Annotated in this window: 49 protein-coding genes (1 of these 49 running past the window's edge); 32 read left to right on the top strand and 17 right to left on the bottom strand. The window is 38.0% G+C overall.

The annotated features are described in order from the left end of the window. Window positions 1–743: 743 nt before the first annotated feature. The 7 genes from EHR07_RS03695 to EHR07_RS03725 all read right to left on the bottom strand — a co-directional run bounded on the left by EHR07_RS03695 (window position 744) and on the right by EHR07_RS03725 (window position 5,387). Entirely contained in the window at window positions 744–1,208 is a 465-nt protein-coding gene (locus tag EHR07_RS03695) for an ankyrin repeat domain-containing protein (protein WP_135743846.1), read from the bottom strand. Window positions 1,209–1,370: 162 nt separating this feature from the next. Continuing rightward, entirely contained in the window at window positions 1,371–1,757 is a 387-nt protein-coding gene (locus EHR07_RS03700; RefSeq protein WP_238733397.1) for a TfoX/Sxy family protein, read from the bottom strand. Between the two features lie 88 nt (window positions 1,758–1,845). Beyond that, window positions 1,846–2,310 (bottom strand): AgmX/PglI C-terminal domain-containing protein, encoded by a 465-nt coding sequence (locus EHR07_RS03705; protein WP_135743847.1) that lies wholly within the window; start codon window positions 2,308–2,310, stop codon window positions 1,846–1,848. A gap of 31 nt (window positions 2,311–2,341) precedes the next feature. Further along, window positions 2,342–2,755, bottom strand: a complete 414-nt coding sequence (locus tag EHR07_RS03710; protein ID WP_135743848.1) for an FG-GAP repeat protein — start codon at window positions 2,753–2,755, stop codon at window positions 2,342–2,344. A 159-nt stretch (window positions 2,756–2,914) separates the two neighbouring features. Next, window positions 2,915–3,772 carry a hypothetical protein gene (locus EHR07_RS03715; protein WP_135743849.1) on the bottom strand — a complete coding sequence of 286 codons (858 nt, stop codon included), beginning with the start codon at window positions 3,770–3,772 and terminating at the stop codon, window positions 2,915–2,917. 376 nt (window positions 3,773–4,148) lie between these two features. Beyond that, window positions 4,149–4,466, bottom strand: coding sequence for an antibiotic biosynthesis monooxygenase family protein (locus EHR07_RS03720; protein ID WP_135743850.1), 318 nt, complete (start codon window positions 4,464–4,466; stop codon window positions 4,149–4,151). A gap of 102 nt (window positions 4,467–4,568) precedes the next feature. Continuing rightward, window positions 4,569–5,387 (bottom strand): helix-turn-helix domain-containing protein, encoded by an 819-nt coding sequence (locus EHR07_RS03725; RefSeq protein WP_238777616.1) that lies wholly within the window; start codon window positions 5,385–5,387, stop codon window positions 4,569–4,571. A 169-nt stretch (window positions 5,388–5,556) separates the two neighbouring features. On the opposite strand from EHR07_RS03725, the gene EHR07_RS03730 reads away from it, so the two are divergent. From EHR07_RS03730 to EHR07_RS03740, 3 genes are all read left to right on the top strand, one after another. Next, window positions 5,557–6,822 carry an NHL repeat-containing protein gene (locus EHR07_RS03730; protein WP_167483346.1) on the top strand — a complete coding sequence of 422 codons (1,266 nt, stop codon included), beginning with the start codon at window positions 5,557–5,559 and terminating at the stop codon, window positions 6,820–6,822. A gap of 67 nt (window positions 6,823–6,889) precedes the next feature. Beyond that, on the top strand, window positions 6,890–7,780 hold the full coding sequence (locus EHR07_RS03735) for an LBF_1199 family protein (RefSeq protein ID WP_135743851.1): 891 nt from the start codon (window positions 6,890–6,892) through the stop codon (window positions 7,778–7,780). Between the two features lie 145 nt (window positions 7,781–7,925). After that, window positions 7,926–8,909 carry an LBF_1199 family protein gene (locus EHR07_RS03740; protein ID WP_135743852.1) on the top strand — a complete coding sequence of 328 codons (984 nt, stop codon included), beginning with the start codon at window positions 7,926–7,928 and terminating at the stop codon, window positions 8,907–8,909. Here EHR07_RS03740 and EHR07_RS03745 read toward each other — a convergent pair. Genes EHR07_RS03745 through EHR07_RS03765 form a run of 5 tightly spaced genes read right to left on the bottom strand, consistent with a single transcriptional unit; the run spans window position 8,876 to window position 16,519 of the window. Then, the gene (locus EHR07_RS03745; protein ID WP_135743853.1) at window positions 8,876–11,257 is read right to left on the bottom strand and encodes a TonB-dependent receptor family protein; all 2,382 of its coding nucleotides are present in this window, start codon (window positions 11,255–11,257) and stop codon (window positions 8,876–8,878) included. The two genes, EHR07_RS03740 and EHR07_RS03745, sit on opposite strands and share 34 nt — an antisense overlap. Then, a complete protein-coding gene (locus EHR07_RS03750) occupies window positions 11,254–12,576 on the bottom strand; it encodes an HTTM domain-containing protein (protein WP_135743854.1) in 1,323 nt (440 codons plus the stop codon). The genes EHR07_RS03745 and EHR07_RS03750 overlap by 4 nt, the downstream gene beginning before the upstream one ends. Beyond that, window positions 12,566–13,699, bottom strand: coding sequence for an imelysin family protein (locus tag EHR07_RS03755; protein WP_238777617.1), 1,134 nt, complete (start codon window positions 13,697–13,699; stop codon window positions 12,566–12,568). Before EHR07_RS03755 ends, EHR07_RS03750 begins: the two co-directional genes overlap by 11 nt. Beyond that, complete coding sequence (locus tag EHR07_RS03760) at window positions 13,696–15,222, bottom strand: di-heme oxidoreductase family protein (protein WP_135743855.1); 1,527 nt, start codon at window positions 15,220–15,222, stop codon at window positions 13,696–13,698. Before EHR07_RS03760 ends, EHR07_RS03755 begins: the two co-directional genes overlap by 4 nt. A gap of 16 nt (window positions 15,223–15,238) precedes the next feature. Next, window positions 15,239–16,519, bottom strand: coding sequence for an imelysin family protein (locus EHR07_RS03765; protein WP_135743856.1), 1,281 nt, complete (start codon window positions 16,517–16,519; stop codon window positions 15,239–15,241). A 227-nt stretch (window positions 16,520–16,746) separates the two neighbouring features. On the opposite strand from EHR07_RS03765, the gene EHR07_RS03770 reads away from it, so the two are divergent. From EHR07_RS03770 to EHR07_RS03785, 4 genes are all read left to right on the top strand, one after another. Then, window positions 16,747–18,042, top strand: a complete 1,296-nt coding sequence (locus EHR07_RS03770) for a hypothetical protein (protein WP_135743857.1) — start codon at window positions 16,747–16,749, stop codon at window positions 18,040–18,042. An 11-nt stretch (window positions 18,043–18,053) separates the two neighbouring features. Next, window positions 18,054–18,731, top strand: coding sequence for a hypothetical protein (locus tag EHR07_RS03775; protein ID WP_135743858.1), 678 nt, complete (start codon window positions 18,054–18,056; stop codon window positions 18,729–18,731). Between the two features lie 102 nt (window positions 18,732–18,833). Beyond that, window positions 18,834–20,396 (top strand): HEAT repeat domain-containing protein, encoded by a 1,563-nt coding sequence (locus tag EHR07_RS03780; RefSeq protein ID WP_135743859.1) that lies wholly within the window; start codon window positions 18,834–18,836, stop codon window positions 20,394–20,396. 49 nt (window positions 20,397–20,445) lie between these two features. After that, the gene (locus EHR07_RS03785) at window positions 20,446–21,252 is read left to right on the top strand and encodes a type II CAAX endopeptidase family protein (RefSeq protein ID WP_135743860.1); all 807 of its coding nucleotides are present in this window, start codon (window positions 20,446–20,448) and stop codon (window positions 21,250–21,252) included. A 31-nt stretch (window positions 21,253–21,283) separates the two neighbouring features. On the opposite strand, the gene EHR07_RS03790 is transcribed toward EHR07_RS03785, so the two are convergent. Together EHR07_RS03790 and zigA are read right to left on the bottom strand one after the other, a co-directional pair. Then, window positions 21,284–21,811, bottom strand: a complete 528-nt coding sequence (locus tag EHR07_RS03790; RefSeq protein ID WP_135743861.1) for a hypothetical protein — start codon at window positions 21,809–21,811, stop codon at window positions 21,284–21,286. After that, window positions 21,808–23,049 (bottom strand): zinc metallochaperone GTPase ZigA, encoded by a 1,242-nt coding sequence (gene zigA / locus EHR07_RS03795; protein WP_135743862.1) that lies wholly within the window; start codon window positions 23,047–23,049, stop codon window positions 21,808–21,810. Before zigA ends, EHR07_RS03790 begins: the two co-directional genes overlap by 4 nt. A 166-nt stretch (window positions 23,050–23,215) precedes the next feature. Between zigA and EHR07_RS03800 the strand changes: the two genes are divergently transcribed. From EHR07_RS03800 to EHR07_RS03840, 9 genes are all read left to right on the top strand, one after another. Continuing rightward, complete coding sequence (locus tag EHR07_RS03800) at window positions 23,216–24,754, top strand: methyl-accepting chemotaxis protein (protein WP_135743863.1); 1,539 nt, start codon at window positions 23,216–23,218, stop codon at window positions 24,752–24,754. 125 nt (window positions 24,755–24,879) lie between these two features. After that, a complete protein-coding gene (locus tag EHR07_RS03805; protein WP_135743864.1) occupies window positions 24,880–26,637 on the top strand; it encodes an acyl-CoA dehydrogenase family protein in 1,758 nt (585 codons plus the stop codon). Between the two features lie 43 nt (window positions 26,638–26,680). Then, window positions 26,681–27,637, top strand: a complete 957-nt coding sequence (locus tag EHR07_RS03810; protein WP_135744377.1) for an amidohydrolase family protein — start codon at window positions 26,681–26,683, stop codon at window positions 27,635–27,637. A gap of 53 nt (window positions 27,638–27,690) precedes the next feature. Next, window positions 27,691–28,449, top strand: a complete 759-nt coding sequence (locus EHR07_RS03815) for a hypothetical protein (protein WP_135743865.1) — start codon at window positions 27,691–27,693, stop codon at window positions 28,447–28,449. 16 nt (window positions 28,450–28,465) lie between these two features. Beyond that, a complete protein-coding gene (locus EHR07_RS03820; RefSeq protein ID WP_135743866.1) occupies window positions 28,466–29,821 on the top strand; it encodes a TonB-dependent receptor in 1,356 nt (451 codons plus the stop codon). A gap of 26 nt (window positions 29,822–29,847) precedes the next feature. Further along, window positions 29,848–30,783 carry a metal ABC transporter substrate-binding protein gene (locus EHR07_RS03825; protein ID WP_135743867.1) on the top strand — a complete coding sequence of 312 codons (936 nt, stop codon included), beginning with the start codon at window positions 29,848–29,850 and terminating at the stop codon, window positions 30,781–30,783. After that, window positions 30,761–31,474, top strand: coding sequence for a metal ABC transporter ATP-binding protein (locus EHR07_RS03830; RefSeq protein WP_135743868.1), 714 nt, complete (start codon window positions 30,761–30,763; stop codon window positions 31,472–31,474). Before EHR07_RS03825 ends, EHR07_RS03830 begins: the two co-directional genes overlap by 23 nt. Next, complete coding sequence (locus tag EHR07_RS03835; protein WP_135743869.1) at window positions 31,467–32,321, top strand: metal ABC transporter permease; 855 nt, start codon at window positions 31,467–31,469, stop codon at window positions 32,319–32,321. The genes EHR07_RS03830 and EHR07_RS03835 overlap by 8 nt, the downstream gene beginning before the upstream one ends. Window positions 32,322–32,328: 7 nt before the next feature. After that, window positions 32,329–33,213, top strand: a complete 885-nt coding sequence (locus EHR07_RS03840) for a class I SAM-dependent methyltransferase (RefSeq protein WP_135743870.1) — start codon at window positions 32,329–32,331, stop codon at window positions 33,211–33,213. Here EHR07_RS03840 and tmk read toward each other — a convergent pair. Beyond that, window positions 33,210–33,815 (bottom strand): dTMP kinase, encoded by a 606-nt coding sequence (tmk, locus tag EHR07_RS03845; protein WP_135743871.1) that lies wholly within the window; start codon window positions 33,813–33,815, stop codon window positions 33,210–33,212. The genes EHR07_RS03840 and tmk overlap by 4 nt on opposite strands. A gap of 79 nt (window positions 33,816–33,894) precedes the next feature. Here tmk and EHR07_RS19055 point away from each other — a divergent pair, with 79 nt between their 5' ends. From EHR07_RS19055 to EHR07_RS03855, 3 genes are all read left to right on the top strand, one after another. Next, on the top strand, window positions 33,895–34,059 hold the full coding sequence (locus EHR07_RS19055; RefSeq protein WP_167483347.1) for a hypothetical protein: 165 nt from the start codon (window positions 33,895–33,897) through the stop codon (window positions 34,057–34,059). Window positions 34,060–34,251: 192 nt separating this feature from the next. Then, window positions 34,252–35,511 carry an EAL domain-containing protein gene (locus tag EHR07_RS03850; RefSeq protein ID WP_135743872.1) on the top strand — a complete coding sequence of 420 codons (1,260 nt, stop codon included), beginning with the start codon at window positions 34,252–34,254 and terminating at the stop codon, window positions 35,509–35,511. Between the two features lie 45 nt (window positions 35,512–35,556). Next, window positions 35,557–37,494: a B12-binding domain-containing radical SAM protein gene (locus EHR07_RS03855; protein WP_135743873.1), complete on the top strand. Its 1,938-nt coding sequence runs from the start codon at window positions 35,557–35,559 to the stop codon at window positions 37,492–37,494. A 1-nt stretch (window position 37,495) separates the two neighbouring features. On the opposite strand, the gene EHR07_RS03860 is transcribed toward EHR07_RS03855, so the two are convergent. Then, entirely contained in the window at window positions 37,496–38,653 is a 1,158-nt protein-coding gene (locus EHR07_RS03860; protein ID WP_135743874.1) for a DUF1577 domain-containing protein, read from the bottom strand. Between the two features lie 97 nt (window positions 38,654–38,750). On the opposite strand from EHR07_RS03860, the gene guaB reads away from it, so the two are divergent. From guaB to EHR07_RS03875, 3 genes are read left to right on the top strand one after another with little or no spacing between them, the layout of a single operon-like run. Further along, the gene (gene guaB, locus EHR07_RS03865; protein WP_135743875.1) at window positions 38,751–40,277 is read left to right on the top strand and encodes an IMP dehydrogenase; all 1,527 of its coding nucleotides are present in this window, start codon (window positions 38,751–38,753) and stop codon (window positions 40,275–40,277) included. Window positions 40,278–40,286: 9 nt separating this feature from the next. Continuing rightward, a complete protein-coding gene (locus tag EHR07_RS03870) occupies window positions 40,287–41,060 on the top strand; it encodes an outer membrane lipoprotein-sorting protein (RefSeq protein ID WP_135743876.1) in 774 nt (257 codons plus the stop codon). A 4-nt stretch (window positions 41,061–41,064) separates the two neighbouring features. After that, complete coding sequence (locus tag EHR07_RS03875; protein WP_135743877.1) at window positions 41,065–41,745, top strand: 16S rRNA (uracil(1498)-N(3))-methyltransferase; 681 nt, start codon at window positions 41,065–41,067, stop codon at window positions 41,743–41,745. A gap of 18 nt (window positions 41,746–41,763) precedes the next feature. Here EHR07_RS03875 and EHR07_RS03880 read toward each other — a convergent pair whose 3' ends face one another. Beyond that, complete coding sequence (locus tag EHR07_RS03880) at window positions 41,764–42,033, bottom strand: hypothetical protein (protein WP_238754669.1); 270 nt, start codon at window positions 42,031–42,033, stop codon at window positions 41,764–41,766. A 93-nt stretch (window positions 42,034–42,126) separates the two neighbouring features. Here EHR07_RS03880 and EHR07_RS03885 point away from each other — a divergent pair, with 93 nt between their 5' ends. The 10 genes from EHR07_RS03885 to EHR07_RS03930 form a co-directional block, all read left to right on the top strand. Continuing rightward, window positions 42,127–43,596, top strand: coding sequence for a hypothetical protein (locus tag EHR07_RS03885; RefSeq protein WP_135743878.1), 1,470 nt, complete (start codon window positions 42,127–42,129; stop codon window positions 43,594–43,596). Between the two features lie 3 nt (window positions 43,597–43,599). Beyond that, window positions 43,600–44,745 carry an LIC10775 family protein gene (locus tag EHR07_RS03890; RefSeq protein ID WP_135743879.1) on the top strand — a complete coding sequence of 382 codons (1,146 nt, stop codon included), beginning with the start codon at window positions 43,600–43,602 and terminating at the stop codon, window positions 44,743–44,745. Window positions 44,746–44,748: 3 nt separating this feature from the next. Continuing rightward, a complete protein-coding gene (locus EHR07_RS03895; RefSeq protein ID WP_135743880.1) occupies window positions 44,749–45,543 on the top strand; it encodes a hypothetical protein in 795 nt (264 codons plus the stop codon). A 78-nt stretch (window positions 45,544–45,621) separates the two neighbouring features. Further along, window positions 45,622–47,259 (top strand): potassium-transporting ATPase subunit KdpA, encoded by a 1,638-nt coding sequence (gene kdpA, locus EHR07_RS03900; RefSeq protein WP_135743881.1) that lies wholly within the window; start codon window positions 45,622–45,624, stop codon window positions 47,257–47,259. A 9-nt stretch (window positions 47,260–47,268) separates the two neighbouring features. Then, window positions 47,269–49,323, top strand: a complete 2,055-nt coding sequence (gene kdpB, locus EHR07_RS03905; RefSeq protein ID WP_135743882.1) for a potassium-transporting ATPase subunit KdpB — start codon at window positions 47,269–47,271, stop codon at window positions 49,321–49,323. Continuing rightward, window positions 49,320–49,898: a potassium-transporting ATPase subunit C gene (locus tag EHR07_RS03910; protein ID WP_135743883.1), complete on the top strand. Its 579-nt coding sequence runs from the start codon at window positions 49,320–49,322 to the stop codon at window positions 49,896–49,898. The genes kdpB and EHR07_RS03910 overlap by 4 nt, the downstream gene beginning before the upstream one ends. Next, entirely contained in the window at window positions 49,891–52,464 is a 2,574-nt protein-coding gene (locus EHR07_RS03915; RefSeq protein WP_135743884.1) for a sensor histidine kinase, read from the top strand. Before EHR07_RS03910 ends, EHR07_RS03915 begins: the two co-directional genes overlap by 8 nt. A 14-nt stretch (window positions 52,465–52,478) precedes the next feature. After that, window positions 52,479–53,162 (top strand): response regulator, encoded by a 684-nt coding sequence (locus EHR07_RS03920; RefSeq protein WP_135743885.1) that lies wholly within the window; start codon window positions 52,479–52,481, stop codon window positions 53,160–53,162. A gap of 245 nt (window positions 53,163–53,407) precedes the next feature. After that, window positions 53,408–54,556, top strand: a complete 1,149-nt coding sequence (locus EHR07_RS03925; protein ID WP_135743886.1) for a porin — start codon at window positions 53,408–53,410, stop codon at window positions 54,554–54,556. Between the two features lie 175 nt (window positions 54,557–54,731). Continuing rightward, on the top strand, window positions 54,732–57,671 hold the 5' portion of the coding sequence (locus tag EHR07_RS03930; protein ID WP_135743887.1) for an alpha-2-macroglobulin family protein. The gene runs 2,661 nt beyond the window's last position; only the first 2,940 of its 5,601 coding nucleotides appear in the window; it begins with the start codon at window positions 54,732–54,734; its stop codon lies off the right edge, out of view.

Raw genomic sequence — 57,671 nt, forward strand, 5'->3', positions numbered from 1 at the left:
CCAATTACCTTTGTTAGAATTGTCGTCACGCTACGTTGTATATTGTAAAAGCCCTTCGGTACACTTCGTTACTCAGGGCTAGCCTTCGATGGCTAGGTTGAGTTAGAAAAGTCGTTCCACGGGAACCAATATGGAGCTTCTAGTGTAAGTTCGGATGCTTAAGTAACGAAGTGTACCGAAGCATCGGATATTCCATTCTTATAAACCTCGCCAGATTATGGTGGGGTTTTTTTATGTCATGACATGTGCCAATAGACTCAATACTACACGCTAGGCAAATAACGGATGCAAGTTGGCTTAAAGGCAAATCTATTAACTGGTTTTGAAAACAAAAATGAAATTTTGAATCAATGGTAGAGTGTTTCAATGCCCTCCACCTCCATGTCCACCTCCGCTTGAACCACCACTTCCACCTCCTGAAGACGAATGACCTCCACCTGAAGAGGAACGACCTCCACCAGATGTTCGATTACCTGACCGAGAAGAATTACGATTTGAAGATAAAAGTTTGTCTGAATCACATTTTGAATGACAACCAATATAAAGAATTGGACAGGTTAGGTTCATTTGGTTTGAATTTGTAGAACTAGGTTGTAAAGTGATCAGATAACAAAGTGCTTGGTCCGAGTCACATTTTCTTTTACAACTTTCTGATGAATGATTAGTAATCGTGTTAGAACAATTTAGAAATAACAACAGACAGCCTAGAGAAATGAATAACTTAGTTGAGAAAAATATAGTCTTCATTTTGCACCTTTCTCTACCAATAACCGAACAATCTCTTCCTTTTCTGAAAGAAGAATTTCAGATAAGGCGGTATGACCTTCATTTGTGACTAAATTTGGATTTGCTCCTGCATCGAGTAATAGCTTTACAACTCTCGGATAACGATTATAAGCTGCCATCATTAATGCCGTATGCCCATTTCTCGTTTTTGCATTTAAATTTACATTCATTGAAACTAATAGTGCTACAATTTCAGTGTGACCTTCTTTTGAAGCAATCATAAGAGGTGTTAGTCTTTCAAAAGTATCTTCAGGTGAGTTTATATCATAACCATGTTTGATAAGTTGTCTGACTCTTTCCCTATTTCCTGCTGCAACCTGGTAATACAAATTCTGATATCGATCTTCTGACCTGGTTTGTAGATTAGCACATTGAATTGTCAAAAGGAGAAAACTGAGCGTTAGGTAAATGGTTCGTTTCATGTTTGCATTTTCACATGACGGAAACCAATTTCAAATAGTGGTATTCCGCAAATGTGGTAAACTACTATGTGTCCTTTGAAAGGGAGGATACTCTCTAAAAAACTTGAAATGAGTTTCCCATTGGAATGCTGAGATTATCGATTTATTAGAATTGGGTAAGATTTATTTGGAAAGTATTTGGCCGGACTTCTTTTTTAAACTCGTTTTCTTGGCTTTTTTCTTAGCTGGTGGAGATTTTTTATTGTATTCGAGAGATAATTGAATCCAGTATTCCATTTCTTTTTTTGTTTTTATATCTTCTTCCTTAACAAAGACAAATCCTTTCATCAGGTGTCCGTTATGGATCATGGGGCGTGCCTTTTTCTTCGATAGAATGGATTCAACAGTTTCAGGATCAATTCTGCACATGATTTCATCAGTTCTAATACAGAGGCACATTTTACCGTTTACCATAAAACATAAGCCGCCAAACATTTTTTTCTCTTCCACATCTGTCTGACCTTCCATTAACTTTCGAACACGATCCGATAATTTCTCATTGATAGCCATATGTTTGAAAGATTTAGAATCAGTTTATCGATTTGTAAACTTATTTCTGTCGATTGATATGGATCGAATGGATTTTTGGGGCTCGCCCTTATTTTGGAAGATTCTTTTCCTTTTTAAAGAAAAAAGTATATTCTGCGTAGGTGTTATGTGACCTGTCAGGTGGAGGAGGAAATTCCCAGGAACTGATTTCTTTTTGTATACAACCGATAAGTGAATCAGATGTAAAATCGGTTTGGATGAGTTCCACTTTTGTAGGAACTCCATCGGGTTCGATTTGCCAATCAAATTGGATTTTGCCTTCTTCGATTTTAGGATTTGTTTCTAAGTATATATTGTAACAAATTTGAATTTTGCGTTTATGTTTGGTGATGGTGAGGTTCACTTCTCTCTTGTGATAAGGGGAGAGACCTTTTTTATCCATTTCCAATGAGGGTTTTGTGAATTGATTTTCATTTCCATTTGGACGGAGGAAAAGAAAATACACAATGCTTAGGATAAGGGTAGTCATTGTGACAAGAAGGATTTCTTTTTGGTATGGAATCTGTTTTTTCATTTATGAATGTAATTTATGTTTCAAATTCGTTTTACTTTTTAAAAAACACAAAGGCTGCACCAGACGATAAAGCTGAATTGTTTGTACTGACAGTAGGTCCATTGGTAATCCTTGTTTGGAAACTTGACTCACCTGAGGCTCCTACCACGATCGTATCGCCAGTGATGGCTACCGAATTTCCACATAGGTCACCAGCATCGGATGCTTTTAGATAGACTTGAGTAGCTTCCCAGAGTTTTGGGGAATTACTGACAAGAAACCCGTAGAAGGGAATGGGAGTTCCCGATATGGAAGCGAGTAACAAAGTTTCCCTATACCCTTTTGATTTTTGATCACAAGGGTTATTTAATGTTAATCGCTGGCAGTTTGCACAAACAAGAAGTAGGAATAATCCTACGATCATTTCTATCAAAAACGAAGGAAACCCAATTTGACCTTTACTCATTAAATTCCTCTAATTCGTTTTTCCAGATAAAATTTGCTAACATTCGTTAGAAATTCTTTTCGATAAAACCAAAGTTAGCAAGTTATTTTCTAATTTACCTATGGAATGAAAATCAATTTTCTAAATTTTTTCGAGTTTTGTATAAAGTTAAATTCAAATCTAAGAATGGATATTCTTCGAAAATACTAAGTTTCTGTAGATTTTTCGTAAAGAAATACTAATCACTACCAATTGAACGGGAAGAAAATTCATGTCCCATTGGTTTTCTGTCAAATTGGTAATATAAAGTCCCTTACTTTCAAATGGTGGCAGAATTGGATACCGTATGAGCACCGTTAAAGTTGTGACAACGATTGTATCCGCTAAACCAAAATAATAAGGGAGAGGGTATCGTTTTTGATTCAGATGGTATAGGAATACCATTACAATAAGGCTCAATGGTTCTAAAAGTAAGTAATTGGCACTATCAAAAGTGGGTAAGGATAGGAGGGCCATTCGATAAGCAGCATGACAATAAATCCATGATAATGGTGACGAATTAAAGGTAAAAATTTTCTGATTTATCTGAGTGGTTTGAAAACGCACTTTTGCCATTTCCTGGAATAACCAAAGTAGGAGAAAAAAACAGGCAAATCGACTGACGATTCCGCGGTATGTTCCTCCATCCGGTGCAAATACCATAACAAAGATATTCGTTAAAACTGCAAAATTGATATAATGGGTAAACCAAGGCATGAATTTTTGTTGTTTAGATTCAGGTAAAGATACAAATCCAATGACTGCTCCTAAGCCAAGTGGCAGAAGAAGTATCAGTTTGCTAAATCCCATGATCGCAATCAGATCCTTATGTGATTGCAAAGAATATTGAATGGCAACTATCAAAGATAAGGCGGTTATTGTGAAAAATAGAATGGTCTGATAGTATTTTGCAAGGTAACAAACTAGAGTTACAAAAAAAATCGCAATCAGACTATTCCAAAGTAGGAAAGTGAGATCCATGCCCAGTTCATGATTCATTTTAAAAAGCCTTAAGGTAACATGATTCTAAGATCGATGTCGAGTGACGCTAAATTTTTCAAAGTATAAAACAAAGGGATTACTTTTACGTTGCCACTTAAAAAGTTAAGTGGCTAGGGAGGAAGGAAAGGTTGGGATGTGACATAATGAGTGGTATAATCCACAAACCCCCACCCGAGTTAGGGAGGAGGGGAGTGGCTCGTGGGCAGGTGCCAAAATCCTCCTACCACAGCTTTATCCTTCTGGCAATTCTCATCACTTATCCTCCGTTTTTTTAATCCAACTTTTCACCTTTTGGTAAGGTCTTCATCACTTTAGGTTGAGGGTAATAGGAATTGAGAAAATACGATGTTTAATAGTTTTCCATTTGTCTATTTTATGATATAATTTCCAGTTTATGATAAATCTCCCTTTCCATTTGGATCGAATGTTGCGCTAAAAAACTAGGCATATCAAAATTTTGTTTTTGATACTCCGAAAAAACGAGTGCCTTTGCTTTTTCTAAACTAACTTGATCTTTCCATTTCGCAATAGTTACGAAGAAGATGGTTTCATTTTTTTCGCAAAAGTATACTTCATCACCTAAGAAACCAGGTATATTTTTTATAAAATCACGATTGATGTTGACTCGTTTTAAAAAAACATCCATTGCTTTTTTGGGTAACTGAAATCGATCAATTAGAATTTGGTTCATGGCATCCTCTTAACTATCATTAGCTTTTGAAAGCTTGAGTAATAGTAAAGATACACGACTTCTATCGTTAAAAATTGTAAAAAATCAGAAATCTAAACAATGTTACCAAATTTGTTTACGTTGGAAAAATGCCTTTGGTGATTCTCCAGTGAAGAGTTTGAAATCTTTATTAAAATGGGATTGGTCAAAATAGCCGCTAATGTATGAAAGTTCAGTTAGGTCCATTTGATTCGAATAGGAGCTGATGGCTGATCGAATTCTTAAAAGATTGGAATAATGTTTGATTGTTGTTCCTACCGAATGTTTGAATTTTTTTTCTAAAGAGTCCAAACTACTGGGTAGACCGCGATGTAAATCTTTTATTTTTAAATTCCCATTTGCATTTTTGATCCTTAAAAGGGTTTCGCTAACAATAGGTTCAATATTTCTTTCTTTTTTGTTTTGAAGTAAAAAGTTTTCAATGGAAGAAATACGCTTTAAGTCAGACGTGGATTCAAAAAGTTTTTCTTCAATTTCTGTAATGAATCTTTTGGGAATGAAGAGTTCTAAACTTAAAGTTTTTTCATAGAAGTCGGAAATCGGTTCCTGAAAAAATTTGGCAGCACCAATTTCCGTCAGTAGAACCAGTAGCGCTGAGGATTTTTTGGTATATCTAATTTTTCTTGCTGATTTTCTAAACCCGGCAATCCCCATTCTTGGTAAATCATAAGTGTGGTCGAACTCAGTACTTTGCAGGGATCCAGAGAGTTGAAATGATAATACAAGATGCGGATTCGGTAAAATCTGGTTCTCGATTCCTTCTTCTGTTTTTATAATTAAGTACTTTTGTACATAAGGAGAAAGTGGCTTGGAAGGGAAAAAACTTTGGATCTGCATTGGCACTAAAACCATTGAATGTTGTAGTTTAATATGAGTTTCCATCTTTTTTAAAGGCAATGAGATTATTTTAATTTTTAACAGAATTCAATGAAAGTTGAGAAAAAGGTGGGCTCTAATTTCAAAAATTGATTCTTACAAATTTTAGGAAATTTGTTTCGTTTGACAATTTTTAAGTCCAACTTTACAGTCAGTAAAAAAGAGTAACCACGGATTGAAGTATTCCTTAACACCAGTTCTGTTTTTTTCTTTTGTTTTATTAAGCTGCCTTATTGTATCTTGTAAATTCCCAAATCTGGAAAATGGATGTGATCCTAAATCCGATTCTTTTCGTACCTTTTATTTAACGAGAATTTTGTATGATGATGATAGAGAGTATTGTGGTTCTGCTGCTCCGAATCGTTCTATCTGCGATATGGATTCTTTATCAATTATCCAACCTAGACGTTGGAAGTATGTCTCTGCTGAAATTCGAAAACAAGCTGCCCTTGGTACGAAGGGAGTCACTGTCTCTTCCTTTACTCCTGCCTATACTGGCGCAGCCAAGTGGTTAGGTGGAATACTCTCAAACGATCAGAAAATTTATTCCATTCCATACAACCAATCTGAGGTTCTCATCATTGATCCAACAACGCAGACCGCTTCTGGGTTTTCAGTGGGAGTCAGTGGAACCGCACAATGGGAAGGTGCTGTTTTGGCACCTAACGGGAAAATTTATTCTATTCCAAGGGACTCGAATCAAATTCTTGTCATTCAACCTGAGACAAATCAAAGTTATATGTTACCTTCTCCTCTGACTGGTGCCGGGAAATGGAGGGGAGGTGTACTTGCACCGAATGGTTTGATTTATGGAATTCCTAATAGCTCAAATCAAATCCTAGTAATTGATCCTCAAACAGATAAGGTAAGAACCATTCCCTCGCCACTTTCTCTTTCTAATATGTGGGAAGGTGGAGTTCTCGCACCCAACGGAAAAATATATGCCTTCCCTGTTGATATTGATTACATTTTTGTTTTAGATCCATTTTCTGAAAGAAGTTACGTAATCCCGTCTACCAAAACTGGACTTGGAAAATGGAGGCATGGTGTGGTGGCGCCTAACGGTAAACTTTATGGAATTCCTTCCAATGATCCAGATTTTATTATTATCGACCCGAATACAGATGTATTAAGTTTTTGGACCTCTCCTTTAGTTGCTACTGCCAAATGGCGCGGGGGACTATTGGGAGCTGATGGAAAAATTTATACGATACCTGCAGATTCCAACGATTTTATCGCTTTTGATCCGGATAACTTTGTTTCTACGACCTACAACTCAGGAATCGCAGGTACAAATAAATGGGGAGATGCTGTTTTATCGCCTAACGGAAAGATATATACGATTCCACATACTAGTGACCAGATTTTGGTCATCGATTCGGGTGCTAATGGTAAAATTTGCTATAATTTATTACGAAGTAGTTACTGGAATGTGTATTAATATGCATAAACTTGATCCTTTCTAAAATTCAATTGACACTTTGCTTTCCATCACTTAGAAAATATCCATGACCTGGAAGGATTCTGAATTTTGGAAAAATGCCTCTCCAAAAGAACTCTTGGACTTCTTCCAATCCGTAGAACAAGGTACTGATCTAAAGTCTTTAGCTGATCATATGTTAGCCGAAGAAGAGTTCTGCGATTTGGTTTTTGAATATTTATGGCTTCTTCGTTCCGAAGAGGGATCAAAACGATTTCTTAATGATGTGAATTTAACACCGGAATTACTTATGAAATTCATTTATTTCGGTTATGGGAAACAGTTTTTGTCGGGAAATTTTGATTCCAATGCTTATTTTTTACAAGTAAGGTCTTTGTTTAACTCCGCACAAAGTTTGAGGATCTTGTCTCTCGCTGAAGAAATGGATAGAGATCCTACATTAAAGATTCATCTTTTATCTAACTTGGACCCACAAACTTGGGAGGCTTATTTTGATATATTAGAAGAAAAGAATATGACGATGCAGGCACTTCTAGGAATTTTTTCCAACCTGCGAGAAAATGAAATTAGAAAAATTCTTTTAAATAGTCATACCCTTTATTATTACCTTCGTATGATGATGGTGTCTGGATTTAAAAAGTTTGCAGACGAAACTGAAAAAGAATCAGCAAATCGAAAGAGATTAGAATCTATATTGGATTCAATTCACGTTTGGGAATCCTTTTGCCAAGGCCTAAATGATCGTTTTGATTTTCAGGCAGAAGCAAAACTATCACCTAATAAAAGAGATCCAGATCGTTTATCCTTAGTATTAAGGGAACTTAAAAAAATACCTTCTCCAGACCGCGGAGATGTTTTGGTTTATATGAGAGGAAATGGGGCAGTTTTAGATGTTTGGGAAGAAACTACCATCCTTTCCGCTTTAGGTAATTTTGACCGTGTTGGTAAATACTTCTAAAAAACCGTTGGGTTGATTTTTCTTCGTACTAAACCTTATTCGTTTTGGAATTCCGATAAATTCTTAAATTTTGTTGTGAATTAGAAATGACCCATTGTCTATTCATTCATTTCATTCGTCATCTTCTAAGAATTGAGGATTCGAAATGCAAATATTGGTTTATGAGTTCTGGAAAAAAAGTTCCCCTGGACAAGCAAAGGAATCATTTCAATTTCTTTTAAATGCGCCAAATCTTCATGATTATTTAGAAATTTTATTCGAAGTAGATGAGTTAGTTGAATATTTTTGCAGTTATTGTTGGATACTTCGTGAAGAAGATGTTTTAAAAGATTTAATTAATCATCATTCTATGCCTGTAAATTTAATTTGTAAGGCTGTTTACTATGGTTTTGGTAAGTACATAAAAACCGGAAATATTACCCCTGATTATTATTTTTCTATCTGGGCAAAAATTATTAATTCAGAGAAAAGTTTAGAATTATTACTTCGTGAACCATTGGTGGAAAAAGATGTAACATTTCAGTTGAACTTACTTGGGAATTTAAATGCAAAACAATGGGAAGAATATTTTGAATCGACAATGTCTAACTCTGAGGATGGTAATACAGAATCCTTTTTACGTATCTTCGAAAAAATAGATCCTATACACTGTAAAAGGCTTTTATATCGAAATCCAAATTTATATCAATACTTGCGAATGTTAGTTGTATTCGATAAACAAGATTCTGTTCCTGTTTTTTTATTTCAATTGGAGAATAATTTAAAGACAATTCACAGATGGGAAGCTTATGCAAATGCCAAACTTAAAGAATTTTCTCCTAAAGATGAAAGAGTTAAATCTCCCAGTCGTCGGAATGTGAACCGTTTAACAGATATTCTGAAAGATGGACTTTATATCGCAGATGCGTCAGATCGATTGGATTTTATTGAATACTTAATGATTCGTGAAGTTATCGTTGACGAACAAGAAATGGAAATTGTTCGTCAATATGTAGGGCTATCTGATTCAAGTTCTAACTTTGATACTAAGAATTTTTCGATTCTCTTTAGTGCCGTTGATTTAACCAAATCTAAAAATGAAGAATTTTATTTGGATTATAACTCTAATGTAAAACCAACATTGATTTGACGGAATGGACCAGGTTGAATGCCAGTTGGGAGTCTTCCTGAAACGTATTGTTTGTCCTGAATGTTTTTTGCATTAATAAACACTGACCATTTATCGGGAGAACGATAACCTAAACTAGTATTCCAAAGTTCTACTCTTGGAATGATCCCTTTATTGCCATCTACGGATTCATCTTTTGTATTTAATAAATCAGAATATTGTTTTCCAATATACTGGTACTCTAATCGACCATAATAACCTTGTGGAGACGATACACTAACTGCCGTTGTAATTGTTTCCTTGGGAACGTAAGGTAAATAATTTCCTGTTGTATCTGTCGGTATATATTGGAAATTATTGATTGAAAATGCGGGTAGAAATTCGATTATTTCTTTTCCATCGCTAGTTTGCGAAATAGGGAATGGATTGAAACTTCTAGATTTTGCTTCAATGCGAGAATAAATCAGTTCGATAGGTAATCTCCATTCCGATTTTTGCATTTTTGCGGGATCCCAAACTAGAACCGCCTCTCCTCCAGTATGTGTCGAGTAACCAGTATTTGCTGGTCTAATTCCGTTTTCGCCACCAATTTCATTTACATTTATGATTTGATCTCGAAAATACATTTTATATCCCACTAACTCTGTATACAAATAAGAAGTTAAGTCTCCTCTCACACCAGTTTCATAATTTGTGGAAGTTTCTGGTTTTAAGCGATAGTCATTCCCTTGTGGGCTAAAAGAGGTTCCGAAAGTTGGTGGTGAAAATCCTTTGTGAGCCCCTGAAAACCAAATGAATTTTTTGGTAATATCATAGGTAATTCCAAGGCCAGGTAAGATGATATGAGTTCTAGATTCACTCGAACTTCTTCGGTTTACCGAGACATCATTTGGTAAAACTGCTCCTAAGCGGTAATCCTCGGCTGTGGCTTGTCTTCTTGTCGTGATGGCTTTTTGCCTGACTTCTTCATAACGCACACCTGGTATCAATTTCCAATTTTCTGATATTTGGATTCTGTCTTGGAAGTAGGCAGCAAAGGCTTCAATTTTTCTTTCTTGTCTATTTAAGTTAAAGTTTGGAAGAGAAGGTTGTGTTAGGTTGTTTATCAAGGATTCTTCTTGTATAATTGCCTTGGATAGATAACCTAAAGGGTCATCTGTTTTTTTAACGTTGGTTTGCGTTAAGTTATTTTCTCCATGTAACCTGATCCCAAGGTCTGTTTCATGTTTGAGTCCTAAGGTAGAAAACTTTGATTCTAGTTTGGTTTCTACTCCACCAACCATGAAGGATTGATCACGACTTGTATAAGACTCACGCATATAAATCGTATCACCCGGACGATTCCCTATGATTCCCGGAGAATACGTACGAAGTGTATCCAAAGGAGCATTCAAATATCCGCCAGTGGAAGATTTTCCTGATAAAAAATCTTGCCTTGCCCAGTTTCTTTCTGCTTGAGAAAAATATCCTCGAATAATGAGTGTATGGTCTTCCGATAATTTCCAATTATGAGAAATAACGGTTTGGTTTCGGTTTAACTTTTTTTCATCATACTCTGCAGGATTGATTTTAGGGTCCAACCGAAATAACCCTTGCGATAAACCAAGATATGTCGATTGAGCATTTTGTACATGATATCCCAGTTTAATCGTAGTGCTATGGTTTTCGTTCCAATCTTGAATCCATTTAATATTACCTTCGGTCACATCGAAGTTTTGATAATTTCTAAATCCGTTACCTTGTTTTCTAAGTAATGAAACTTCAAAGGCACTTGATCCAAAACTTTTTCCATAGGAATTATAGGTAGAGAGATAACCATTTTCCCCGCCAACATTTTTGGTGTAAAATGTAGATTCAACGGGAGGACGTTTGGTGACAAAGTTCACAATCCCTCCGATTGTATTTGGCCCAAATAAAATCGAACCAGATCCTTTGATGATCTCAATTCTTTCCATTCTTTCGATAGAGGGAGAGTAGTAACTTTCTGGTTGACCATAAGGAGAAAGAGAAGTTAGAATTCCATCTTCCAGAATCAAAGTTTTTCTTGACTCTTCGTTACTGACCCCTCTGAAACCAATGTTAGGTGTAAGTCCTGCGGCATCTTGGAAACGAACACTAGCACCGGGAGATCGGCGAAGAGCTTCCATTGGATCAGTAGGAGAAGCTTCCTCTAAATATTTTTTGTCGATGATATATGCGGAACCGGGAATCTTTTTTAAATCCTCTTTTTTATTTCCAATGACATGAATCCCTTCATTCTTCGTTGGTTTAGATTCCTTTTCCTCAGACACATTTTGTGCCTGGATTTTTTTTGTACTGGCAAGAATAATAAAAAATAAAACCAATAATCGTAAGTTTTGTAGATTCATCGAAGAAGTCCTTTTAGTGGATAGAAGTTCACATCGATCTTTGTCAGATCTTCGTTAGGTGAAAAGAGAGGGCGCGCCGGTTTCCCGTTGATGGATACATTGGATTGAACATACACGGGCACATCCTTTATTCCTGATTGTTCCATTTCCTTCTTTTGTAAATATTTAGCAAATTGAAGGATGTGTTCCGGTTGGATGGTCATCATTCTGTATTGGTAGTCTGTCAGTATTTCCTTTGGATCTACTGGTTTATTCTGAATCCAGAAGATTGCAGATCCTACTTTGTCGGCAACCATCACCTGCCATGAATATTTGATTGCTTCTTCGGTCCAAATTACTTGCCCAGGATAAAAAATGTGTCTAAATGGTATCGTTACCTGTAACAAAAGATAGGTGAAAATTAAATATTCTTTATAACTGAATTTTCCATTCTCTTGGTAATCAGACAAAGTGATTGCCTGTTCTTTTGTTTCTGAATTTACTTTTATGATTTTGTTTAAAATCGTTTTTGGCCAGTTGGGTTCAAAGAATATCAAAGACGAAAGGCTCATCACAATGGGAAAAATTCCGATGGGAAATAAAAACGATGTAAATGAATGAAAAAAAAGAACCACAAACCAAGCTGGAAATCGAAACTTCTTTGTACAAAGTAAAAACGGAATCGATAAATCAAAAACGACTCCAATCCACGAGAAAACAAAGGCAGTAATAGGTAGACCTAAGATAGGATCCAGAAATGGAATTTTGCCTTCTGATTGATACAACCAAAGTTTTAAGGGAAGGGCTTCGAACAGCCAGTCTGGTTGGAGTTTGGCGATTCCTCCAAAAAAATAAACTAGTCCCATTTGGATTCGAAAGGTATATAACCAAATTCTGGAAATGGGTTCTTCCTTTTTCATCCAATCCAAAAAATGAAAGGTAGGAGAATTTGACTTACTTACTGGAGATAACCAAAGTAAAAAACCTAGAAGCGATACTAGGTAATAATGATTTAAATAAATCGTCGCATCCGAAAAATGAAACCATGTAAATCCAATGGTAAATAAAAACAAATTGATTCTTAAGTAATAACCTAGAAAAATTCCGAGAGCAGTTATGAATAGAATCCCAAATAGAAGATATGTAAATACTGGAGATAGAGGATGAATCCATTCCCAACCAAAATGTTTAAAGAAAAACGTTGGTTTGATAAAATAGGAATGAATCCATCCATAATAAAAGTATCGAAAGATTAGAATGGTTGTGGCAAACCCATATCCTATTCGAAAGAAGTGAAGTGAAAGGGAAGAAACTGGTTGTAATAAATGTTTAATCGCCATCGTTTGAACTGACTCCGATGGTTCCACCGAGCGAACTGATGACTTCTGTGCTGATCAATATTCTTAGTTTCTTGAATTCGTTTAACATAAGTTCTACATCACTGCCACCTGTTGTAATCGCATTTTGGAAGGTTCCATATTTTGATTTTAGTGAATTCACTGAGTCTGATGTGATACGAATTTGTTCTTTTAATCTTGGAACAACCGTTTCACTCCTAACCTCTAAAAATTTATAAAAACCAGCCTCTCCGATCTCAGAAAATCCTTGGAGATTTTGTAATAAGGAATCGAGTGATAATTTTGCATAAGGAGTTTCTACCTTCGTGATATCTTTGACACCAAGGTTTGTGGCTCGTAATCCTGAGGGTTCTGCAATTTTAATATCAATGATGGTATTACAAAAAAATACCATCTGGTTTGTGATTTCTGTGAGTCCGTCTTTGGTGTTGGGATAGTCGCGACTTCCTTTCCCGGCATTAGTGAAGGAATAATAAAAGGAATTACTTCTAGATTTGTTCCAGTTAAATACAAGTAAGCCAGTTTGATTTTTTAAATCTTGAATTAGTTTCGTTAAGTAGGTTCTTCTATTAGCATCAGCAAATGCCGTATTGGTCGTGCTGGCATTGTCTTTGAAAAGTAAATATTCTACTGCATCCAAACCATCCACTCGTAATCCAGTCGGTGCTGCATTGGCTGTAATTTTGTTTTCAATGGATGTTGTGTCAATGGGGTAGGATCTTGAAAAACTATCCAAATATAAGTAGACATTGTTAGGAATGTTTGCCGGTCCAAAATAAGCCCATTCCACTTGTTTGTAAGCAAGATAAGTTTCAGTCCATGCGTTTCTGACAGACGTTAGGTTTGCTGTATCTGGATTTCCTGTATAGGTAGAAGCTGCAGTTTGCATCAACGATACTCTATCATCAAGATTCGCATATTTTGGTATCAGTAGATTGTTGGCAATGTCTAACAATAAATTTGATGTTGTATATGTTTTTAAGTAAGTGTCCACTAAACCTAGGATTTGTGCTTTTTGGGAAGCATTGTCAGTGGGGCTTCCGCAGTTCATGAGCAGAACATAAAAACTATATATGAGGAATGTAGGAAATTGTCTATTTTTCATAAGGATTTAAGAAAACTGATCATCTTTGACCTAGATTCTTTAGGCAGTTGTTTGAATCTGTTTTTACTTTGTTCTGCTTCACCGCCATGCCAAAGGATTGCTTCTTGAACACCTCTTGCCCTTCCATCATGTAATAGAAGTTCGTGACCGTTGACTCGTTCCACAAGACCAAGCCCCCAAAGTGGAGTTGTTCTCCATTCGTTTCCTGTTGCTAAAAAATCGGAACGAAAATCACTAAGTCCATCTCCCATATCATGTAAAAGTAAATCGGTATAAGGTCTGATTTCTTGGTTGGCAACTTCCCTTATCGAGTGGTCCCCAGTTTTGATTCTTGGAATATGACAAGAGGAACATCCAATTTCAATAAACAATTCTTTTCCTTTTTTTACGTCTTCGTTTTTCCAATTCCTTCTACCGGGAACACTTACCAAACTTGTGTAGAATGTAACTCGCGCTAATCGGTCATTTGAAATTTCTGGATTTGATCCATTCCCTGTGGGACTTGCCGAACAAAGTGTTTGCCCTGTGGCACAATTTTCTGTGGGAAACACAGAAGTAGTGAGACCAATATCTCCCAGAAAGGCACTCGCATTTTGGTGATTCAAATTGGGTTGGTTTGCTTTCCAACCAAATCTTCCAATAAAGGTTTTGGCTTGTGTGGTATCCCAAACTATGTTTGGTTTTCCCGAAATACCATCTCCATTGGAATCGGAAACATCAGCAAAAGAACGAATGGTCGATTCTGGAATGGCTTCTAGAAGTCCAAGTCCTGGAACCATAGGGGCAGTTCTTGGAGATATGTAATAAGTACCTGATGGATTGTTTGTAGCATGATAAGGTTGGCCTGGGTTTGTCACATTGATTTGTGTGGCCCCACCTCCCACATTCCAAGTGATCGCATAACTTGGTTTACGTAGTGAATAAGTTTCTCCGTCAGGAAAACTTCCTGGTTCTTCTGTATAAGTGATGGTAACCGTACCTTCTTTGGGAATTTGTGTTCCGGTTCCGTATTCCAAGATTCCTTCTGTGTTGAGTTGGGTTCCAAAATTTGTCATAGCCACGGGCCCTCCCGTTGTAGGGTTGGAACCTGCGGCACTCAAACGAATGAGCATAGAGGATAGACTTGTTCCATCAGCAGGAGGTCTTCCTCTTCCGTCTTTGACATGACAACCTTGACACGAACGGTTGTTAAATACGGGACCAAGTCCTGTGACTGAAGAGTTCCCAGCGGGAAGCCAAGTGCGATTGAAGTTGGCATTTCCATCTTGGAAATCAATGGACCTTCTGGAATCCACTACATTGGCCGCTTCTAAATCAAAGGCTGATTCTGTTGAATCAAAGGTAGTTGTATCACCTCCACTAAATTGTTCGCAAGGATCATTTAAAAAATCACCCGAGGAACATGAGGAAGAGGATAGTAAGGCTGCAAGGATGAATGCAGTCGTTGTATCATCGTTTGATTTTTTTTTACAATCCAAAACGAGAAGTAAAACCGAAATTAGGATCAGGTGTTTTGATTTCATTTTTATATATTTATGTTTATTGCAGAACTAATCCATCATCTCCGATGGAGAAACCAAAGTTAGCTGCCGACCTTTGTAAGGATTTTGCAATTTCCTGCACTGCGGGTTGGATATCGTAGCGGAAGATTTTATAATCTGCACTTTGCGTTGAATTGACAGTTCCTATCATTGTATCAAAACGACTGGAAATTTGGGAACTGCTACAGGTTTGGTTGAGTGAAGGGTCTTCATAAAATTCGTTCAGACAAAACCTTTCAGCAGTGGTGATCCTTTCGCTGATATAGCTCGATTCTCCACCGAGAAGATTTTTCAATCCATAACCGTTAATGGTTTTTGTTCCCGTGTAGGTTCCATAAAATAAGTTCTCAAGCCCTTTGGCATCATAATAAAAATCAGCTTTGGTATTATCGGAGAAACAAGAATGTTCTTCTTCTTGGTCACCACCAAACACTCCTGTCATCCTTTCGCCTCCCCATTCACCACCAGACAATCTTGCAATTCCTCGAATGACGTTTTCAAAGGAAGTAGAGTTGGATTTAAACTTAGTAACATAAGAATCGGAGATAGAAGGATCCCATGCATTTTTTAACTGTAATAGGTGAGATTCCAAAATTTCTGTTGCATACAATAAATAGGCAGATCTTTTGGCGGCAGCGTTTCCACTACCATTGGCAGTAGTAAAATTTGCTGCAGTGATCGAACTACCTGGAGTGGAATTTCCTGCGGCATCAACTCCCCATAATAGATATTCAATGGCATGCCAACCTACAGAAATATTTTTGGCAGTATCCCCATCAGGACAAGTTCCTCCATTGCACTCTCCAGTGTTTGCATCAATTAATCCTTGTTTTGTGATTGTTCCTGGTAGGATTTTTGTATCAATATAACCTTCATCTAAAGGCCATGCATTCATCAGTGGTTCCAATTCCACTCCACCAGTGAGGGCAGGGTTATCAATCGGACCTTTGCTAAAGCGAAAAACTTCAGTCTGTAAATAACTACGTCTGGCCTTTCTCCAGTAGGTTTTTGCTTCATTGAGGTCAGCCGCACTTGGTGTCGCTTTAGAAGTCAAAGTGGATACTTTTTCATGAAATGCGACTACATCTGCATAAGCATCGCTATAGTTTTGGAATGCAATTTGTGAATATGTATCTAAAAAGGCGGCTTGGTTTGGGGCGCTTGCGGCAAGGGCGAGAGCGGCTAACATTGCAGTTTCTGAATTGTCTTTTTTAGGTGTACAAAACTGAAGCAAAAGGCCCATAGAAAGGATAGAGGCTAGGGAAGTAAGATTTCGCATTGTTAGGGATTCTCCTTGCGAATGAGTTTGGTTCTCATTATTATTTAAACAGCGTTCGTAAAGGCCACCTGCAATGCAAACGGTTTTATTCTGCCCCGGGTTGATTTTTATCACGAACCAAATCTCTGACCATTCAATGAACTTTGTTCAAAAAATTGCAATGGTTCGGAAATAAATTATTTGACACTCGTTCAAAAAGCCATAAAACTATGTCAATTGTTTGAAATATGTTAAAAATGTTCCGATTGGGAGGAAATATGAACACAAATAGAATTCTAGGGATGGCATTGTCCTTGGTTTTCGCAGGATCACTTTCTGCGCAGACACAAAGTCAAATGTTCCAACGTGTAGGGGTTGTCGGGGATTCCCTGAGCCAAGGTTTCTTCGGGGTGACCGTGGAGAAAAAAACACAAGACTGGGCTTATCCTGTTCTTGTCAGTAAACAAGCGGGTGCTTCCGTTTCTTACAATGTTTTGAAAGGACCTTTTGTTAACTTAGAAGATGTTCTAAAATGGGACTGCGGTATTTTCTGTATAGCTGAAAGTATCATTGGTGGAAATAAATCCACTGTTTCTCTCCCAACTCATGCAGGGATTACTGGAGCTGAGTATACAACTCTCTTAAAAACTTCTGGTAAATGTGAAGACATCAATGCCACCAAACAAGAAAAAGAATGGTACTGGGCGAAATGGTATTGGTATACTTACCGCTGGGTGACTGTTGCTGATTGCAAAGAACCAGACAAGTTCCATAGATTCGGACTTCGTGATGCAGGAACACAAACCCAAGTCATGGAAAAAGTAAAACCTACTTTCCTATTTGGATCTGCTGGTGCTAACCACGTTCTCTGTACTGCACTTCATACATCTACTGACTGTTTGGATGAAGCAAGATTCAAAAGAGACATTCGTGAATTTTTCCGTAGAATGTCTGCGATGGGAAGTTTACAAGGGGGAGTTCTTTTTACTGTTCCTAACGTAACAGCAATTGCCTTCCTTGAAAAATATAAAGATCCAAACGGTCGTGCTAACTACAGCGGACTCAAAGCATTCTTTAGAAACTCTGTATCCGATCCAAATCAAGTTCTTGATGCAAACGAGATCGCAACTATTTCTACCTTCCTCAATATGTTAAACAACGAAATCAAAGCACAGGCTGCTACGATGCGTTTTGCTGTTGCAGATTTACGTGTGATTTTTGATGACCTAAAAGAAAATGGAAGACCAATTCGTAGTGCTGATGGATGGTCCCCAGGAAATGCAAGAGCAAACTGGCCACTTCCTAACCAACCAGGTGTTTTCGGTTTAGATGGTGTTCACCCGAACATGTATGGACATTCCCTATTTGCTAATGAGTTAATCAAAGCGATTAACACTCGTTACGGATATTCCATTCCTCAAGTTAGTGAATACACTGCTTGGTATTACGATACACTCAACAGAAATCCTGTGGACTTAAAGAAATTCTTAACAGAAAACATCTTTGGTCAGGCAATTTCTTGGGTAGTTTCTATCTTTACATAAGAGGTTAAACGATGAGCAAGCGGTTTATAGGTATCATTTCGGTTTGTGGATTTCTACTAGTATTGTTTTCGTTTGTGGTTTGGAAGTTTTCTTCTGAAAAAACAAACAAACAAGTAGATGTTGCCGATTCCGATTTCGGAAAAACAGAAAGTCACGCCAAGTCGTTGTTTGACGATCCAGAGTTTGCCGACGCTCCCAATCCAGAAGAGTTGGAATTGGCACAGGCTGAGGTACTTTGGCCGTTTGCTTTGGAAAAAAAGCCAAATCGTAAAGAAGAGATCAAAGAAGAATGGAGAGATTTTGCGGCAAAATATCCAAAAAATTTCTACATTCCTCGTGAAATCAAAACACGAATGACAGAAGCAGAGGAGAAGGAACAATTAGAGATGTTGGATTCCTTTACCGCCATGGATGCTAGTTTTTCTGCTTCAATTTCTAAAGAAAAATGGTCGGACAAACCTTCTGCGGAAGAACCTAATTCGATGGAAAAACCATCTCCAAAAACGCAAAAAGCTTATTTTGATTTTAAAATCAATGAGTTAGAATCGAGAATCCAAATGGTTGAGTATTGGATGGAAAATAAACATCCCTCTGGAGAAGTAAAACAATCTGCAGAAAAAGACCTAAACCTTTGGAAAAAAGAACTCGCAAGTTTAAAAGAAGTGAGAAGTCAAGTTCCTAATACTTAAACCACTTTAATAAATTTAAAGATGATTCAAAGAGGACGTTAGTCCTCTTTTTTTTTGAATTAAACTTGTAGTAAGATTTTAAAATTTATAAATTTGTCTGGCATGCAAAAGTTTTGGATTTTTATTTCTCTTTTTTTTACTATCACTCTCTTATTAAATTGTGATCCCGTTCCTCAAAAAGAGGATACAAGTCCCATAGAGGAAACTGTGTCGGAAGAACAAACCACAAAACAGTTGTTGGAAAGTCTGGACTCTTCAGACTCTTTTATACGTTCTCAAGCTGCGGTGCAATTAGGAAGCCGCAACGAAAAATCCGCGATACCGAAATTAAAAAAACTATTATCAGACAAAGAACCAGGTGTCCGTGCAGGCGCTGCGATTGCTCTTGGAGATTTAAAAGACAAATCCTCTTCCATAGTCATTGCTAATTTGATGTGGTCTGATTCTGAAAATCCCAAAGATGTGTATTTGGATGCTCTCACTCGTTTGAAAGATCCTTCCATCGGTAATCGGATTTATCCTTTGTTAAATGATGGTGATTCTACGCTTCGATTGCAAGTAGTGGATGCACTTGTACAAATTGGTGCAACTGCTGTCGGACCACAAATTTTAAGTTTGGCTTTAAAAAACAAAGATAGGGAAAAAGACAAAACTTATGCAATGGCTTTAGGAAAACTAAAAGTTTCTGCTTCCGAATCTTATTTACTGGGTTTAACCAAAATCCAAGACGAATCACCCAGTCTTGCCGCAGCGTATTTGGCTCTGGGAAGAATCAAAGCAAAAAATGCCAACGATGTGCTTGTAAAAGCCTTAAATCTTCCTTATAGCAAGGGAAAAGAAAATGCATCGATGGCTCTGATTGAAATTGGAAATCCCTCGGTGGTTCCCAAGGTGTTTCAATCCTTAAATACGAATGATCCAGAAACCAAACTATATGCAACAGATGTACTTTGTGCCATTCCATCCCAAGAAGCTGCAAAACTCGCATTTAATTTGTTAAACGGAAAAGACACTGAGAATTGGGGAAATGCGGCAAAGATTGTAGGAAGACAAAGATATAAAGAGGGAAGGGTCCGCATTGAAGAATTATTAGAAAAATCATCCACACCGGAGAGGGATAGTTTTGCTGAAGCCCTTGGTTGGATTGGAGACAAAGCCTCTGTGCCAGTGCTTAGAAAGGTTTTATTATCAGGTGCCAAAGAAGGACCTTATGGATCTGCTTGGGCTCTTGGAATCCTTGGTGCCAAAGAAGCGGTTCCCGATCTCATCAAAGCCCTTGATTTGGGAGATGCAAAACTAATGGTGTATTCCTTGGAAGCACTAGGTTCTATCGCCGATCCGACAAGTCTCCCTAAACTCAAAAGCCTGTTAGCCGATAGACCCAAAATGGCACCTCAAATTCTTTCTACGGTTGCCCTCATTCCCACAGAAGAAGCACGTTTAATCATTGAAGAAGCCACCAAGTCAAAAAATGCGGAAGTATACAGACCTGCAATGGAAGAGATTGCCAAACGAAAGGATAAAAAATCCATTCCTCTTTTGCTAACTTATGCTAACGGAGATGATGCGGAAAAAAGAAAACTCAGTTATTATGCTCTCACAGCAGTGACAGGACAAAAATTTCGCACAGCCCAAGAATGGAACGAGTGGGCTAAAGGGAATTGATATTTTTTTAGGTAGTTTGATTTTCACTTAGGATGATAGGAAAGATCATTTGAAATCGTTAACCTTGTATTTTTTTTTGGCATACCTTATCTCCTGGATCATTTGGCTACCTTTGTATTTGCCGAAATTCGGGATTCATTTTTTACCAGTGTTGCCCTTCCATCATGCATGGGGGGCACTTGGTCCTTTGACAGCTACGATTATTGTAACCAAACTAGAAAAGGGCAATGATGGCATCAAAAACCTTCTTTACCGAATGTTTCAATGGAAGGTTAATTGGTTTTGGTATTTCATTGCGATTTTTAGTCCTTTTGTCCTTCTTGTTTTTGCAACCATTATCAATGATTTCAACAATTCAAAAGTTAGTTTTGATGGATTGGGTGCGAGTTCTGAATTTCCAGAGTTTGGTTTTGTTTCTTTCTTTTTATACAGTGTCATTGTTTACGGATTTGGGGAAGAAACTGGTTGGAGAGGGTATGCCTTACCAAAGTTACAAAAAAAATGGAACGCCTTGTCTTCGACAGTCATCCTAACGTTTTTATGGGCATTATGGCATATCCCTCTTTTTTTATATCGTCCCGGCTTTATGGCAATGGATGTATTTGGAATCTTCGGATGGTTTCTTTCTTTGTTTACAGGAGCCATTCTTTTGACCTGGATTTATAATTCCTCAAGAGGAAGTATTTTGATGGCGGCTCTTTTTCACGGAACCATCGACATCGTATTTACTTCTGATTCTATTGAACCAAATACAATGAACATCACTGGGTTTTTACTCGTTGTATTTGCAGTGTTTGTCCTTGGGTTGACGGGCTGGAAACATCTATCCAAGTTGAATCGGCAGATATTAGAGTGAAATTTGTTATTTAAATAGTGGTCATATTTAGCTAAAATACTTTTTTATTTTGTAATTTGTTTAAAAATCTTTTGATATTCGGGGTCCCGTATTGTTGTTTTGGAATTAAACTGGAAATAATCATTCCATCTTTTATCACAAAGAGACCATGAGCTAAGCGATTCGAACTGACAACACCGACACCTAACATTGTTTTTAAGATATTTATCTCATTTTGGTCACAGTCTTTTAAGCTATAACCAAGAGCCTTTAATTGGGGATGAAGTTTTTTAATTTCATTCCAAGAATCTTTACCATCGGAAGCAAGATGGATGATTTTTGCTGAAATTTTCCTTTTTTTGATTTCTACTTCCAAATCTAAAACTTGAGCAGAACAAGCAAAGGATCTTACGTTTGGTAAAGTTGAAATAAAAAAAATACCTCTTCTCCGTCTTAAGTTTGGAAATTTAGAATCTGTATTTAAAACAGGTGTTAATTGAAAATCTTTCTTCCATTTAGATCCATTCTTCGGTCTTTTGCCGGTAAGTTCTACCGGCAAGTCTCCTAAATATACTTTCATACGTTTGATTCTTCTTGCTCTTGTGAGTTAATTTCAGATTCTGCAATCATCGCATCCCAATCTGGGAAAGGATCTTCGAATTTTGCCCAAACATCCGGTCCTTCCTTGTATTCTTTGTCACTTAGCAGGCATTTGTCGAGAGAGGCACGTAGTTTCTTTTCATCCATATCCCTTCCAATGAGGACAATCTCTTGGCGCCTATCTCCCCAAGGTTCCAACCAATGCGCTTTTAAATTTTCCAAGACCTCTGGATCATCAGGAATATCCTCGTCTGGAATACTTGCCCACCAATACCCTTCTGGTTTGTAAGAAGAGAGTTTCCCTGCTTGGGAATACAAAACCACCCAGTCCATTTTACTAGCGAGCCATACAAATCCTTTGGCTCGAACCACTCCCGGTTTTTCCGAATGCAACCATTTGTAAAATCGTTCTGGATGGAAGGGGCGCCTGTTTCCATACACAAAACTTTTGATTCCATATTCTTCTGTCTCAGGAACATGCTCTCCCCTAAGTTCTTTTAACCACAAGGGAGACTGGCTTGCTTTTTCAAAATCAAACCGACCAGTATTTAAAACTTTGGATAGGGGAACTTTACTGTAATCTGTGGGTAAAATTTCGGCATCTGCATTCAGCGAACGTAAGATGGTAAGGAGCCGATTCTTTTTTCCATCTGATAACAAACTGATTTTATTAACTATAATCGTATCACTAAATTCTACTTGGTCCACAAGTAAGTCTACAATGTCCCTGTCATCATCTTCGCCAGCACCTAATTCTCGTTCTCTTAATGAATCTAAACTCTCGAAATCTTTTAAAAAATTTACAGCATCGACAACGGTAATCATAGAATCCAAATTTACTAAATCAGATAGGCTTACGCCTGTTTCATCTTCAAAGGTAAATGTTTCTGCAATAGGAAGTGGTTCAGAAATTCCAGTGGATTCGATGAGGATTGAGTCAAACTTTCCCTCTTTGGCAAGTTTGGTGATCTCTAACAGTAAATCTTCTCGGAGTGTGCAGCATATACAGCCATTAGACATCTCCACTAACTTCTCATTGGTGCGACTGAGGCTTCCACCAGAAGCCACAAGCCTCGCATCAATATTCACCTCACTCATATCATTGACTATAACCGCCACACGAAGCCCTTCTCGGTTTGCGAGGATATGATTGAGTAGGGTAGTTTTGCCAGCTCCTAAAAAACCAGAGAGAACGGTCACAGGAATCTTATCTTTCATCGAATTATCCTTAATGCAATATAGTTGCATTAAATTTGCCCCCAAAATCATGTCAATTTAAAATGCAATTACGTTGCATTTGCGTTTTGGAGTCAATTTTCCTTGGTATTTCTGCATAAAAAAGGGAATTTCTTGCATTTCCCCTGTAGGTTCCAATCCTCTTGTTATGCAACTGGATCCTTATTACGTTAAGGCCGCTAAGATTATTAATTCTATTCGGTCTACTCTCTTTGTTCTATTTATGATTGGTATTTTGGGAAGTTTTGGTTCCATTCACAAAGTTCAATTAATCATGATGTTAATCATCGCTATTATCTATGGTTTGATGGCATTAATTCAATTCCTTCTTTTAAAAAATGATAAGGAACCATATGCATTTTGGTTTGTATTAATAGATATCCTTCTTATTGGTTCAAACACAATCGGACAAAGCTCAATGCAATTGGATATTGTGGCTGCAGCAATGAAGGCTGGTGTAAATTATTCGATTGCATTCTTTATCATTTTATACTCAGGTTTTCTTTTTTCTTCAAGGCAAACATATATCATAGGTACATTGCTGACACTTGTACAAATTTCATCACTTGTTTTGGCAGGTTTTGCCGGAATGGAGTTTGTTGATCGCAACGATGTTCATAAATTGGCATATTCAGTTTCATTACCTGTAGAAATAGTGAAAGTTTTTTATCTGTGTATGGCAACTGTTGCGATTGCAAAAATGGTAGGTTTACTAACATCGATTCGGGATGAGGCAATCCAAGGGAAAAAAACTTCAGAAGAACATTCTAAGGTAATGGAAACACAAAAAGAGGCCTTGGTAGAAACAGGTGAAAATTTAAACCAATCCGTTTCCGCCTTAAAAGTGTTTGCTGATGATTTAAATGGTCTTGTCCAAAACCAAGCTGCATCGATAGAAGAAATTTCAGCATCCTTAACAAAAATTTCTCAATCTACGGAAGATTCATTTTCCTTTGTCAAAGACCAATACAAACGAATAGAAGCCTTAAATGAGGAAAGCCACACCTTAGAGGGAATAGTAAAAGCCGTTCGTTCTGAAGTTGATATTATTTCAGGTCAAATCAATGAGTCATCACAGTTTAGTAATCTTGTAACAAATTCTATGGAGAACTTAAATTCTGTTTTAAACGAAGTAAGTTCCAGTTTCCAAAAGGTGGAAGATGTAAATCAGATCATGAAAGAAATTGCTGACCAAACCAATTTACTTGCTCTTAATGCATCCATTGAAGCCGCAAGGGCAGGGGAACATGGTAGGGGTTTTGCGGTAGTGGCCCAAGAAGTCGCAAAACTGGCAGAAAATTCAGCTTCCAACGCAAGTATCATCTCCAAAACGATTCTGAAATCAAAATCGGATTTACTTAAAGGGAATTCCTCTGCTAAAGAAGCAAATGAAATGGCTTTGAACCAGAAAAATGAAATGAACAAGGTTAAAAATACTGTGGTTAGTTTTAATGAAAAATTTGTAGACTTGCAAGAGTTAAATGCTCGTGTTTTGAAATCTCAAAAGGAACTCAAAGACTTGTCCTCTCAGTTGGAATCCATTGCGAAAGACCAAACATTGGGTAATAAAGAAGTGATGCGAGCAGCTCAAAGTATAGAAAGAGATGTCCAAGTAGTCGCCGAGAACACAAGAGTTCTCGCTGAGCATATTGAAGATATCCAGGACTTGGCCAACCGGATCAAGTGATCCTTGTCTAACACCATTAACTTAACAGCCGCCTGATTCGTTCAGGCGGCGCGAAGGAAAACTATTTGTAATTCTTTTCCCCTCTTTGATCTTTGAGTGAAAGTCCTGCTTAAGGAGCCGACTGTATGATATCCAATAACTATTTTAACGATAACGATGACCTAATTGATCATTTTGATTCCCTTACTCCTTGGAACGAGGTAGTTGACCAATACGAACAAGGTTTTGAAGACTTTGCGGAATACCAAAAATCAGGAAAGGAAGAACTGGCTTTCGCTCCTGGAAACTATGAAGACGCCATTGAATTCTACCGTTCCACTTTAGAAGCTGGTGGAGACATTGCTGGAAACAATATTTCCCAAGTTTCCAAACAAATGGATGAAGAAGGCCTTAAATACAAAGACGGCCAAGTTACCTTCCCTAAACCTATGTTAGACGTCGTTGAAAAAATTAAATCGGCGGGACTACTTCCTTACGGAATTCATAGACATTACGGTGGACTAGGTCTTCCTTCTGTCGTACAATCGATGTTATCTGAATGTGTATCGCGCGGGGACGGATCTCTTGCCATCACTCTTGGTTGTATGAACCTCGCAGAAACTGTCGAAAGATTCGGAACAGAAGAAATGATCCATGAATTTGTTCCAAAAATGGCAGCCGGTGAACTTTGTGGAGCGATGGCTCTTACGGAACCAAACTACGGATCCGACCTTCCTAATTTACAAACCAAAGCAGTTAAAGGTGAAGACGGAACTTGGAAAATCACAGGAACCAAACGTTTCATTACCCATGCTTGTGGTTTTGGTTCGGCACCTTCTATCATTCTCACTCTTGCAAGAACAGGAACCACCACCAGTGGGGCTCGTGGGCTTTCTTTCTTTTTAGTGCACTCGAAAGATGTATTTGTAGCATCCATCGAAAAGAAAATGGGACTCCACTGTTCTCCTACTTGCGAAGTAGTTTTTGAAAACAGCCCAGGGATTCTCATTGGCGAAGAGGGAAAAGGCCTTGTCAAATATTCGATGGCAATGATGAACCAAGCTCGCCTCAACATTGCGGCCCAAGCAATGGGGATTGCGACCGCTGCTTATTTCGAAGGAAAAAAATACGCAGAAGAAAGAGTGCAGTTCGGTAAAACCATTAATAACATCACGGCAGTGAAAAAGATGTTGGAACGAATGGAACGAGAAGTAGCTGCTATGCGTTGTATTTTATACGAAGCAAGTTTTGCCGTAGACCAGTATCGTTGGAAAGAAGAACGAGGAAAGATGAAAGGTCTTTCTGAGAAAGACATTAAAAAAGATGAATCTTTCAAAAAATGGGAAAAACTTGCCTCCCTGTTTACTCCACTTTCAAAATATTACATCACAGAAATGGCAAATCTTGTGGCTTATGACGCGATGCAAATCCACGGTGGATCCGGTTATACAGAAGATTATGATGTAGCAAGACTATATCGTGATGTTCGTATCACTAATATCTATGAAGGAACCACACAACTCCAAACGGTAGCTTGTATTGGTGGGATTGTTTCTGGAATGACAGAAACAGGAATTTACCGCGAATACTTAAAATCGGAAATGGCTACGTTTGCAGCAAGCCAAGGACTAAACGATCTATTCAAACAATTTGAAACGGTTGTGGCTGAATATGCAGAAATTGATTCTACTCCTCTTCGAGAAGAATTGGCTTTTGAAGTAGTAGAGTCAGCAGCACGTTTCCACAATAGTTTGTTACTCGAAAGAAGTATTGGTCGTTCGAAAGTAGAAAGACGAAACTATCGTAAGTCGATCACGGATGCTTACATCCTTGATAGTTCAGCGATCCTTGCAGCAAACTTAACCAAAATTCGTGGAAAGAAAAAAGCACCAGTCACTGCTTAAACCAGTCGATACAAATCCTCTTCTTCCTTGTTACGCCTGTTTTATGGAAGAAGGGGAAGGTGTAAAATCTTCCAACAAACCTGACATTCGCCTCTCTTCTCCATTTTCTTGGAGGGGAGAAAAATTTCCTCCCATTTTAGATTCCGAATCCCCCGATCATTTAGGCCGCATTCGCGATTTAGGAATTCCTTATATCTTTGATATCCACACTCATTTTTTTCCAGAGACGGTGATGAAACTCATTTGGCGTTGGTTTGATAATGTGAACTGGGCCATTGGATACCGACTGCCAGAAAAGGAAAGAGTGGAAAGGCTCCACCATAATGGGATCAAACGATTTACTACTTTAAACTATGCTCATAAAGCAGGAATGGCTTCTTCTTTAAATGATTGGACTTATGCCAATTATAAAAACTGGGAAGGAGCTTTACCCTTTGGAACGTTTTATCCCGAAGAGGGAGTTCTTAATTATGTGAAACGGGCTGTGGAAGAATATGGGTTTCGCGGTTTTAAACTCCACTGCGAAGTTTCCAAACTCAATTTAAATCATCCTGAACTTGCAGAAACTTTCCTGTTTTTACAGGCAAAACAAATTCCGATTTTGATCCATACAGGAACGGCACCCCTTCCGGGTGAGTTTACAGGAATCCAAATTTTTAAACCCTTTCTCGAATCCTATCCTAAGTTGAAAATCATAGTCGCTCATATGGGTGCCCATGAAATCTCCGCCTATGCTTCGTTACTGGAAAGTTATCCTAATTTGGGCCTTGATACCACAATGGTGTTTGTGGATTTTCTTGCTACGGGTAAGGAGGAAGAGGTGGATGCGGCCGTTTCCTATTTAGAAACTTACCAGAATCAAATTTACTTCGGATCCGATTTTCCAAACATCCCTTACAACCTAAACCACCCCATCACTAAGATTTTGGATTTGTCTATCAGCGGTGAGGCCAAACAAAAAATTCTCTACTGGAACGCAGAAAACTTATTTCATAAATGAAACGTGGTTGCATTTGCAACAGCGTTGCAAATGATGGGTCCACAGAGGTATTTATGAAATTTGTCAAAATTCTACTGTTTTCTACCATCACTCTCTCTGTTGTGAATTGTGCGGAACTCTTTCAGTCCAAAAAAAAGAAGGACAATATGGATGCATTGCTTGCTGCTCTTTTGGTAGCACCCAATTGTGGGGTCAGTGCAGTTTCTGATTCCGCAGGAAAAGGAACCCGTTACCAATTTACTGGGTGTTCCGGGGATGTAACCACTACCTTACGAGCCTTTGGATTTACGGCCAATGGAGTTTCGTTTGCTGGTGGATTGCAAGGTTCCAATAATTCTTCGACCATCCTCACCAATGCTTCTAGTCTTTCTGAATCTGGAAATGATTCCAAAGCTGGAATTGAAATTACTTATATTATGAACCAGTCGGATTCTACTATAGATGCTTTGATTCAGTCCACTCCTAGTTTTACCGGTCCAGGGGTTCATCTTTCACCAACGGTTGCAAAGTGGTTGGATAGTGCAACTGCGGCCGATTTTGTGACCACTCCAAGCACACCTTGGACATCTTCCGTGGGGGTACCAAAAACAGTTTGTTTGGAAGTACATAAGGAAAATTCGAAAGGACATATTTTTGGATGGTCGATTCCATGTAATTTAGCAAATCGTTCTGCTTATGAGTTTGAAGAGGAAGATGCAACGATTACAGCTGGGATTACGGATGGGCGTATCGGTTTAAAAATCAATAAAGCAGTGATCCAATCCATCACCATTTATTCAACAAAACTGGGCTTAAATAATTCGATTCAGTAATACAAGATAATAGAACGTGAAACCTAACTATCGTTTTTCTAAATTGAAAATGGGTGGAATTTTTTTCTCCCTATTATTTTCGGCCTTCCTATTTGCCCAAACTTCAGAATGGGAAAAAGAACTGGAAAATAAATCACAACCTAACAAAAAGAATGTGAACCAACCTTCGAATCCAACTTCGTCCACTGCGGACTGGGAAGCCGATTTAGAGAAGGACCTTCAAGACCAAGAAAAACGAGAAAAAGGAACGGAAGGAAGTCGAGGGGTCACATCCCCAGTTCAATCCAACCAACAGATCAATCGTTCTGCACAAAATCTTATGATGGATGCGTACGCTGCCATCGATATCGTTGGTGCTTGGGACAGAAACAAACCAAGAGGAACCGGAGAAAGAATTGATAACCAACTAGACATCCGCACCGCCGAATTTGGATTTAACGGAGCCGTGGACCAGTGGATGCGCGCCAACTTTATTGGAGCTGCGCATGGTGAAAACGGAAAATACTTTTTCGAAGTCCATGAAGCTTGGGTCCAATTTCCTTTTTTACCCTTTAATACTTCTCTGAAAGCCGGGCAGATGTTTATCGATGTAGGTCGATTAAACAAAATTCATGCACATGATCGTGCATTCACAATGACTCCCATCGTTCATGAAAAATTGATAGGATGGGAATCTGCCATTGATACTGGGGCTGAGTTTAGTATTCTTTTTCCTTGGAAATGGATCACTCAGGAACTGGTGCTAGGTGCTACGAATGGAAGAAAATGGGGACATTCTCACGACGGTGGTGTTCAAAAAAACAATCCCCTAATGTATGCCCACCTAAAACATTTTTACTATTTTGGAAATAATTGGGGAACACAGTTTGGATTTTCGGGAATCCGTTTTGAGCCGACGACAGAAAGAAAAAACCAAAGGTTGTTATATGGAATGGATGCGGTTTTGCGTTGGAACCGATCCAATTTGAGTGAAATCATGTTAATGGGAGAAGGATGGTACCAACAAGAAGTATTTCCTGCTAATTTAGATCCCATCACGTTTCAAAAAACAAAATCTCCCACAAAAGACCAATGGGGAGCTTACGCCTTTTTAGATTTTAAATTCCATCAGTTATGGTCTGTGGGTGTTCGTTATGACTATTTCACAGACAAGTCCCTTGTTGATCAAAATGGAGATCCGGCAAAAAATGCCATTGAGGCCCAATCTTTACAAATGACATTCCATAGTTCTGAATTTGGCAAAATAAGAGGGTCAATAGAAAGAAGATTTATCCAAGATTATTCACGAACTTCTCAGGAAGAAGTTAGAGAATATCGATTTTATATCCAAACCGTTGCTGTTCTTGGATCACATCCAGCACATAGTTATTAAAAATGTAAGAGGGGTTTTTTAGTCCAATGAGTTCATTCGTTAATATTTATAAACATATCCTTTCTATTCTTTTGTTTTTCTTTTTTGTATTATCTCCTTTGTCTGCAAAGGTATCTCTTGTCACAAGTCTTCCAGATATCAAATACATCGCCGAACAGGTGGCAGGTGACAGGGCCGATGTTTCTGGAATGATTCGAGGAACAGATGATCCTCACTTTGTAATGACAAGACCCGATTTTCTTGTAAAACTGAGTGAGGCCGATGTTTTATGTGTGATTGGACTTGATTTAGAAATTGGTTGGATTCCGTACCTCCAACAACAATCCAGAAATATAAAAATCCAAAAAGGCCAACCCGGATATTGTGACACTTCGTTTGGAGTAAAAATCCTAGGGGAACCTACCGTGATGATGGATCGTTCTATGGGTGACATGCATATTTATGGGAATCCTCATTATTGGAACGATCCTATCAACGCCATCCAAATGGCCCAAAATATTAAAAATGCACTCACTAGGGTGGATCCTTTAAATGGGGATTATTATGAGGGTAATTTTAATTCTTTTAAAAAACGACTCATTCAGTTAACGAAAGAAGAAATGAAAAAGATGGAACCATACTTTGGGTTAAAAGTGGCAGTTTTTCATGACCAATTTGTTTATTTAGCTTCACGTTTTAAATTCAATGCTAATTTAACCATTGAAGAACGCCCGGGAGTTCCACCTTCTGTTCGTTATATGGATCAGGTCATTAGTTATATGACTGCAGAAAAGATAAAAATTATCTTGATTGGTCCCTATCACAATCCAAAGTATGCTGAGTATGTGTCTTCTAAGGTTCCAGGTTCAGTCGTTGTGACACTGCCTGTTTCTGTAGGTGGTTCCCCTGAGGCAGTCACTTACGAAGACACTTTACGGTTGATGTTACAAAAGATACGTGATGCAAGCGACAAAACCAAATAATACAGAAATTCCTTCTACATTTATCCATACAGAAAATTTAAGTGTGGGCTACAGAAAGGAATTTCCTGTGGTGTCCGATATCCATTTGCATATTCATTCTGGAAAAACCTATGCTTTGGTTGGTGGAAATGGAGCTGGAAAAACCACACTCTTTCGCACCTTAACCGATCTTTTGCCCCCACTTTTTGGTTCCATTTCCTTTTCGAAAGAAATCAAAACTTCTTACGTTCCCCAAGCGAAACGAATGTCTTTGGAGTTTCCGCTCCGAGTGGAAGATGTTTTACTTATGCCAAAAAACATTGGACTTAGTTTTTTACCAAAAAAGAAATTTTCCAAGGAAGATTTGGATCTCATTGAAAGGACAGGTGTTAGCTCCTACTTAAAAAAACAAATTTCACTATGCAGTGGGGGACAGTTACAAAAGGTTCTGATTCTACGTTCCCTTCTCACCAAAGCGAATTTGATTTTTTTAGATGAACCAATGGATTCCTTAGACCACAATGCAAGGGAACTGTTTCAAACCGTATTATCCGAATACTTAAAAGAAGGAAATCGTTCTTTATTTTTTATCACTCATAGTTTAGAACATGATTGGGGATTCGGGTTTGATGAAATTTTTGAAATAGACGAAGGAAAACTCTATAATATCACCAGTGGAGAAAGGCCACCAAACTGCCACCACCATGACTAATATACTTTCTAGTTGGAATTTATTTTTACCACAAATGGTAGTCGGTAGCCTTGTTGGCGCCTTATTATCTGTCCTAGGAATTTTAATTGTCCTTCGGGGTATGACGTTCTTTGGAGTCACTCTTTCCCAGGCTGTTACTTTTTCTGTCGCCTTATCCTTGTTTATGGAGTGGCCTGGCGAAATTTTTCCCATTCTTTTCTCTTGTGTTTTGGTTTTTCCCCTTTTGTATGTAAGAAAACTACGTGGGATGAAAGAAGAGGTAATCCTTGGAATTCTATTTGTTTTCTTTTCTGCCGCCACTCAGTTTATGTTGGCACTTGGCGGAAATGTGCAAAATCATTTGATGGCCGCATTTTTTGGGGATATTTTAACTTCGCAAGTGAGAGCCGATTCTTTTGGAATTTATATCGCTATATTCTTTTTTATTCTCTATCTCAGCTTTTTTAGAAGGTTTCTTTTTATCAGTTTTGATCGCGATGAATACAAAATCCAAGTAGGAAATCCACTTCCTTTTGATCTTTTGTTTTATATCATCCTTGCCGCTTCCTTGACCGTTGCGGTAAATTTACTTGGAACATTTTATAGCATTGCCCATTTGATTTTACCAGTGTTTGCTCTTTTGCCACTCATTCGTTCTTTACGGTTACTGACTATTGTTTGTGTTTTGTTTTCTGTTTTTGCTACTGTATCTGGATTCTTAATTTCCCTTGTAGGCATTGAAAAAAACGGAGAATTGATTTATTTTCCGACCTCTTCCAGTATCATTTTAGTCCTTTGTGTTTTGGCTTTTTTTCTCCATCTGATTCGATTCCTAACTACTTCCGTTTTTTCGAAATCTGTCCGATAAGTATTCTGTGGAACTAATCCCTTGTAATACCTGCGGACAAAACCGCTTCCGTCCTATTTATACAAAAGAAAGTCCTTTGGGTGAGTCTTTTTCGATTGTTTCTTGTGAGTTTTGTTGCCTGGTCCAAGTCAATCCACAACCAGGATTTTTAGAGGTAAAAAAATACTATGATGATTCTTATTTTACCCAAAGGACAGAAAGAGGGTATGACAATTATTATTCGGATCATTTACGAAAAGAAATTTCTAGAGTTTTCCAACTCAATTTAAATGATTTGAATTTTTTCTCTTGGGAAAGTGAGCGCTTTACACAAAAAGAGCCAGGGGAAAGTCTTTCTTCTTTGGACATTGGTTGTGCGGCCGGTTACTTTGTTGCTTATATGAAAGACCGAGGTTACGATGCGTATGGGATCGAAATTGCAGATGGCCCCGTACGTTTTGCACGTGAGACTTTAAAACTAAATATCTTTCAAGAGAACTTTCTGGATTGGGATCCACAGTTCCAAAACCAATTTGATGTTATCACTCTTTGGGCTACCATTGAACACCTTCATAAACCCAAAGAAACCCTGGAAAAAATTAAAAACCATTTAAAACCGGGAGGTGTTCTTATCCTCTCCACTTGTCGTTATGGGTTACTTGCCAAACTTGCGGGCCTTAAGTGGCGATATTTAAATGTCCCCGAACATCTTTATTATTATTCTTATAAAGGTTTAAAAAATCTTCTTTTAAGTTTAGGTTACCATCATCCAGTTTCTTTTACTTATGGAAGTGGAATGACCTCACGCCCCGGAGCCCGCTTTTTTTTCAAACTCCGGAAGTGGATGATGGATCGTTTGGTAAAACGATTTCAGTTAGGTGACATGATGGTCTTTATGGTAAAAAAATCTTAGGTTTCCAATGATTTAAGTATATCTTCCACACAGAAGGCCACCACTTCTTCCAGTTCTGCTGTTGCATCTACAAAGATGGTAGATTCTGGTAGGATCGCCAAATAGTTTTGGTAAATTCGTTCTTGTTCCGAGTCTTCGTCAAAAACTTCTTCCCGGCCTCCGCGGCTTTTTCTACGGTCCGCTGATTCCTCGGGAGAGAGATCTAAAAAATAAACTCGATTAGGTTCGGGAAATCCTTTGTCTTCATTTTTGTATAAAATTTCAGCAGCATGTTCTTCATCTCGACCTTGGTAAGCCGCTGTTGAAAAGTAATAACGATCTTGGATGATTGATTTCCCACCCTTTAACGTTGGTAAGATGATTTCATTTACAGAATACTCTCTGTCTGCAATGAATGTTTCGATTTGTTCTTCTTTTGTAAGTTTTAGTTTTCCTTGGAGGAACTCTCTAATTTTTTTCCCGTACACACTGTCCGTTGGTTCTCTGTGCCAGAGATTGGGTATGGATTTTGTAAGAAGAGCTTCCGATACCAAACGAGAGACGGTGGTTTTCCCGGATCCATCGATCCCTTCGAATACAAAGAACTGACTATTATAAGGCATATCCCCTCCATTTTAAGAATGGTCGTTTTTTCCTCGACTTATTTACTAAACTCGGCAATTTAGTCTAAGGAGCAAAAACATGAAAAAAATTTCGTCTATGCTGATCATTGCTTTTTTGGCCGTATTTATGATTAACTGTGCATCCGAAGAAGTTAAACAAACGCCAGTTGTGGAAGAACCAAAACCTTCCAAAAAGCCAAAATTGAATGAAGCATTCAAACCAAGAGCTAGAGACATTAAATAATTTCTACTCAATTCAGAAACCACCTGGGGAAACTTGGGTGGTTTTTTTTATCACCTTGCCTAAAAATTAAGCAAATTTTCTTCTTCCGAATACCTTCCTTTTCACTAAAGCCTTTTTTTTAAGCAGAATGCAGTAAAAATCCCTACAATGCTTACTGGTACCGATCTTGCATTATGAAGTAAGTATCCATCTATGATTACAGAAAGAGAAAGTCATAAATTCCTACGTGAATGGAAAGAGTGGTTGTCAGGAGGGACTCTTGTTCCTGTGTTTCAACCCATCCTCTCCTCGGAATCCACAGGCATTTACGGTTATGAACTATTAGGGCGTCTTTCCACTCCAGAGGGGCTTGTCAGTCTTGGGGAATTCTTTTTGTCCCAAACCTTCGGTTATGATGAAATCTTTTATCTTAAAAAACAAGTCGATGAAGAGATTCGACTTCTTGCCTTAGAAAAATTCCAAGCGGAAGCGCCACCAGAAACCAAGTTATTTTTGAACATTTCGCCTAATGTAATGTACCATACTCTTTTACAGTTGGAAACAACCTTGCCGAAAACCATCCAGATGGTAAGGCAAGTGGGTGTGGATCCAGAACGGATTGTGATTGAAATTACCGAAGAAAGGTTTCCACACAACTTAGAACTACTTCGCCCAGTACTTAATTTATATAGACAAGAAGGGTTTTCGATTGCAGTGGATGATGCGGGGTCCGAGGCAAGTAATTTGGATCGAATCGGTCTTTTTCATCCAGAAATCATCAAAGTGGATTTGCAAATGTTACGTAGGTCTACTTTCTCTAGAAATTTTAAAGAAATTTTACTCAACTTATCAAAGTTAGGAGAGTCTTTGGGGAGTAGTTTACTCTTTGAAGGAATTGAATCAGAGGATGAACTTTATAATGCCTTAAATTATGGAGCAAGATACATCCAAGGATTTTATTTCGCCAAACCAGAACCTTTTTTTGCCAAACGATTTGAATACCGAATGGAGATGCAGTCCTCCTTAGAATATTTTCATGCACGCAAACAAGCAGAAATGAACCGTCAGATCGAATGGGAAAATCTTTGGAAAGATAAACTTTCCGAAATTATGATGGGGTTTACCGAAGAAAATGGAATTTGGGAATGGAGGGGTGGATTTGAGACGAATGTCTTTGGGGATGGGAATTTTTTTCGGATGTACATTACAAACCCATTGGGTTTTCAGGTTTCGCCCAACTATGCAAGAGTCCCGACGGGAGAAATGGAACCAGATTATTCGTTTCTTGGGAAAAACTGGTCCTTTCGGCCTTATTTTTTTGAACATTTACACAAATCCAAAACGAGTAGGGATGCCTGGACCCTTTCCCAAATGTATCATGATATTTCGGAACGTATGATGTTGCGGACATTTGCCAGGAACCTATCCGAAAATTTGATTTTATTTATCGATGTGGTAGTTTCTCGTTCTTGAAAGGTTTTGCGAAAAACCCTCTCCCTAGGGATAGTGACGATACCTATGGCAAAAATACAATTTTTGCAATTACCAGTACCACCACCTTCTTACTTTGCGGCTACAGGAAATGTCCCTTTAGCAGCTGCTAGTTTAGCAAGTTGTTTAGAATCCAAAGAAGATCCAGTTACTGGAATCACCCCACAAGTTGTTTCTCCCGAAGATACTGATTCTTTAGGAGACCTTGCCCTCATTGATCGCATTGTCAAAGAAGGACCTGATTTTTTAGGACTATCTCTTTATTTATGGAATACAGAGAGAAGTTTATATATCGCAAAAGAAGTAAAAAAAAGAAGTCCCGAAACTAAAATCCTCATTGGTGGACCAGAGGTAAACGAAGACAATCCCTATGTCCTGGGAGAAAAAGGATATGATATTGCGGTATCGGGAGAAGCAGAACATAGTTTTCGTAATTTAATGCGAACTTTGCTTTCCCGTTCCCCTTTAGATGGATTAGAAAATGTGGCTTATCGCAAAGAGAATGGGAATCTCACTTCGTTTGGAAAACCAACACCCGCCAATTTTCCACTCACAGATTTTCCCTCTCCTTATACTAAAGGACATTTAAAAGTAGATCCCAGACGTTCTACTTATTTGGAAACGGTACGTGGTTGTAAGTCACAATGTACTTATTGTTTTTATCCTAAGTCTTCTCAGAACCTTCGGACACTTGACATTCCTGAGACAATGAAACTCATTTCCGACCTAAAAGAAAAAGGGGCAAGGGAACTTGTTTTTTTAGATCCTACATTTAACCATAGACCGGGATTTGAAAATTTTTTAGATGCCATAACAGAAATCAATGCGGACGGTCAGATGTCGATGTTTGCCGAACTTCGGTCGGAAGGTGTGACACCGAAACTTGCAACTAAACTTCGTAAGGCGGGATTCACTCGTGTGGAACTTGGACTCCAATCGGTAAATGAAGAAACTCTAAAACGTGTGAAACGATATGGTAGCCCACACAAAGTTGCGGAAGTGGCAAAGATGTTAGCTGGTGAGGGGATGGAACTTCTTTTGGATCTTATCATTGGACTTCCTGGTGACAAACCAGAGGATGTAGAAAGAGGGATTCATTTTTTCTTAGAACATGGGCTTGGGGAATGGGTACAAGCCTTTCCTTTATCTGTATTGCCTGGAACTGCCATGCGTAGGGATGCCGAAAAAGAAGGCCTATCTTTTATGCCAACACCTCCATATAGGATCATCGAAACTCCTACCTTTAGTTCCCGTGATTTAACGGAGTCATTGTATTTTGCTGAGGATTTATTTGAACGTCGTTTGGATGAATTTCCAAGGCCGTTTTTATGTAATGCCACTGTAAACAAAAACGATCGCATTGATATTATGTTAGGTGATACGGAAAACCTATCCTTTAAAGTAGGTTCCCTCCCTTGGAAATCCCGTTTGTCCGATTGGTCGGGGAGCCGTCATCACAGTGTTTGGTTTCATACAAAAGAATTTTCGAATGATCTTTCACGTATTCTTGGTTTCATTGAAGAACGTATCACAGCAGAACCTTTTTGTACGATAGACTTTGTGATCCCCTTGGAATCTGTCCCAAAATCCAAAGAGATTCATAAATTGGTGACTCTTCTGGAATCCAAAAGGGAATCCTATCTTTCTCGTACTTTAGCACACCGAGGAGAGAACCTCCAACACCGCTTGGTTTTTGTATTTGATGGGAACCATGGGGAACTAAAGAATTGGCGGAACAAAAAATTAGACTCAACTGCCTTTTTGATTTTTGAAAGAGTCTCCACTAGTAAAATTCAGAGTTTGGATCCTTCTGAGGAGGTCTTTTATCTGTTAGAAGGTGAAAAAGTCGATCCCAAAGACTTTGCATTTTTAAAAGAAAATATGGATCCAGAAGCCATCACCTTTTCCTCAAGGATTCTAGAAGAAAGATGGTCAATGGAAGTTTTGGGTTACGGGGAACTTTAGATTAAGGTCTTTGGTATTGTTTACGAAAGGATTCCACGTTTTCCAAAAATCTCTTTTTTTCCCCTGAACGCGAGGAGTGGCCTGCGATCGCAAGACCCACGGTTAAGTGTCCTTCTTCGTTTTTGGTAATGGTTTTGATGGTTCCAAAAGCAGTCAGCGGAGATTGCATCTTAAAAAAAAGATCAAATTGAAATCCTGAAAGTTTAGGAAGACTTTTGATTAAATCTGGATGGTCGACGATTACCTTCAATCCACCTTCGGAAATATCAATGACCGGAAACTTACCATCGGATTTGATCATATTCGAATGACGGATTCGGTCTACCATTTCAAAACAAACAGTTTTCATCTCCATTGCCTTAAGTAAGTCAAAGGTTTCTGTTTTACTTTGCATTTGGATATAACCAATGGGAATGGATTCTTCTTCATCATTTAAATAAAGAATCGGGAGGATTAGTTCTGATTTGATTTTTTGGTTTCGTTTGTTATTGATTTCTTTATCTATATCATCTTCCACTTCTTCAGAAAAAACCAAAAAATCTTCGTTAGGTGAAGATTCGTAAGATTTCCGATCTGTCGCATCCTCTAATAAGAGACCTTTTTTTGTTTTTTTGATTTGGCGGATGACTTCTGAGTCTTCGTTTGAGTTAAAGGTAGAAATTTTAATAAAATCAACTGAGTCTTTTAGTTTGGTTTCATAATCCTGAAAGTTCACTTTCACGGCTGTGGGAATATGAAACATGTCGGTTTCGATTTTGGCTTTACTGGAGACAACATTTGTGATCCATGCGGAACCGGGAGGGACTGGAATTCGCGAACTTTCTCTATCTTTCTTGGCAATGGCAATTTTGTCCAAATGGAGGACATACTGCGATTCCCCTTTTTCTTGTTCCACTGTACATTCCAGGTGCAGGTATCTTCCTAAAATTTTATAAAGGGTTACTTTTTGGCCCACGGACAAGGTCATGGTGGGGCTGACACTGATTAGGACCTTGTTTCCATCGGCAGAGACTTTTTTTAAAAAACAACTCTCTCCGGAATGGATATTGTCCTTTAGACTCAATTCCTGGTTTAATAAAAATTTCGTCAAAACATGGAGTTTTTTTTCTTTGTCAGAAAAAACATCCAAAGATCGCTTACTTCTTTCTAGAGTTTCCATAAAAGGTCGTGTTACTTACTATTATCGGACGAATTTCTCCTGAAATTCTCTTGCACGGAGAGTTTTCTTGCTTAAAGTAGAAAAAGGAAGGATAATTATGTCAAATCAACCCCTACCAGGATCTGAGCTTTTCGATGGAGTCAGTGGACAAGAGCTCTTCTCGGTCAACATGGGACTCACGTATCGGGACTTTTTAGTTCTACCCGGATACATCGACTTTAACCCAAGCGATGTCGAACTCGAAACCAAACTTTCCAAAAACATTTCCCTCAAAAGGCCTCTGATGAGTTCTCCTATGGATACCGTCACCGAGTCAGAAATGGCCATTGCGCAAGCTCTTATGGGTGGAATCGGAATTATACATTATAACAACAGTATCGATGAACAGGTGGATCTTGTTCGCAAAGTAAAACGATACGAAAATGGATTTATCAAAGATCCTATTTTACTTTCTCCAGAACATACGTTAGCAGATTTAGATGCTGTTAAGGAAAAGTATGGTTTTAGCGGGATTCCCATTACCGAAGATGGGACCGCCCGTACAAAGTTAGTTGGTATCGTTACAAATAGGGATGTCGATTTTGAAAGAGACCGCGACATCAAACTTGGCAAGGTGATGACAACAGAACTTATCACTGCCAACGTTGGCATTAGTTTGCAAGAAGCAAATAACATCCTTCGTACCAGTAAAAAAGGAAAACTCCCGATTGTTGATAAACAAGGAAAACTTGTCGCATTGATTTGCCGCAGTGACTTGAAAAAAAATAAAGAGTTTCCTCAGTCTTCCAAAGATGATCAAAAAAGATTACGTGTAGGGGCTGCACTTTCCACCTTACCAGAGTCACGTGACCGTATGGCGGCTCTTGCCGAGGTTGGTGTGGATGCTATCATCATTGATTCCGCACAAGGAAATTCTAGTTACCAAATGGAAATGATCCATTGGATCAAATCCAATTTTCCAAACATTGACGTGATTGGTGGAAACGTTGTCACGAAAGCACAAGCCGCAAACCTCATTGCTGCCGGTGCCGATGGACTTCGGATAGGAATGGGACCAGGTTCTATTTGTATCACACAAGATACAATGGCTGTGGGAAGAGCGCAAGCAACGGCAGTGTTTAAAACAGCTGAGTATGCACAGGCACATGGAGTTCCCGTGATTGCCGATGGAGGAATTTCCAATATTGGAGACATTGCCAATGCTCTTGCGATTGGTGCTTCCATGTGTATGATGGGTTCTATGTTTGCAGGAACAAAAGAAGCTCCTGGCGAGTATTTTTATGAAAATGGAATTCGTCTAAAGAAATACCGAGGAATGGCAAGTTTAGAAGCGATGAGTAAAGGTGGCGATAAACGTTATTTCTCGGAATCTCAAAAAATCAAAGTGGCACAGGGTGTTTCTGGATACGTTGTAGACAAGGGGTCTGTATTAAATCTGATTCCTTATCTCGTCCAAGGACTCAGACAAAGTTTCCAAGATATGGGATTTCGTAATATACCAGATCTGCATAAAGCACTAAGGGAAGGAAAACTTCGTTTTGAACGTAGGACAGAATCGGCTCAGGCACAAGGTAGTGTTCATGGGTTGTATTCTTATACCAAACCATCTATGCGTGCGGAATAAAAATTATAAATGCTAAGAATTCTGATTTTCTTTATTTTCTTTAGTTTTGTTTCGATAGAGGCGCAAGGAGCACCTGATGCCAGTTTGTCGGCACAGGAACTTTTGGCAAGGCTTGACAGGGAAATGGATTTTGGAAAAGGACTTGTGAAAGGGACTTACGTTCTTATTCGTAGGAACGGAACTTCTGAAACTTGGAAAATCAATCGATTTTTTAACGGAGAAGATGCGCTTCTTCTTTTTGATAGAAAGGGGCGCGGACTCGAATCCAAACTTTTAACTAAGGACGAAGGCGAAAATGTTTTTTTCTTCAATGTCCTGAGTGCCAAACTGTTTCGAAAAACCGATGACGAAAAATACGAATCCCTTATGGGAACTGGTTTTTTTTATGTGGATCTTTCAGGTTATTCCTATCAGGCCAATTATAATCCGTTAGTGAATGCAGACTTAGAAATAGGTGGAGAAGTATACTACCGAGTTTCACTAAAACCTATCTTACCTTATTTTTATAAAAAGTTAGTTTTACTTGTTGGTAAAAAAGATCTAAAACCTTATCGTGTCGACTTTCATGATAGGGACGGAATTTTGTTTAAAACTTTGAACTTAAAATACGGCCCTGTGAAAGTAAAAGAAGTTTCAGGGAAGGTGGAAGAAATTCAAAAAGCCTCTAGGCTTGAAATGTTAGATTTGAATACAGGTAGCATTACCGTTTGGGAAATTCAAGAAGTTGACAAATCTGTAAACCCAGATGCTTCTTTGTTTGCCGTTGATAATTTAAGTCGTTAAACCCTTGTTAGAGCCTGGACTCATCCTTTTTCGCACTGGATTTATACTAAAGCCATCTATTACACTTTCTCCAGAAGAGTTGGCCCATCTTCGAGCTTTAAGACTGAGTAAAGAAGAAACCATCATCCAAATCCGAGACGGTGTTGGTGGTATTTATGATTACCAATTTTCTCCACATTCCAAAGAATTAAAGTTTTTACAAGAAACCAAAATACATAAAAAAACAGAACATAAAACTGTTGCCATTGCGCTTCCGAAAGGGAATCGGTTTGATTTCTTTTTACAAAAGGTAACAGAGATTGGCCTAGATTCTGTGGTATTTCTTGTATTTCGTCATTCGATTCGAAAAGAGTTCAATTTGGAAAGAGCCGAAAAAATTGTGAAAGAAGCAGCGGCTCAGTCCAAACAAACCGAGTTATTAACTCTTTCGATTGAATCTGCAATGGATTGGATGGATTCACATAAAGAGAGTTTGGTGGTTTTTCATCCGCACAGGTCTGAGGTTTTTAGTGCGAACAAACTTGTTGGAAAAATTCCTGTGATAGGACCTGAGGGCGGCTTTCATGCCAATGAAGAAAATTGGATGGAAACAAACCAAATCCCAAGGTTAACTTTGCCAGGTGGGGTTCTCCGGACGGAAACAGCAGGCATTGTCGCCGCCAGTTTCCTTGTGTATGGAACTTAATTTTCTTAAATGAACCTACTATTTATTGGTAAGTAAAAGTAAGGTAGTGGATAGGTTACAGTTTGTAGAACAAGCACTGAAACAAGCAGAAGCTGAAGTGTAATTCACCCCAGTGATGTCTGGGTACTTGGCAGCACAGTCTGCGTTACAGGCTTCTAAACTCCCTCCCGTACAACTAATCAGGAAAGTAAACAGGTTCCTTTCCAGGGTTTTGTCTTCTCTCTTTTGACAAGATGTAGAGAAGATCATGACAAAACACAAAACAACCAAAACTAACAAACGATTCATATTCCTAAACTCCGTTCTCCCTGCATTTCGTCAATCGGTTCGTAAAAATCTTGACCCTTGTGACTTTTCCTATGCATTGGATGAGATCCTATTATGTCAGACGGTTCTAAAAAGGTTTTAGAAAAAAAAGCGCACGGGGAGTATGAGTTCACCGCTTATGGGGAATTTTTGTCCTATTTCCACGCCCATATCGATATTTTCAAAAAACTCCTGAAAAGCCGCAAAATGGATCCGGCCAAAGTGGAAGAGGTCGCAAAACAAATTAAATCCTACATGACTGGGAATATCAAAAAGACTGACCAGTTTTTTGAACACCTTCCTCAATTTTCCACTATGTTAGGTGTTCCTCAAAATGAAGTATCTACCTATTTAAATTCAAATTTTATCGAAGTTCTAAATAAAGTACAAGAAAAACTAAAAGCACAAGAGTTGGAAAAAATAAGCAATGCACCAGCTCCTAGTTTTGCTTCAGCGGCAGAAGAGATTGTAGAAAGGCTCCAAGTCACCCATCCTAAGGATTTTGTTTTTGTTCAAAAAGGGATTTTGACTGTACTAGAAAATCCTCTAACTGGTGAAATCATCGAGCCGCGTGGGCTAATGGCAGAATCTGCCAAAGCCGCCCTTTCGATTCCCACAAGCGCCGAGTCAGAAAAAGAACCTGTGTCGTTGACAGATGCACTAGCTGTCGCCAATGCTCCTCCGACACCTGTGGTAAAAAAACAATCTCTGATCCAAGAAAGAGATAAATCCATCCTCTTAGAAATCGTGGAAACTTTTGGTGAAAGTCTTACGGGTGAACTTTTAGAAGTAAAAATCGGTCCCGATCCTAAAGACAATCCTCTGCCCGAACCAACCTCAAAAAATAATACAACAACTGCTTCAGAAGAATATGAAATCGAAGATTTAGAATTTGATGATTCTGATTCCTCATCCTCACATTCAACTTCTTCTCCTTCTCAAACAGAGGATGCTGATGATTTTTCACAGGACATCGATGTTGATTTTGAGGAAGACGAACCTCATGTTACAGTCGATCCCAATCTTGTTAGGTTGGAGAGTTTTAATGTAAAAGAGTTTATGGATTTAGTGCAAACCATTACTGGTTTCCAAACTAAGTCAGATCAGGTGGGATACCAAAACTGGTTACGTGGTCTTTCTGAATTTGAAAAGGCAGTGGTTTCTTTACGCACACAAGTTTTAAAAGAACAGAAAAATGAACCTGTGGATTGGAATTCTCTTTTCCAAATGATGAGTTCGAAATCGGATTTGAGTCGCGAAGTTTTAAGTGGCATTGTTAAAAAAATCAAAAACTTTCAGATTGTTAAACTGACGTTAGATCGTATGATCCAAGAGTTCAAAAAGGGAAGTCCTGAGTTCATGCAAATGGTTAAAATGGCATGGCCCCATATCCAAAAAGCATTTTTTGAAGTACCCAATTATACCCAAGTGCAGACCATTTTAAAAGGGATCCTTTCTCGTGTGAATGACGAAAACCATAAAAGGGATTTTTCAAAAATCTTTACTATGGCTCTGAATTTTATCCAATCTAAATTCCAGGCGTAATCAATGTTAGGGGAGATTCACTCTCTTCGATTTTTAACACACAAGTGGAAAGTTGGTATCTTATTAAACCTACTATGGATTCCTTTTTTTTTACATGCTCAGCCAAATTCAAACATCATAGTTGATCCTTTATTGCAAAGGCCTTGGATTCCCGATGCGGAGGAAGAGGAGAGCCGTAGTTTTCATCGATTCCTTTCAGAGTTCAAAAACAAACAATCTACAGTGAAAAAAAAGGACATACATGGAAGAAACTATTTAGTTTCACCATCTGGACGTATGCGATTTCTAATCGATGATGAGTATCGTAAAGAATTTCCCGTGTTAGAGGAAGCAGATATTGCAGCCAAAGAACTTGAAGCGTTATACGAAGTTAGGAAAGAAAAGGAAGCAGTCTTTCTTGGAAAAGGAATTCAGCTTTGTTACCGTTTGAAACTTGAAAAGGAGCCTGGTTTTTTCCCCAGTTGGCTTACAAAATCTAATGAAATTACAAACCGGGCGGCCAATGAATGGTCAGACCAAACAGTACCCTTAGATTTGGTAAGTGAACCTTATGGATGTTATCTGACTGTTTCCAGTCCTCAGGATACTCTCGTTTTGGAATCAGAATCATTTCGGTACCGAATCCGATTCCCTACAATACTTCGCTACGAGGGATTGTATGGGAATCGACTAGGAATTTACGGTGAAAATCGGGATTCGATTTATCGAATTGTACGTTTTGTACAGTTTTTGGAGAATTATTTACCTCCTGATCAAACGGAATGGGAGGAAGCATTCAAATTACAAATTTCAGGTAAAAAAAAGAAAAATCTTCCTAAGATCATTTTATCCATTGGATCTAGCTTTGATAAAACAAGGCCTCTTCGTGATACAAAAAATTATTTTCGTTTTTGGGATTCAATGCGTTCTCTGACACCAACTCTTATTAGAAAGTTGGGATTTAAAAGAACGGAATCAAACTCTGAATATATAAGCGAATGGACTGAAGTGGATGAAATCGGAAATTCAGTTGCAATGGAAATGAAAGAATATTATCTTTATAATGCTCCACGCGGTTATTTTCTTTCGTTGTCATATCCAAAAAGGGAAAAGGCAAAAGCAGACATTTATTGGCAAACTATTCGTAGTTCATTCGAAGTTAAGGAGTAATGGATGTTTGTTGGATTCGTTGAAAATCAAAACAGAAGAAAACCAGAACCAAATGAAGAACCACCTTCTCCTTTTTTTATCTTTTGGACTGGGCTTTCTTTTATATTGGGGTTCGGTTTATTTTTACTTCCTTTTGGTGCTTATTTTCCACTTTCCGTTTCTGTTTGGGCCTTCCTTGTTTTGTTTTTGCCGGTTTTGTTTTTAGGAATTCTTATTTCTAAAAAAACTGGTTTCAAAATCTTTTTAGCAGTTTTTTTATCCTTACTTGCTGGAGGAAATTCCATTTTATTTTTAGGTGATTCTATTGGTTACCAATTTGGGATCACATCCAAAATAGAAGTCCTGCCGGATGAAACATCCCGCTATTTAAATTATCGTTATTTATTCCTTCGCGATTTTTATTTGGATGAGTCAGATATGGGTGAGTTCCGTTCTCCACTTTTACTCAGACGTAGATCAGGTGGTGCGGTTTATGGGCCTGTCATTCGATTTCAATACAAAAGGATTCGTTCTATTTCTGGTAAGGAAGTAAAACCTTCGTTATATGCTATTTGTTATTCCAAAGATGATAGTAAATGTTCTCTTTCCAGTATGAATTCAGGAGGAGTTGTTTTATTAGATCCTATTTGGGATGAGAACCTTCCACTAGATAAAGATTCTGTATTTATTGTTTGGCGAGGTTCTTTAGATTCTGAATTTTTTACCAAGGGAATATATTCTTTTTTATTTTTTGTATTTTTAGTTTTGGTTTGGGCGCTTTTGGTTTATTTTCCGGTTATGGGAGACAAAAAATCTTAATTTTTTCTTAATGTGATTTCTTTCTCCCTTAAGATCTGAGATCTTTACTATTAGATAGAACCATGAGAAAATTTCTTTATGGTTGAATTACTCTATTTCCCTTTTTATCTTGGGTTACTGATACTTGTTTCGCCTTTTGTTGGTTACTACATGGCATTTATTTTGAATGCTAAATTGTTACCTTTTGAAGAAATAACATTCAAGTTTCTATTTTCTGGTACACCCTCTTCACAAACACCGAAACAATATTTAAACAGCCTCGTTTTGTTTCATTTTGTTGGAGCTGTTATTCTGTTTTTAATTTTGAAATTTCAAAATTATTTACCCTTTAATCCCTTACAAATTATGGGAATGGATTGGGATCTTGCCTTAAATACCACAATATCTTTTATCACAAATACTAACTGGCAGGCATATTCTGGTGAAAGCCAACTAAGCAATTTTTCACAAATGTTCGGTTTAACTACTCAGAATTTCCTCAGTGCCGGTGTTGGTATTTCCGTATTGGCTTTTGTTAGTCGATCGATTGTATCTGCGAAAATTAATCGATTTGGAAATTTTTGGCAGGACTTATTCCGTTCTGCTTTTTATATCCTTCTTCCTATTTCCTTTTTTGTTGCGATTCTTCTCGTTGGCCAAGGTGTCATACAATCGTTTCAGGAACCTGTTTTGAGTTTGGGGTTGGATGGAGTTTCAGAAACGATTCCGATGGGTCCTACTGCTTCACAAATTGCAATCAAACAAATTGGAACAAATGGAGGTGGATTTTTTGGAGTGAATAGTGCCCACCCTTTTGAAAATCCAACTCCTATTTCTAACTTTATCCAAATGTTCTCGATTCTTTTTTTACCTGCATCTTGCGTATTTTTATACGGGAAAATCACAAATTCCTTTCGTCATGTCTGGGTGATCTTCTTTGTGATGTTGTCTTTTTTAGTTTTGGGATTTGCATCTGTTTATATATCGGAATGGAATTTTCCGGGAAACTTAGAAGGGAAAGAGTTTCGATTTAGTTTAACAGAATCCACTATATGGTTATCTACCACAACAGCCGCCTCCAACGGTTCTGTGAACTCCATGCATGACAGTTACTCTCCGTTAGCTGGTGGTATTGCAATTTTTCAAATGATGTTAGGTGAGGTTATCTTTGGTGGAGTGGGGACGGGAATGTATGGAATGTTTTTGTTTTTAATACTTACCGTATTTTTGTCTGGTCTTATGACAGGTAGAACCCCAGAATACTTTGGGAAAAAAATTGGAAGTTATGAAATCAAATGGACATTGTTTGGAATTTTATCCCCTACAGTTTGTATTCTTATTGGAACTGCGCTGACCATCTTCCTGGAATCAGGTTATACTGCAAAAGGTCCTCATGCATTATCTCAAATTCTTTATGCTTATAGTTCTGCTGCCGGTAATAACGGTTCTGCCTTTGCCGGTTTTGCCGCAGATACTTTATGGGGAAACTTATCCTTAGGTTTCTCAATGTTAGTGGGGAGGTTTAGTGTCATATATGCTGTCATCTTGGTTGCGGGGAGTTTAGGTGGAAAGGTTACCACTATGTCTTTTGATGGAAACTTTAAATTGGATACTCCACTTTTTGGAGTTTTACTTTTTTGTGTCATTCTTATCGTTTGTGGTCTTTCCTTTTTTCCTGTTTTGGCACTAGGGCCAATCTTAGAACAGCTACTGATCAGTAAGGGGATTTTCTTTTAAGAGGAACGTATGGTAAAGTCTAAAAATATAATTTCACAAGAACTTTTGGGAGTATCCTTGAGTGGTGCCATTCAAAAGTTTTCTCCAAAGTATGCATTTTCAAATCCTGTGATGGCGACTGTATGGCTCGGTACCTTCTTATTAATGATACAAATTTTGTATTACTTAGGATCGGGGATCACACTCCAAAACGAACTTCCTATCTTTTTTTGGCTTTTACTCACATTGTTTTTTGCAAACTTTGCCGAGAGTATTGCCGAGGGAAGAGGTAAGGCAAGAGCCGACAGTTTACGAAAAACGAGATCAAAAACAATTTCTAAAAAAGTGGAATCGATTGGAGATTTAAATTTTTCAGAAATCGTTTCCAACGAATTAAAAGTAGGCGACCTCGTTTTTGTTAAAGCCGGTGATATCATCCCTAGTGACGGTGACGTAGTTTCCGGAATTGCCAGTGTGGATGAATCAGCAGTCACGGGAGAATCCGCCCCTGTCATTCGTGAAAGTGGTGGGGATAGGTCGGCCGTCACGGGAGGAACTCGAGTCATCTCTGATCATTTATACATTAAAATCACGACAAAACCGGGTGAAAGTTTTATCGATAAGATGATTACTATGATTGAAGGAGCTACAAGGCAAAAAACTCCCAATGAAATTGCCTTAGGCATTCTTCTTTTTGTGCTGACGATTCTCTTTTTATTAGCAGTTCTTTCTATGATTCCTATTGCCAATTTTGTAGGAAATCAAATCGGTCAAAATTGGAATTTTCGTTTTTCGGTTTGGCTTGCTTTATTTGTTTGTTTGATTCCCACAACAATTGCCGCCCTTCTCAGTGCGATTGGAATTTCAGGTATGGAAAGGTTAATTCGTTGTAATGTCATTGCTAAAAGTGGAAAGGCAGTGGAAGCCGCTGGTGATATCCATGTTTTGCTCTTAGACAAAACGGGAACGATTACACTAGGAAATAGAGAGGCACATAAATTTTATCCTTCTGTCGGTGTTACGGAGGAAGAGTTGGCTGACGCAAGTCAGTTATCATCACTTTCTGACGAAACTCCGGAGGGAAGGTCAATTGTTGTTCTCGCCAAACAAAAGTATGCGATTCGTGAAAGAAATTTAAATTCTTTGGATATTCGTTGGATTCCTTTTTCAGCATCTACAAGAATGAGTGGAGTTGAGATTTTTGAAAATGGAAATCAGATTCGTAACATTCGTAAAGGAGCATTTGATGCCATTCGAAGACATGTAGAAGGCCTTGGGGGAACCATTCCTCAAATGATACAGATCATATCGGATGAAGTTTCAAAAAAAGGAAGTACTCCCATATTAGTAGCAGAGGGAAATAAGCTGCTTGGTATCATTGAATTGAAAGATATTGTTAAGGGTGGATTAAAAGAACGATTTGCTACTTTAAGAAGAATGGGAATTCGGACTGTGATGATCACTGGTGACAATCCATTAACCGCGGCAGCTATTGCTGCCGAAGCAGGTGTGGATGATTTTATTGCAGAAGCCACACCGGAAGCAAAATTAAAACGGATCAGAGAAGAACAAGCAAACGGATATTTGGTGGCAATGATTGGTGATGGAACGAATGATGCGCCAGCTCTTGCACAGTCCGATGTCGGTGTCGCCATGAATACTGGTACCCAAACCGCAAGGGAAGCTGGTAATATGATCGATTTGGATAGTAATCCGAGTAAACTCATTGAGATTGTTGAAATTGGCAAACAACTGCTGATGACAAGGGGAGCACTCACTACGTTTAGTATCGCCAATGATATTGCAAAATACTTTGCCATCCTTCCTGCTTTGTTTTTGCCTTTGGCTCCACTGAATATCATGCATTTATCTAGCCCAGATCATGCCATTTTATCTGCCGTAATTTTTAATGCACTTGTCATCCCTGCCCTCATTCCACTATCTCTTCGTGGAGTTAAATATGTTCCTAAATCACCCGATTCGGCTTTATTAAGAAATTTTTTGATCTATGGGGGTGGGGGAATGATCTTCCCATTTTTAGGAATCAAACTCATTGATTCAATTATTTCTGGAGGTTATTTATGAAGAAGAACGAAATCTCGAGCCAATGGGAAATTGTGATTCGGTTTTTGTTTATATCCTTGTTTGCGTTTGGGTTCCTTTATCCACTTACTATAACTGGTATAACAAAATTGTTTTTTTTAGAGAAAGCAAACGGAAGTTTGATTCGGTTAGATGGAAAAGTGGTTGGTTCAGAACTTTTATCTCAAAAGTTAAATTCGAATTCGATTTTTCGATATAGGCCAAGTGCTGCTGATTTCGGAAAGATACCGAGTGGAGCTTCCAATTTGAGTCCTTCTAGTTTGGAATTACAAACGATGATAAACGAAAGAAAACTTGAATTGGATCGTTTGGGAATTCGCCATACAGTTTGTTCCGAACTATTGTATAGTTCGGGTTCTGGACTAGATCCACATATTTCCGTCGGTTGTGCCCGTGAACAGGCTGAATTTCTTCACCGGGTTTCTAAGGTTCCTCTTGATGTTATAAATGAGTTGATCCAACAAAACATCGAATATCCAATATGGGGAATGATGGGTCGAGACCGTGTAAATGTCACAAAACTAAATCTATCTTGGAAACAAATGACCCATGAATGAAGGAAAACGCCCGGAAGATTTTCTTTCGTTAGCGAATCAAGAAGAAACAAAGAAAACAGGCATTCTAAAAGTATATTTTGGAATGTCACCTGGTGTTGGTAAAACCTACACGATGTTAACCGAAGCTCATCATTTAAAAGATGATGGGGAAGATGTAAAAATCGGTATCGTTGAAACTCATGGAAGAGATGATACGAAGGCTCTGGTCGAGGGTCTTGACTGCGTTCCTCTTAAAAAAATTGAATATAGGGGAAAGGTATGGGAAGAGATGGATGTCGAAACTATCTTAAAAGAAAAACCAAGTTATGTATTGGTTGATGAACTTGCTCATACCAATATCCCTGGTTCGATTAATAAAAAAAGGTATCAGGATGTTTTTTTACTCTTAGATGCAGGAATAAATGTTTTGTCCACTGTCAATGTACAACATTTGGAAAGTCAAGTGGACTCTATCGAAAAAATCATTCAAAGCCCAGTCAAAGAGACGATTCCCGATAGTATTCTTGAAAGAGCAGACGAACTGGTATTAATTGATATTATCCCAGATGAGTTGCTAAAGAGATTGTCTGAAGGAAAAGTTTACATTCCTGAAAAAATAATTTCTGCCAAAGAGAATTTTTTTAAAAAAGAGAATTTAACTTATCTGAGAGAATTGTCGTTGTCGTATACGGCAAAGTATGTAGAGAAACGAATGCCACAAGGTAGAGAACGGATTTTAGTTGCTATCTCTGCGAGTCCAAATTCTAAAACCTTACTTCGATATGCAAAAAGATTGGCATTAGAGAGAAATTCAGAGTTGTATGCTTTTTTTTCGGAAAACGAAGAGGACAAAAGTGTAGAAGCTGCAAATTACATTCGTTCTCATATTCGATTTGCAAAAGAACTCGGTGCAGAAGTGGTACATTCCTTTGAATCTGATCCAGTCGTAGGAATTGTATCAGTAGCCAGAGAAAAAAGAATCAATCGTTTGCTAATTGGTGGGTCTAAAAAAAGTTTTTTCGGAGAATTATTTCAAAAAAATATTTCTTCTAAAATCATAAAACAACTTCGGGATATAGAAATTATTATTGTTCCTTATTTGGATGAACATACATATCAATTCGATTTTTATAAAAAATTAATCCCTTCTTCAGGGATTCGACAATATATCTCTGTGTTTGCATTAACTTCCCTTGTTACTTTGTGTAATCAATTTTTAATTTTCTACATTGGATACTGGACAATTTCAATTCTGTATTTGTTTTACGTGGCAGTCCTTGGGATGTTTTTTAGTCGCGGACCTGTTCTACTTGCAGCAATCCTCTCTGCTTCGTTTTGGAATTTTTTATTTATTCCGCCACTGTATACTTTTTACATTTCGAAGTTAGAGGATGCTTTGATGTTTGTTATTTTTATGTTGATCGCTCTGATTAACGGAAGTTTGACAGCAAGGCTTAAAAAAAATGAAACAAAACTTAAGTCTAGGGAAGAAAAACTTACCATCTTATATGAACTAACAAGAAGTTTATCCCAAACATCTTCTTCTTCAGAAATCATTAAAACAGGAGAGACTTTTTTTAAACGAATTTTCCCTTTCCCAGTGAAACTTCATTTTTATCAAGCAGGAGAATTTTCACCTGCAATTGAAGATTCCAAAGATTTGGCAGTTGCCACGTGGACGATTAAAAATGGAAAACCGGCTGGAAAATATACCGAAACTTTGTCTTTATCAAATGCTACATTTTATCCACTAGTTTCGCCGGGTGGGATCACTGGTGTTATTAACGTTATTTCATCTGAAGAACCAAGTTTGGAAAAAGAAATACTCCTGAATACTGTAGCGAACCAAGTCGCATTGGCTCTGGATCGTGATATTCTTTCGGAAGATTCAAAAAAGAATTTTTTACTGAAAGAATCTGAAAAATTATACAATCTAGTTTTTAATTCATTATCTCATGAACTAAAAACTCCACTCACTTCTATTCAGGGATCTGCTTCCGCTTTGCTCGACCCAGAAATTGATGCAAATCCAAATGTTAGAAAAGATTTGGTTGAAGAAATTCAGGAAAGTTCACTGGTGTTAAATTTACTTTTGGGTAATTTACTTGATATCAGCCGAATTGAATCGGGGTATTTGACTTTAAAAAAAGAAAAAGTTCATCCTTCCGAGATCATTCATGATTCCATCTCTTACTTGGGGAAAAATAAAACCAATCATTTGATAAAAATTCAATTAAATGATTTGGATATTCCTATTGAACTAGATCGTGTTCTATTTTCTCATGCCATTTTTAATCTGTTGTATAATGCTTGTATGTACACTCAGAGCGGTTCAACCATTTGGATATCACTCATAAAAACTGAAAATTCCTTCCAGTGGGTAGTAGAGGATAACGGAAACGGTCTTCCACTTGATTCCTCTCGAATCTTTCAAAAATTTTATAGAGGCGAATCTTCCGGAAAAATTGGAACTGGTCTTGGCCTTGCCATTTCTAAATCCATTATAGAGTTACACGGCGGAAGTATCGAGGCAATGAATCGAAAAGAAGGTGGTGCTAGGTTTCTCATTGACATTCCATATTTTTGAACTATCCCATTCTTATGAGTAAAGATTTGATACTACTTGTCGATGACGATGGTGCAATTCGCAAGATGTTACGAATTGCCCTTGAGGCAAAAGGGTATCAAACGATTGAGGCCATATCTAAAAAAGAAGCAATCGAATCGGTTGCACTTCATTCGCCAAAATTGGTATTACTCGATTTACAGTTACCTGATGGATCTGGTTTAGAAGTAATTAAAGAAGTCCGCAATTTTTCCGAAATTCCCTTTATTGTTTTGTCTGTGATGAGTTCGGAAGAGGATAAAATTTCCTTACTTGATTCTGGTGCCGATGATTATATCACAAAACCATTTAGTATGGGTGAGTTACTTGCAAGGATTCGGACTGCACTTCGTAGATTACCCGCAGACGAAACTCCTTCCAATTGGGAAAAAGAAAGTTTAATGGTAGATTTTGTCAATCATCAGGTTGTCAAAAATCATATTCAAATCCGATTGACTCCTACGGAATTTCAAATCCTCACTTTTTTAATTAAAAATTCGGGCAAAGTGATCACTCATGATGTATTAATTAAAAAGATTTGGGGAGACCAAGCACTAAATGAAATGAATTCATTGAGAGTACATATTACCCAACTTCGTAAAAAAATTGAAGATTCTCCTAGTGATCCTAAGTTTTTGATTACGGAGCCTGGCGTTGGTTATCGTTGGGTGACTCAATAATCAAAATCTAAAATTTATACATTGGAAGGATTACAATTTGTCTTAATAAATTCTTAAGGCAAAAGTCAGAATCATAATTCACCAAACATTGTAAGATAGTTTAAAAAATGCTAAATTGATCTTATATGTTAGATCAATTAAAGTTTTTTACCAACATCTTTTGGAAAAATTTCAAAGTTTTTAAAACCTTCCTTTCTTTCGCGGTTTTTACATGGATCGTTTTTTCGCAGGTCCAAGCAGACGAAATGATTCCAGCTTATAAAAAAGAAAATATGGAAAAAATAGAATCCATTCCTAAAACAAATTCTTTTCCAGGTTCGGTGCAGTTAGGTGGATTTATAGACTCTTACTATTTGTATAACAGAAACTTACCAAAAGAAACTGAAAGAAACTTCACTACCCAGGGAGTTCGAAACAATGAGTTTAATATCAACCTAGCTTATTTGGAAGCAAAAGTAGAAGAAAATAAATATAGAGGAAGACTTGCTTTTCATTGGGGAACGTCAGTGAATGCAAATTATTCAGGAGAACTATCCACCGAAAAGTATTCGAATCAAATGTCTGTTAGGAATATACAAGAGGCTTATACTGGGTTTAAAATCGGAAAAGACACTTGGGTCGACTTAGGTATTTTTTTTGGAAATATCGGGTATGAATCTTGGATCTCTCATAATAACACAAACTATACAAGGGCTTATGCCTTAGATTACGTTCCGTATTATTCTTCAGGAGTTCGATTGTCACATCAATTCACAGACAAATTAAGTGGACAGGTACAAATTTTAAATGGCTGGCAGAATATAACGGATAATAATAAAGATAAGTCATTTGGTAGCCAGTTGAAGTATGTTTTTAATCAGAATTTTACTTTAACACTAAACCAGTTTGTTGGTAATGAAGCACCTAACTTCGAAAGAAAACAAATGAGATATTACAATAATAGTATTTTGGAATGGACTATTTCTGATCGATTCAAATTGGTAGGTCAGTTTGATATTGGTGCCCAGAAAACAAAACAAAGTTATATATATGAACCGTGGTTGGCTAACTATGATCCAAGTTTAGGTGAATATCGTGAAACAGCATCGAATTCCTATCGTCAATGGTATCATGGAACCATCTGGACAAGTTTTTTATTAACACCAGAATATCGATTGAGTTTTCGGGTAGAACGTTTTTACGATCCGTTACAAGTGATGGTGAATACTGGAACTCGGAATGGGTTTATGTCTAACGGATATACAACGACCTTTGATATCCTTTCCTATGATCCAGGTTTACTTCGTTTTGAATATGTATATCGAAGGTCTGCTGATTCTGTTTTTGCATACCGCGATGCATCTACTTCCAAAAAAGAGGATTTTTTCCTCGTAGCATTTTCCATCAAGTTTTAGTAAATTGTAAAAGTTTTTTTGGACTGGTAAGAAGAAAAACGGAACCTTTCCCATTCATTCGGGGTCTAATCATCGTTCATAGATGTTTCTCCTTATGATACCCGCAGGGAGGGGTCAATATCCCTGATTTTCTTTTTTTTCTTTCCAAGCCGCTTCCCTATTTTTAAATTTTGTCATGTTTGCAAAGCGCTGGCTTTTTCTTATCCTTTTCTTATCTTTATTTTTGGTTCGTTCTGATGAATCACAAACCCTTCCTGCGGCTATAGAATTTTTCACTCCTAATGGATTTGTCAAACAGCCAAAACAAGTGACCGTACGGTTCACAAAACCTATGGTTTCTCTCGGAGATATAAGACCCAAGGTTGATATTTTTCAAATCAAATGTCCCCTCCCTGGGACCAGTCGTTTTCTCGACTCCACTACTTGGGTTTATGAATTTGAAAAAGAACTTCCTGGTGGAGTGGAATGTTCCTTCCAATTAAAAGAGGATACCAAAACTCTAAAGGGAGAACTAGTTCAAGGCGAACGCAGTTTTGCTTTTCATACAGGAGGACCTTCTGTACAATATTCGACTCCCTACAATGGAGGTTCCATCACCGAAGACCAAATCTTTGTTTTACATTTGGATGCAAAACCGGATCTTGCTTCTTTTCAAAAATATACCTACTTTCGTTCGGAAGAATTAGGAAATAGAATCCCCATTGTCCTCGTCACTGGATCGGAAAGAAAGGCAATCTTAAAATCAAATGGTGATACCGATCGGGAAGAAACAATTCTTTTAAAATCAAAACAAACTTTTTTACCAGATAGGCAAATCCAACTTGTTCTTGGTAAAGGAACCAAATCGGTTTGGGGTGGGGAAATTAGAGAGGATGAGGTTTTGTCTTTTGCGGTAAGACCTGTATTCTCTGTTAGGTTTAGCTGCGAAAGGGTAAATGCAAAATCTGATTGTATTCCGATCCTACCTGTTTCGCTTTCTTTTAGTTCGGCGGTCTCACGTTCTTTATTAGAAAAAATCAAATTAGTTTCTAAAGATGGAAAAGAATATCCGCAATCATTTATGCCAGAAAAGGGAAATGAATTTTATGAATGGGTGAGTTTTCCTGGCCCCTTCCCTGAAAATAGCGAATTTGAAATTCGAATTCCCGAACTTGTAGATGACAATAACAGAAGTTTGGCGAACAATGCTTCTTTCCCTTTAAAATTTAAAACAGATGAATTTCCGCCCCTTGCCAAGTTCAGTGCCAAATTTGGAATTTTGGAATCAAAAGCAAAACCGGCCTTACCTGTAACACTTAGAAATTTAGAAGCCAGTCTTCCGATGAAGTCCATTTCTCTAGGTGTTGGCGGGAAAAGCCAAAAAACAATGGATATATTAGAAATCCAAAAATGGTTTCAAATTCTTTCTACTAGAGAAAGAGAACAATCTGTATTTCAAAATCCTCCAACTAACACTGGTATTTCGAATTTCTCACTTCCCAAACCCAATGGGAAAAAGCCAATGGAAGTGGTGGGAATTCCTTTGGAAACTCCTGGGTTTTATGTAGTAGAGCTTGCGAGTGATGTTCTTGGAAATAGTTTACTCGAAAAAAAGGGGAAAATGTATGTTTCTAGTGCGGCCCTTGTCACCAATCTTTCGGCACATTTTAAATGGGGAAAAGATACAAGCCTTGTTTGGGTGACAAACCTTGACCAAGGTCTTCCTGAACCAGGGGTCCAGGTGAAAGTTCTAGACTGTAAAGGAAATTTGCGAGGAGCGGGAATTACAGGAAAAGATGGTAGTATGCTTTTTGGAAATTTAAGTTTCCAAGAAATTCCCTATTGCGGTTATCATGAGTTAGGTTCTGGTTTAACCATTTTTGTACAAAAAAATGATGATATCAGTTTTACCTCAAGCACCTGGGACAAAGGGATCGAAAGTTGGCGTTACCAGCTTCCGAGTGCCACAACCGGATATTCCAAAGAAATCAAATCCATTGTCCTTGATCGAACTTTATTTAAAAAAGGAGAAACGGTTCACTTAAGGCATGTTCGGCGAGGATTTGGAAACAAAGGCCTAGTTGCAGCCGATCCAAAAGACTATCCATCTCAGGTGGTGATCAAACATGAAGGATCGGGGGATGCGTATCCCGTGCCATTGGTTTGGTCTTTTCCGGGTCACTCCGAGTCCGAATTTAAAATTCCTAAAAATGCCAAACATGGGGTTTATATTGTCTATTACCCTTATTCAAATGATGATTCTAGTTATGGAGAAACAATCACACAATTTCGAGTCGAAGAATTTCGCCTCCCTGTCGTCAAAGGAAATATACAACTTGCTGGCGAGAAACAAGAGTTAGTTTCTCCTAAGGAATCGAAAGTTCTATTTGGGTTAGAATATTTGTCGGGCGGAGGGGCCGGCGGTTTTCCTGTGAAAATTCGCTCCCAGGTAGTCTCTAGTTATTATTCACCAAAAGAAGAGTATTCTGCATTTTCTTTCTCCCCAGAATCCATAAAGGAAGGAAAGTGGAAGGCAAGCGGTTATGACGAAGAAGAAGTCGAAGAATCTAAACCTGCATTACTTTCTACTTCTTTAAAGACAGACGAAAAGGGTTTTTTGCAATATACGTTTAGTGGATTAAAAACCGGTTCTGGTTATGGAAGTTTCCAAGTAGAAATGGAATATGCCGATCCATCTGGTGAAATCCAAACTGTTTCTAGAAGTTTTTCTGTTTCCCCTGCGGAGGTACATTTGGGAATCCTTCCCGATGGTTGGTTATTTACGGAAGATAACGTTAAACTGCAGTTAGTGGCTCTCGATCAAAAAGACAAAACTATTGGTTCCCAAAAAATAAAAGTCACTGCCTACAAAAGAGAATTTTATTCCAACCGGAAACGTTTGGTAGGTGGTTTTTATGCTTATGAACATTATGAAGAGGTAACAAAACTCGGAGATTTTTGCGAAGGAAAAACAGATTCTAAAGGAATTTTAATTTGTGAAGGTAAATCGCCTGGTGTGGGTGATATCGTGTTTCTTGCAGAAACAAAAGATTCTAAGGGGAACCAAACTAACTCCAGTTATAATGTTTGGGTAAGCTCCAAACAAGAAGCCTGGTTTGATGTGAGTGACCACAAC

This window comes from Leptospira bandrabouensis, from assembly GCF_004770905.1.
GTDB lineage: Bacteria > Spirochaetota > Leptospiria > Leptospirales > Leptospiraceae > Leptospira_A > Leptospira_A bandrabouensis.

Excerpts from the sequence above, each read along its gene's own strand:
- EHR07_RS03855 (WP_135743873.1), top strand. The coding sequence starts at position 35,557 with ATGGCAAAAATACAATTTTTGCAATTACCAGTACCACCACCTTCTTAC.
- EHR07_RS03805 (WP_135743864.1), top strand. The coding sequence starts at position 24,880 with ATGATATCCAATAACTATTTTAACGATAACGATGACCTAATTGATCAT.
- EHR07_RS03695 (WP_135743846.1), bottom strand. The coding sequence starts at position 1,208 with ATGAAACGAACCATTTACCTAACGCTCAGTTTTCTCCTTTTGACAATT.
- kdpA (WP_135743881.1), top strand. The coding sequence starts at position 45,622 with ATGGTTGAATTACTCTATTTCCCTTTTTATCTTGGGTTACTGATACTT.
- EHR07_RS03870 (WP_135743876.1), top strand. The coding sequence starts at position 40,287 with ATGCTAAGAATTCTGATTTTCTTTATTTTCTTTAGTTTTGTTTCGATA.
- guaB (WP_135743875.1), top strand. The coding sequence starts at position 38,751 with ATGTCAAATCAACCCCTACCAGGATCTGAGCTTTTCGATGGAGTCAGT.
- EHR07_RS03700 (WP_238733397.1), bottom strand. The coding sequence starts at position 1,757 with ATGGCTATCAATGAGAAATTATCGGATCGTGTTCGAAAGTTAATGGAA.
- EHR07_RS03755 (WP_238777617.1), bottom strand. The coding sequence starts at position 13,699 with ATGAAAAATAGACAATTTCCTACATTCCTCATATATAGTTTTTATGTT.
- EHR07_RS03780 (WP_135743859.1), top strand. The coding sequence starts at position 18,834 with ATGCAAAAGTTTTGGATTTTTATTTCTCTTTTTTTTACTATCACTCTC.
- EHR07_RS03765 (WP_135743856.1), bottom strand. The coding sequence starts at position 16,519 with ATGCGAAATCTTACTTCCCTAGCCTCTATCCTTTCTATGGGCCTTTTG.
- EHR07_RS03775 (WP_135743858.1), top strand. The coding sequence starts at position 18,054 with ATGAGCAAGCGGTTTATAGGTATCATTTCGGTTTGTGGATTTCTACTA.
- EHR07_RS03715 (WP_135743849.1), bottom strand. The coding sequence starts at position 3,772 with ATGAATCATGAACTGGGCATGGATCTCACTTTCCTACTTTGGAATAGT.
- EHR07_RS03850 (WP_135743872.1), top strand. The coding sequence starts at position 34,252 with ATGATTACAGAAAGAGAAAGTCATAAATTCCTACGTGAATGGAAAGAG.
- EHR07_RS03825 (WP_135743867.1), top strand. The coding sequence starts at position 29,848 with ATGAGTTCATTCGTTAATATTTATAAACATATCCTTTCTATTCTTTTG.
- EHR07_RS03770 (WP_135743857.1), top strand. The coding sequence starts at position 16,747 with ATGTTAAAAATGTTCCGATTGGGAGGAAATATGAACACAAATAGAATT.
- EHR07_RS03800 (WP_135743863.1), top strand. The coding sequence starts at position 23,216 with ATGCAACTGGATCCTTATTACGTTAAGGCCGCTAAGATTATTAATTCT.
- EHR07_RS03830 (WP_135743868.1), top strand. The coding sequence starts at position 30,761 with ATGCAAGCGACAAAACCAAATAATACAGAAATTCCTTCTACATTTATC.
- EHR07_RS03895 (WP_135743880.1), top strand. The coding sequence starts at position 44,749 with ATGTTTGTTGGATTCGTTGAAAATCAAAACAGAAGAAAACCAGAACCA.
- EHR07_RS03925 (WP_135743886.1), top strand. The coding sequence starts at position 53,408 with ATGATTCCAGCTTATAAAAAAGAAAATATGGAAAAAATAGAATCCATT.
- kdpB (WP_135743882.1), top strand. The coding sequence starts at position 47,269 with ATGGTAAAGTCTAAAAATATAATTTCACAAGAACTTTTGGGAGTATCC.
- EHR07_RS19055 (WP_167483347.1), top strand. The coding sequence starts at position 33,895 with ATGAAAAAAATTTCGTCTATGCTGATCATTGCTTTTTTGGCCGTATTT.
- EHR07_RS03880 (WP_238754669.1), bottom strand. The coding sequence starts at position 42,033 with ATGAATCGTTTGTTAGTTTTGGTTGTTTTGTGTTTTGTCATGATCTTC.
- zigA (WP_135743862.1), bottom strand. The coding sequence starts at position 23,049 with ATGAAAGATAAGATTCCTGTGACCGTTCTCTCTGGTTTTTTAGGAGCT.
- EHR07_RS03720 (WP_135743850.1), bottom strand. The coding sequence starts at position 4,466 with ATGAACCAAATTCTAATTGATCGATTTCAGTTACCCAAAAAAGCAATG.
- EHR07_RS03910 (WP_135743883.1), top strand. The coding sequence starts at position 49,320 with ATGAAGAAGAACGAAATCTCGAGCCAATGGGAAATTGTGATTCGGTTT.
- EHR07_RS03745 (WP_135743853.1), bottom strand. The coding sequence starts at position 11,257 with ATGAATCTACAAAACTTACGATTATTGGTTTTATTTTTTATTATTCTT.
- EHR07_RS03915 (WP_135743884.1), top strand. The coding sequence starts at position 49,891 with ATGAATGAAGGAAAACGCCCGGAAGATTTTCTTTCGTTAGCGAATCAA.
- EHR07_RS03885 (WP_135743878.1), top strand. The coding sequence starts at position 42,127 with ATGTCAGACGGTTCTAAAAAGGTTTTAGAAAAAAAAGCGCACGGGGAG.
- EHR07_RS03740 (WP_135743852.1), top strand. The coding sequence starts at position 7,926 with ATGCAAATATTGGTTTATGAGTTCTGGAAAAAAAGTTCCCCTGGACAA.
- EHR07_RS03790 (WP_135743861.1), bottom strand. The coding sequence starts at position 21,811 with ATGAAAGTATATTTAGGAGACTTGCCGGTAGAACTTACCGGCAAAAGA.
- EHR07_RS03710 (WP_135743848.1), bottom strand. The coding sequence starts at position 2,755 with ATGAGTAAAGGTCAAATTGGGTTTCCTTCGTTTTTGATAGAAATGATC.
- EHR07_RS03760 (WP_135743855.1), bottom strand. The coding sequence starts at position 15,222 with ATGAAATCAAAACACCTGATCCTAATTTCGGTTTTACTTCTCGTTTTG.
- EHR07_RS03835 (WP_135743869.1), top strand. The coding sequence starts at position 31,467 with ATGACTAATATACTTTCTAGTTGGAATTTATTTTTACCACAAATGGTA.
- EHR07_RS03705 (WP_135743847.1), bottom strand. The coding sequence starts at position 2,310 with ATGAAAAAACAGATTCCATACCAAAAAGAAATCCTTCTTGTCACAATG.
- EHR07_RS03735 (WP_135743851.1), top strand. The coding sequence starts at position 6,890 with ATGACCTGGAAGGATTCTGAATTTTGGAAAAATGCCTCTCCAAAAGAA.
- EHR07_RS03815 (WP_135743865.1), top strand. The coding sequence starts at position 27,691 with ATGAAATTTGTCAAAATTCTACTGTTTTCTACCATCACTCTCTCTGTT.
- EHR07_RS03750 (WP_135743854.1), bottom strand. The coding sequence starts at position 12,576 with ATGGCGATTAAACATTTATTACAACCAGTTTCTTCCCTTTCACTTCAC.
- tmk (WP_135743871.1), bottom strand. The coding sequence starts at position 33,815 with ATGCCTTATAATAGTCAGTTCTTTGTATTCGAAGGGATCGATGGATCC.
- EHR07_RS03725 (WP_238777616.1), bottom strand. The coding sequence starts at position 5,387 with ATGGAAACTCATATTAAACTACAACATTCAATGGTTTTAGTGCCAATG.
- EHR07_RS03810 (WP_135744377.1), top strand. The coding sequence starts at position 26,681 with ATGGAAGAAGGGGAAGGTGTAAAATCTTCCAACAAACCTGACATTCGC.
- EHR07_RS03890 (WP_135743879.1), top strand. The coding sequence starts at position 43,600 with ATGTTAGGGGAGATTCACTCTCTTCGATTTTTAACACACAAGTGGAAA.
- EHR07_RS03860 (WP_135743874.1), bottom strand. The coding sequence starts at position 38,653 with ATGGAAACTCTAGAAAGAAGTAAGCGATCTTTGGATGTTTTTTCTGAC.
- EHR07_RS03920 (WP_135743885.1), top strand. The coding sequence starts at position 52,479 with ATGAGTAAAGATTTGATACTACTTGTCGATGACGATGGTGCAATTCGC.